Source organism: Rhodococcus sp. SJ-3, assembly GCF_051918125.1.
Lineage (GTDB): Bacteria > Actinomycetota > Actinomycetes > Mycobacteriales > Mycobacteriaceae > Rhodococcus.
This window is the reverse complement of sequence record NZ_CM123306.1, coordinates 3,263,848-3,321,518: the sequence shown is the minus strand read 5'-3', so window position 1 is coordinate 3,321,518 and position 57,671 is coordinate 3,263,848. Positions and strand designations below refer to the sequence as shown.

Genomic DNA, 57,671 nt, shown 5'->3' with positions numbered 1-57,671 from the left:
CGGTTACCCGAACAGTGCCGGCAAGGTGCCTTCGTAGACCTCGCGGAGTTCACTCATGGGCACCGAGAACCGGCCCTGAACCTCGACCGAGTCGGACCCTTCATCGACGACACCGATCCGGACCCACGGCATCTCCCGCGCCGTGCACATACCCGTGAACCGGGACTCCTCGGTACGCGGAACAGCAACGAGCACCCGGCCCGCCGACTCGGAGAACAACGTCACGAACGGATCCGCACCCTCGGGCAGCAGAACCCGGCATCCCGTCTCACCCGCGAGCGCAGCCTCGACAACAGCCTGCGCAAGCCCACCCTCGGACAGGTCGTGAGCAGCAGAGATCAGCCCGTCACGCGACCCCGCAAGGAGAATCTCCGACAACAGACGCTCACGCTCGAGATCGACCTTCGGCGGCACACCACCGAGATGATCGTGCTCGACCTGCGCCCAGATGGACCCGTCGAACTCGTCGCGGGTCTCCCCCAGCAGGATCAGCGTCTCACCGGGCTCGAGCCCGAGGCCGGTGGGGATGCGACGGTGCACATCATCGATCACTCCGAGGACCGCAACGACCGGCGTCGGCAGAATCGGCGTGGAACCGGTCTGGTTGTAGAAGCTGACGTTACCGCCCGTGACCGGAATACCGAGCTGCGCGCATCCGTCGGCGAGACCGCGCACGGCCTGCTGGAACTGCCACATCACACCCGGATCCTCCGGCGAACCGAAGTTCAGGCAGTTGGACACGGCCTTCGGCGTAGCACCGGTGGTGGCCACATTGCGATACGCCTCGGCGAGCGCGAGCTGCGCACCGGCGTACGGGTCGAGCTGCGTGTAGCGGCCCGACGCATCGGTGGCCAGCGCGATACCACGGCCGGTCTTCTCGTCGACGCGGACCACACCGGCATCGGCGTGCTCGGCCAGCACAGTGTTGCCACGCACGTACCGGTCGTACTGCTCGGTGATCCACTTGCGGCTGCACAGCGCAGGCGACGCGAGCAACTTCAGCAACGTGGCCTTCAGCTCATCGTCCGTCTCCGGACGCTTCAGCTTCGCAGTGGTGTCGGCGATCAGCGCGTCCTGCGTATCGGGACGCTGCACGGGACGCTCGTATACCGGCCCCTCGTGCGCGACCGTGCGCGGCGGCACGTCGACGACGGTCTCGCCGTGCCAGTCGATGACGAGACGCTCGCCGTCGGTGACCTCACCGATATCGGTGGCGAGCACATCCCACTTCTTGCACACGGCCATGAACGCGTCGACGTTCTCGGGTGCCACGACCGCGCACATACGCTCCTGAGACTCCGAGGAGAGCACCTCGGCCGGGGTCATGCCCGTCGCGCGCGTGGGAACACGCTCGAGGTAGATGTGCATGCCGCCGTCACCGGCAGCGGCCAGCTCGGATGTCGCGCAGGAGAGCCCGGCACCGCCGAGATCCTGGATACCGACAACGAGCTTCTCGCGATACAGGTCGAGGCAGCACTCGATGAGCACCTTCTCTGTGAACGGGTCGCCGACCTGGACGCTGGGCAGCTTCTTCGGACGTCCACCGCCTTCGCTGTCGTCGAACGTCTCGGACGCGAGTACGGACACACCCCCGATGCCGTCGAGGCCGGTGCGGGCACCGAACAGGATGATCCGGTTGCCGGTACCCGACGCGAACGCCAGATGCAGATCCTCGACACGCATCGCTCCTGCGCACAGCGCATTGACGAGCGGATTGCCCTGGTAGGACGCGTCGAACACGGTCTCGCCACCGACGTTGGGCAGGCCGAGGGAGTTGCCGTAGCCACCGACGCCGCGCACGACACCGTCGACGACGCGACGCGTGTCGGGGTGGTCGGCGGCGCCGAAGCGAAGCTGGTCCATCACCGCGATCGGGCGAGCACCCATCGCCATGATGTCGCGGACGATGCCGCCGACACCTGTCGCTGCGCCCTGGTAGGGCTCGACGTAGGAGGGATGATTGTGGGATTCGACCTTGAAGGTGACGGCCCAGCCGTCGCCGATGTCGACGACGCCTGCGTTCTCACCGATACCGGCGAGCATCGACGAGCGCATCTCGTCGGTGGTGGTCTCACCGAAGTACTTCAGGTGCACCTTCGACGATTTGTACGAGCAGTGCTCGGACCACATCACCGAGTACATCGCCAGCTCGGCGTCCGTGGGGCGGCGCCCCAGGATCTCCGTGATGCGGGTGTACTCGTCTTCCTTCAGCCCCAGCTCCCGATAGGGCTGAGCGACATCGGGGGTTTCGGCGGCGTGGGTGACGGTATCCACGTGCGATGACACTGGGCGTCGGGTCCCTTCACTCTGGGATCGAGAAACAGCAGGATCGAAAACAGCAGGCCGGGCGGGCACTGCCGGAGGCCAGTCTATCGGGGGGCAGGCCCCTCCGGCGCTTCCGGTGCCGCAGCGGTGTCGGCGACCACTGCGTTGTGCTCCTGCACGGGCGCCGTCACGCGGCGTTCCGCAGGTGCACGGGCGCTCTGTTCGACGAGCCCGCCGAGGTCCACGGTGACCTCGTTTCCCGCCGCAGTCAGCGTCGGTGCACCGCTGTGTTCACCGTCGTATCGATACCAGCCGGAATCGAGGGTGAAGACCGCGATCACCGGCGGACCGGTGAGATCGACGATCCAGTACTGAGGGATCCCGGCCTCCGCATACTCCGAGAACTTCGTGACGCGGTCGGTGCGGGCAGTGCCGTCGACGGTGACCTCGAGTACCAACCGCACCTCGGAGGACGGAGCTCGGTCGGGATCCGCGTCCACGAGGGCCCGGTCGACCACGATGGCGTCGGGAACGCGCACCGTGAGCGGCTCGGCAGTGACCAGGACCTCCACCCCACCGAGCACACACAGGTTGCCTGGAAGCTGCTCGTCGAGCTGCAACACCAGCGCGAGCGCGGCGTGGTCGTGCGCTGATCCGGGTTGCGGCGACGCAACGAGAACCCCCTCGCAGAGCTCCACGTGGAAGCGCTCGTACTCGGGGAGCCCCACCCACTCGTCGAGGCCGAGCAGGTGGTCGGGGAAGGACGGGCCGCTCACCTCGACACCCCCGATCGCACGCCGGACTGGACGACCCCAGTCTCGCACCGGGCGGCGCGCCGGTCTCAGGAATGAGGCAAGCGCGGTGTGAGAAATGCGGCGAGCGCATCCGCGTACATCGCCACGTCCGCCGCACCCATCAATTCCCGCGCCGAGTGCATCGCGAGTTGCGGTGCACCGACGTCGACGGTGGTCAAGCCCGTTCTGGACGCGGTGATCGGTCCGATCGTCGAACCGCACGGCAGGTCCGCCCGGTGGACGTAGCGCTGGAGGGGAACACCGGCCTGCTCGCAGGCGAGGGCGAATGCACCGGCGCCCTCCGCGTCGGTCGCGTACCGCAGATTCTGGTTGACCTTGAGCACCGGTCCGCCGCCCACCGCGATCCGGTGCGCGGGTTCGTGCCGGTCCGGATAGTTCGGATGCGTCGCGTGTGCCATGTCGCCGGAGGCCACGATCGACCCGGCCATCGCACGCAGGAATTCGTCGCGCCCACCGCCGCGCACCAGCACGATGCGCTCGAGGACTGTGTTCAGCAGATCGGAGAACGCCCCGCGGTCGGACATGCTGCCGACCTCCTCGTGATCGAACAGGGCCAGCACGGGCATCGGTCCGGCATGCTCGGCGACGTGCTCGGTTGCGGCGAGAAGGGCCTGCTGGCCCGCGTAACACGTGGCCTGGTTGTCCAGTCGCGGAGCGCTGACCAGATCTCCGCCTGCGCCGACGAGTGAACTCGGTGCCAGGTCGTGCGTCATGAGTTCCCAGCCGAGGACCGAGGAGGCGTCGATACCCGTCTGCTCCGCGAGATACTCGATGAACGACCGGGGCTCGCGCCCGATGCCCCACACACCGTTGACGTGGCGCTGCGGATCGAGCTGCACGCCCTTCCGGTCTTCCGACAGGTGGATGGCGAGCTGCGGCACACGCAGAACCGGCTTGTCGACGCGCACGAGCACGTCCTCGGTGGTGTGACCGGAGCGGACGGTGAACCGTCCGGACACCCCGAGGTCGCGGTCGAGCCACGAATTGAGCCATGCCCCGCCGTACGGTTCGAGGCCGACGAGCTGCCATCCGGCCGACGCGAGATCCGGGTGCTGCTTGACTCTCAGATTCGGGCTGTCGGTATGTCCCCCGACGATGCGGAACGGCCGGGCCGGGCTCGTGTCTTCCCCTTCGGTGCTCCACGCGATCAGCGAGCCGCCCCGGATCACGTAGTACCTACCCGGATCAGCAGGCCAGCTGCTGGTCTCGTCGAGCTCGGTGAACCCGTTGTCGGTCAGAGTTGCCGCAACGGTCGCGCACACATGGAACGGTGAGGGAGACAGGTCGACGAAGTTGCACAGACCCTGGGCATCGGCATTCGTGATCGAAGGCATGCCAGCATCTTCGCACTCGCTGCTGCGCCCTCGCCGGCGCCACCGTCGCCTTCTGCTCAGCGCCCCGAGACCGCAGGATGGGCCTGCCCCACGCTCACGGTCACGGCGTCCTGGTAGAACGCCACGAATCCGCGTATCCGAGCGACCTGCTCCCACGGCTCCTCATAGCTCCAGCACAGCGGCTGCTCGCCGTCCCCATCGAAACGCCAATACGTCGCCTCGCCCTTGAACGGGCACCGCGACCCGGCGCCCCCGGCCGGTGCCAGTTCCACCGCGACGTCCGCGCGTGGGAAGTAGAACACCAGGCCGTGGTCCTGCTCGTCGACCAGCAGGGATGCTGTGGTCTCGGCGAGGAGCACCCCGCCCAGGGTCGCGCGGACCACGTTGCGGCGGGCATGGATATCGACCCGGTAGTCCGGCCTGTCCGCGAAACCGGTGCTGCCCCGGGGACGTGTCTCGTCGTGCACACTCATCGGCACTCTCCTGTGCGGTGGTTCTGCGTTCGGTCACAATCGCGCGCTTGCGGGTATCGCAGAATGATCGGCCTGCAACGGACGGATCATCGCTTCCTGGGTGAACGATGCGAGCAATTCCCCGCTTTCGGTGTGCACCTGCCCACGCACGTAGGACATTCCTCCACCCACCTGCGTGCTTTCGTGGGAATAGAGCAACCATCCGTCCCATCGGACCGGGTCGTGGAATGCGACCGACACCGTCATGATTCCGGTCGAAACAGTCCGGTGTGCCTGGCTCGTTCCGATTCCGTCGTGTGCCCGCATGGTCGCGGAAACCGACAGGTGCCCTGTGAAGTGCGCGATGAGCGCCTTGGCCAGGTCGGTACGCGTCGGGATCGGGTCGTAACGCAGCCAGGCATACAGTTCCGGCGGCCCGACCTCTTCGGGGCTGCGGACGTCCACCACATCGACGACCCTGAGCTCCCGTCCGGTCATGGGCATTTCGTTGAGATGAGCTCGGGCAGGCGGGGCCACATCGGGCCGGGATTTGTGATGGCGGATCACGTCCGGGGTCGGACGATCCGCGAGGATCGACACCATCGCGTGGCGGCGACCGTTCTGGCATACGGCCACGTTGGCGCTGACCATGGTGCGTCCCGCATGAACGATATCGATCTCGAAATCGACCGGTTCGTCCGCATCGACCGCGCGCGAGAAGATCGCCCGTGCAGATCGGATCTCCTTGTCGGGAAATCGCTTCGCTACCGCAACGATGGACTGGGCGAGCAGTTGGGTGCCGTCGACGACGCGTCGTCCCCCGCCGTCGCTCTCCCCGGTGAAGCTGTTCTCACCGGTCTGCGTCACGTCGAAGATGTGCAGCATGCGCTTCACCGAAGATTCTTCGGACACAGGTGCTTCGTCCGACGTACTGGAATTCGCAGCGGTGGGTTCGGAGGATGCCGTATCAGAAGTTGCCATATGCCGGTCCTTCACGAGTGGGATCGGAACAGTGCGCTACAGCGTACGTCCGAACAGCCCGGATATGGATACCCGAAGTTTGCGTATTCCTACTCACGACAAGATCGATCGCGTCCGGCACACTCGACGTCGGCGCCACCGGAGGGGGATGGGGGTGGCTCCGGCTCGGGACTCGATCGGGGGGTTGAATTCCGGGTGTATTACGGGCGAGGGACCTCGAGGCCGATCGGGACGGCGACGGGGTCCCTCGCTTCCGTTTCCGAACACAAGACCCCGCTGCCCAGATGGACAGCGGGGTCTTGTCGTGCCAGAAGTCAGGCGTTCACAACGGCGTCGAGAACGCTGTAGAACATGCCGAGCCCGTCGTCGCTGGGACCGGTGAGCGCCTCGGTGGCGTGCTCCGGATGCGGCATGAGACCGACGACGCGGCCGTTCGCCGACGAGATACCTGCGATTCCGCGCTGCGAACCGTTCGGGTTGTCGCCCGCGTAGCGGAACACGACACGCCCCTCGCCCTCGAGCTCGTCGAGCACCTGCTCGGAAGCCTGATAGCGGCCTTCTCCCGACTTGAGCGGCACGAGGATCTCGGCGCCCGACTCGTAGCGCGACGTCCACGCAGTGTCGGTAGCCTCGACCTTCAGCCACTGGTCGCGGCAGATGAAGTGCAGACCGGCGTTGCGGGTCAGAGCACCCGGCAGCAGGCCTGCCTCGCACAGCACCTGGAAGCCGTTGCAGATACCGAGGACGGGCATTCCGCCCTGCGCTGCCTCGACGACCTTGCCCATCACCGGAGCGAACCGGGCAATCGCGCCGCAGCGCAGGTAGTCGCCGTAGGAGAATCCGCCGGGCACGATGACCGCGTCGACATTCTTCAGGTCGGCGTCGCCGTGCCACAGACTCACGGCCTCACCACCGGCGAGCTTCACGGCGCGGGATGCATCGACGTCGTCGAGCGTTCCCGGGAACGTGATGACTCCGATGCGGGCGCTCATGCCTCACCGTCGATTCGACGGACCGTCCAGTCCTCGATCACGGTGTTCGCGAGGAGACCCTCGGCGATCTTCTCGAGCTCGGCATCCTCGACGCTGCCGTCGATCTCCAGCTCGAACCGCTTTCCCTGACGGACGTCGGTCACGCCCGCGAAGCCCAGCCGCGACAGCGCCCCGACAATGGCCTGGCCCTGGGGGTCGAGAATCTCGGTCTTGGGCATGACTTCGACGACGACACGCGCCACGTGCTGCTCCTCGGTAGTAGTGCTGGCGTCCGGAGACGGATACCGGACACGCTGCAGTTTACCGGCCCACGCGCAGCGGTCGAGCCCGGCATACTCGGATCCATGCGACTGACGCACTTCGGACACTCTTGCATCCTGCTCGAACACAACGGCACCACGATCCTGTTCGACCCGGGCAATTTCTCGCACGGATTCGAAGGGATCACCGGACTCGACGCCGTCCTCGTCACCCACCAGCATCCCGACCACGCCGACCCGGCGCGCCTTCCCGCGCTGCTCGAGGCGAACCCGGGCGCCGCGCTGTTCTCCGACCCGCAGTCGGCGTCGATGCTGGGCGGCGACTGGTCGGCGGTGCGCCCCGGCGACACGTTCACCGTCGGCACCCTCACCGTCCGCGGCACCGGCGGACGCCACGCGGTGATCCACCCCGAACTACCGGTGATCGACAACACCGCCTACCTCGTCGGCGACGACGAGAACCCGGCCCGTCTGCTCCATCCGGGCGATTCGCTCTACATTCCGCACGAGAAGGTCGATGTGCTCGCGCTGCCTTCGGCTGCTCCCTGGCTCAAGATCTGGGAATCGGTCGACTACTTGCGCGCGGTGAATCCGCGCGTGGCGGTGCCGATCCACCAGGGCATCATCACCGATCAGGCCAATGGGATCTTCTACGGCCGGTACTCCGAGATGGCGCCTGCGGGCACCGAGTTCCGGGTGCTGAAGCACGAGGACCGCGAAGAGGTCTGACGAAGCACCCGGCCGGGACGGTCACCGGGCGGCGCGACCCGCCGCCCGGCCCGAGAAGATGCAACCGCCGAGGAATGTGCCCTCGAGCGCCCGGTAGCCGTGGACGCCGCCGCCACCGAAGCCTGCGACCTCACCTGCGGCGAACAGACCATCGAACACCGATCCGTCGGCTTTGAGCACCCGCGACGACAGATCGGTTTCCAGTCCGCCGAGTGTCTTGCGGGTGAGCAAGTGCAGTTTGACGGCGATGAGCGGCCCGGCTTTCGGGTCGAGGATCCGGTGCGGTGAGGCGATCCGCGCGATGCGGTCGGGCTTGTAGGCGCGCGCTGCTCTCAGTGCGGCGACCTGCAGGTCCTTTGTGTACTTGTTGGCGATCTCACGGTCGCGGGCCTCGACTACCGATCGCACCGTCGCGTAGTCGAGAGGCGCGTCCGGGGTGAGTTCGTTCATGCCTGCGACGAGGTCGGCGAGGTTGTCGCGCACCACGAAGTCGACGCCGCGTTCCTTGAACGCCTCCACCGGACCGGGGGCGCCGGACTTCACGCGCTGCAACAGCAGTCGGATGTCACGACCGGTCAGATCGGGGTTCTGCTCCGACCCGGAGAGGCCGAACTCCTTCTCGATGATCTTCTGATCCAGCACGAACCAGGTGTGATCATGGCCGGTACCCACGATGTGCTCGAGTGTGCCGAGAGTGTCGAAACCGGGGAACAGCGGCACCGGAAGCCGCCTGCCGGTGGCGTCGAGCCACAGCGACGACGGCCCGGGCAGGATGCGGATGCCGTGGTTCGGCCACACGGGGTCGTAGTTGGTGATGCCCTCGGTGTAGTGCCACATGCGGTCGCGGTTGACGACGTTGCCACCTGCGTTCTCGGTGATCTCGAGCATTCTGCCGTCGACATGCGCGGGTACCCCGGTGAGCATGTGCTTCGGCGGCTCCCCGAGCCGCTTCGGCCAGTTCTTCTTCACGAGATCGTAGTTGCCTCCGATACCGCCCGACGTGACGATGACGGCGCCGGCGGAGAACTCGAAATCGCCGACCGCAGTCCGCGACGACTTCACGCCGCGTGCGGCAGTGGTCGGTTCCAGGACGGTGCCGCGCACGCCTGTGACCGCGCCGCCCGCCGCCACCAGCTCGTCCACCTGGTGGCGGTGCTTCAGCGTCACCAGTCCGCGCTCGACACCGTCACGGACCTTGCGCGCGAACATCTCGACGAGCGCGGGGCCGGTTCCCCACGTGATGTGGAAGCGCGGAACGGAATTGCCGTGGCCGCCGGCGTCGTAACCGCCGCGTTCGGCCCAGTTGACCATCGGGAAGATCTTCAGGCCACGCTCCCGTAGCCAGGCGTACTTCTCGCCCGCCGCGAACTCGACGTAGGCCTGCGCCCAGCGGCGCGGCCAGCGGTCCTCGTCGTCGCGGTCGAAACCTGCGGTACCCATCCAGTCCTGGAGGGCAAGTTCGTACGAGTCCTTGATCCCCAGGCGACGCTGATCAGGGCTGTCGACGAAGAACAGTCCGCCGAAAGACCAGAATGCCTGTCCGCCTAGGTTGTTCGAATTCTCTTGATCGACGAGCAGCACCTTGCGGCCCGCGTCGATCAACTCCCCCGTTGCGACCAATCCCGCGAGACCCGCGCCCACCACGATCACGTCTGCGTCCATGGACGGAAAGACTACCGACCGGTAGCGCCCGATGGGAGACGAGTCCGGCGATCGCCCCGAACGACCTCAGGCCACACTGCGATCGAATACGGTGCGCTGCCAACGGTAGACGCTGGGCTCCGCGCCGTGGTGCAGTGCGATATCCACAGCGTCGAGCATCGCTTGCCGAGGCCCCGGCTTCGCCAGGTGCGCTCCAGATATTGCGACACGCAACAGTTCACCACGGCGCGCCACGCGCCCCGCCCCGATCACCATGGCCCGACACCACCACGGTTCGGTCTTCGCGCCGTCCCCGATGCCGTAGACGCGGGATTTGACGACGGTGTCGCGTTCGAGGTCACGGATCCCCGCGATGTCGGCCATCAGACGGAACCCGGCGTGCGGGAGCGCGGCGAGTGCACCCGGCGATCCGAGCCAGCGCGGGGGCGCGAACAGGCGGGTACGCAAGCCGACCTCTTCGAGGACACGGTCGGCCGCGAGCAGACGCAGACGGGCTTCGTGCTCGGGCAGTGCGGCGAACTCGGCGCGACGGCGCTTGGTCGCAGCCTGGTCGTACCCGTGCAGAACCACCGCGTCGCCCCCTTCACGGCGTTCGAGCAGCCACTCCTGGGTCTCCGGATCGTTGATCAGGCGGTAGTGATCTTTGAGCCTCGGCGCGACGAACAGCGACAGGGGCACGCCGCGGGCGTCCATCTCCCGCGCGAATCCGTCGATGACGTCGCGTGTGGCGTCCCTGATCCCCGAGACCGACACGATCAGTTGTCCGCTCATGCCTTTCACGATGCACGATGCGGATGAACGGAAATCGTCGGGGGGCCGAAACCTACGCGACAGTCCGTCCACGGTCTGCACACTGGGAGGGCATGTACCGGCGATACAACGGAGGCAGTCGATGACCGGCGAACCGCATGTCGATTGGGATCCGCGCTCCGCACAGGTCCAGACCGACCAGGTCGCGGCATACGACGAGATGCGCGCCCGGTGCCCCGTGGCGTACAGCGCGTACCGCAACTGGACGGTGTTCCGGCACGCCGACATCGTGCGGATCCTCGACGACCCCGGCACGTTCAGCAACTCGGTGTCGTCACACCTGTCGGTTCCCAACGGGATGGATCCGCCGGAGCACACGGCGTTCCGTGCGATCAACGATCGCTACTTCACTCCCGGCCGCATGCGCGAGTTCGAACCCGAGTGCCGCGCGGTGTCGCGGCAGCTCGTCGGCGCGCTCGGCGACGGCCTCGTCGAGATCGTCTCCGAGCTGGCCGAACCGTTCGCAAACCGTATCCAGTGCCGCTTCATGGGATGGCCGGCACGCCTTCACGACCCGCTGCGGGAATGGACACGCAAGAACCGGGAAGCGACGCGTGCCCTGGACAGAGAAGCGATGTCGGCGATCGCGATGGAGTTCGACGGTTACATCCGAGAACAGCTCGATGAGCGCCGCACCCTCGACCGGCCGGCCGACGTCACCGCCGAACTGCTCGCCGAGCGGGTGAACGGACGGCCGCTGTCCGACGCCGAACTGGTGTCCCTCATCCGTAACTGGACGGTCGGGGAACTGAGCACGATCGCCGCCTGTGTCGGGATCCTCGTGTCGTTCCTCGCCGCGAACCCCGATGTCCAACGTCGTCTCCGTTCCGAGCCGGATCTCATCGGCGCTGCGTGCGACGAAATTCTGCGCATGCGTGCGCCCTTGATCGCGAACCGTCGTCGCACCACCGAGGAGGTGACGGTGAGCGGCCGGACGATTCCAGTGGGCGAGCGCGTCATGGTGCTGTGGGCGTCGGCGAATCGCGACGAGGGCGTCTTCGGTGATCCCGACGAGTTCCGGCTCGACCGCGATCCCGACGACAATCTGCTCTACGGGCGCGGCATCCATGGGTGCCCCGGCGCACCGCTGGCGAGACTCGAACTGACGGTATTGATCGAAGAGCTGCTCGCCGCGACCGACTTCATCGAAGTGGCCGTGCCTCCGGGTCACGCCGCGTACCCCGCAGGCGGGTTCGACAGCGTACCGGTCTCACTGCTTCGGCGCTGAGTGACCGGCATCTCGTTCATCGGGACCGATTCCCGCCGGCCCTTCTGCCAGGAATAGCTTTCTCCCGTGACGAACCGGCTTCAGACATACCCCAACCTGCTCTCCCCCGGTGCCATCGGTCCCATTGCTCTGGACAACCGGGTGGTGCTGCCTGCGATGGACATGAACCTCTGCGAGGACGGCGAGATCGAGCAGGGCGACATCGATCATTTCGTCGCTCGCGCCGCCGGGGGAACCGGGCTGATCATCACCGGATGCTGCGCAGTTGCGTACCCCGCCGGATGTGCCAGCACGAAGGAGCCCGGACTGTCCGAGGACCGGTTCATCCCCGGGCTCAAAGCGCTCGCCGACGCGGTTCACGACGCAGGAAGCAAGCTGTGCGTGCAGATGACGCACCACGGCAAGGTTGCGCGTATCGACACGGTCCAGGATCGGCCACAGCTCGTTCCGAGCAGGCCGAAGCCACCGAGCGACATGAGCGCGTTCATCGACAACACGCCCGAGGAACTGAAGAAGATGGCCGCCATCCAAGGCGGCAAGCAGACCACGTATCACGAGGCCACCGTCGATGACATCGAGTGGCTGATCCGCATGTTCGCCGAAGCGGCAGGACGTGTGAAGACTGCCGGTGGCGACGCGGTCGAGATCCATGTCGCCCACAATTACGTTCTCGGCGGGTTCCTGAGCCGGTATTCGAATCAGCGCACCGACGAATACGGCGGGTCGCTGGAGAATCGGGCCCGGCTGACGGTCGAGGTGATCCGTGCGGTCAAGGCCGAGGTCGGCGACGACCTTGCGGTGATCGTGCGTCTGGCCGGCCAGGAGTACGGCGAAACCGACGGTCTCACCGTGGAGGAATCCACGGCCGCCGCCGTCATGTTCGAGCAGGCGGGCGCGGACGCCATCCACGTCACGGGAACCGCGCTCAACGCGTTCGCGAACTTCACCGACGGCCCGCTGCCCGACAAGGTCGGCTTCTACACCGACAACGCTGCCGCCATCAAACGTGCGGTGTCGATCCCGGTCATCACCGTCGGCCGCATGTTGCCCGAGGTCGGCGAGAAGATGATCGCCGAGGGACACACCGATTTCGTTGCGATGGGCCGCCAGTTGCTTGCCGACCCGCAGCTCGTGAACAAGCTCGAGACGGGCCGCACCGAACAGATCCGCCCGTGCATCAACTGCTACGTGTGTGTTCAGGAGAACTTCTGGGATGCCACGCCGATCTGCGCGGTCAACCCCACGCTCGGCAACGAGACGCTGATGCCGTTCGTCCGGAGCGCCACATCCAAGCACGTCGTGGTCATCGGCGCCGGGCCTGGCGGTCTGGAGGCGGCGCGGGTCGCCACCGAACGCGGACACCGGGTGACGGTCCTCGACAAGGCGGACCGGCTGGGCGGCACGATGTGGTTCTCCAGCCTGACCACCCCCGACAACGGACGCATGCTGAAATGGCAGGCTCAGGAAGTCACCCGGCTCGGCATCGACGTGCGCCTGAACACTGAGGCGACCGCGGCATCCGTGCGTGCGCTGAACCCGGATGTGGTGATCGTCGCGACCGGCGCAGTACGAGAGCGTCCGACCGTTCCCGGCGGCGACCTGCCGCACGTGCACACCGGCGACAGCATGCGTGCACTCATGACAGGTACGGGCGACGTCTCCGATCAGGCACTGTTCCTGCGCATCATGGGCAAGCTCGGCAAACTGGCAGGCATCACCACCAGCGCCGAACGGATCCGCAGCCTCAGTACCCGGTTCCTGAAGTTCCTGCCGATGGCCAAGGACGTCGTCGTGATCGGTGGCTCGCTCGTCGGACTCGAGCTGGCAGAGTTCATGGCCGAGCGCGGTAGCCGCGTGACGCTGCTCGCCGAAGGGCAGCAGCTCGGTGTTCCGATGGCGATGCCGCGCAGGTGGACCGCTGCGAAGCATGCTCGTGAAATCGGCGTGCAGGTGCACCGCAATGCCACTGTCGAGCGGATCACGCCGAAGACCGTGGAGTTCACCGTCGACGGCGAGACGAAGTCTGCCCGCGCCAGCATGGTCATCGTCGCGTCCGGTGTGTCGGCCGCTGCACCGCTGGCCGACCAACTGGCCGATTCGGGCCTGGATGTACGCGTGGTCGGCGACGCAGGCAGCGTCGACTACATCGAAGGTGCGATCCACTCGGCGTGGAAGGTCGCAGCCGAACTCTGACGGGTACCGACAGCAGCGGCGGCAGGCACCCGTGGGTGCCTGCCGCCGCTGTCGGTAGGGATGTCGGCTGTCAGGCGTCTGCGGCGTCCGGCTCGAACGCAGCACCCGCGAACGTGTCGCGGTGCACCGCATCGGTGAGCTCACGTCCGCTGCGCCAGCCGAACCGCTCGAGATCGGGGACCTCCTGCAACGCGGTGACCGGTCCGACGCACAGCCACGCGATGGGCCGGACGGGACCGGCGACACCGACGAAGTCGGCGAGGAACGGCTCCTCGTAGAACGACACCCAGCCGACGCCGAGCCCCTCCGCTGTCGCCGCGAGCCAGAGATTCTGGATCGCGAGCACCGCGGAGAACAGACCCGATTCGTCGATGGTGTGGCGGCCGAGGATATGTTTGCCGCCCCGCTCCGGGTCATAGGTGACGACGATGCCGGTTCCGGACTCGACGATCCCCTCGACCTTGATCGGGTCGAAGGTGCCCTTGCGGTCTTCGGGCAAAGAGTCGGCGAATGCCTGACGGCGCCCTGCCACATGCTCGGCGAACTGCGCGAGACGTTCCCGGTCCTGCACGACCACGAAGTCCCACGGTTGGGTGTTGCCGACGCTCGGCGCGTGGTGGGCAGCCCCGAGGACGCGCCACAGCACGTCCTCGGAGATCACGTCACCGCTGAACTCGGCGCGCACGTCGCGGCGCATGCGGATGATGTCGTACAGCGCGTCACGCGCCTCGGTCGAAAACATGTTTCTCGTGCTCTGTTCTGGTCTGTCGCGGCAGGGTGGTCTTCAGGCGGGCAGGATCTCTTCGAGCGCGTCGATCACTTCGGGTGCATCGGGTTCGGTGCGGGGACGGAAGCGGTTCACGACCGTACCGTCGGGCGCGATCAGGAACTTCTCGAAGTTCCACTGGATGTCACCGGCTTCGCCGCTCGCGTCGGCCTGCTTCGTCAACTCGGCGTACAGCGGGTGCCGGTTCTCGCCGTTGACCTCGATCTTCTCGAGCAGGGGGAACGTGACGCCGTAGGTGGTCGAGCAGAACTCCTGGATCTCCTCGGCGGTGCCGGGTTCCTGACCCATGAATTGGTTGCACGGGACACCGATGACGAACAGCCCGCGGTCGGCGTAGTCCTTCGCGAGTTGTTCGAGCACGGTGTACTGCGGCGTGAGGCCGCACTTGGATGCGACGTTGACGACGAGGAGGGCATGGCCGTCCCACGCACCGAGGCTGGTGGGTTCACCGGAGAGGGTGTTGATGGTGATGTTCTGCAGAGGCGTGGTCATACAACCAAGTTAGCGTGCCCATCTACACTGCTCCCTCAGGCGCGTAGAACCACCCTTCTTCCAGTAGCCGAGCAACGGCCATGCGCGGGTGTCGATCAGGATCAGTCCGAGCCGAACCCTGACGCCGAACGGGTGAACACCTCACGCAACATCGGCACGAAGTGATCGATCGGCAAGGTCTCGTAGCCTGGGTCGAAGGACACCTGGTCCCACTCGGCACAGAAGTGGGCGCAGGTGCCGAAATACGGTGAACCGCGGAATTTTTCGCGTGCATCGGTATCGAGGCCGAGCCGGTCCCAGTAGTGGTAACCCTGGAAGATTCCGTGGTGTTGCACGACCCATGTCGATTCCGCGTCCAAGTATGGACGGACGATCGACGCCGCCAGCTCCGCGTGGTTCGCCGGCGCCATCGCGTCGCCGACGTCGTGCAGCAGCGCGGCGACTATCAGATCGGTTCTGGCCCCTTCGCGGTACGCCCTCGACGCGGTCTGCAGCGAGTGCTCGTAGCGGTCGACCTGGTAGCCGAGCGTCGGCCCTTTGAGCGAGTCGAGCAGGTCAACCATGGTGTCCACCAGGCGATCGTTGAGGAACTTCTTCGACTCCGTGAAGATGAGTGCGATGTCCTCCTTGGTGGACTCGTCCATTCTGGTGAAGCCCACCACACGGTTCGGCTGGTCGATCTCGGTCACGTGGACCTCCCCTTTTCACTGGCGGATACAGAATCGAGACCCGCGGGCGTACTGCCTTCCTACCGGCGCAGCAGCACTGGAACAACGATATTCCCTCTCAGCGGGCCGAACTCATCCCTGCGCCCCTCTCCCTACCGGATCGAGGAGGCCGACACCGGCCGCGACCTCGAGCTCACCCGCGGCAAGCGCCGCCAGAGCCAGGTCCCGGACCTGCCCCTTGGCAAGTTTTCCTCCCGAGGACCGGGGCAGCTCGTCGACTACGAGCAGGTACTCGGGCAGGCACTCCTTGGTCACCCCGTGCTCGATCAGATGCGCGACCAGGCCGGGCAACGTCAGCCCGGCAGCGGAACTTCCGCTGACGACGACGCAGACCCGTTCACCGAAGACGTCGTCCGGAAGTCCGACAGCCACGGCCATTTCGACATCCGGGTGGGTCTCGACCTCTCGCTCCACGTGGGCGGCGGAGATGTTCTTCCCTCCTCGGATGATGATTTCGGCCTTGCGGCCCACAACGGTGAGGTAGCCGCTGTCGTCGATGGTGACGAGGTCTCCCATGAGCAGCGAGCCGTCCGGTGCGTAGAGCTCGTCGTTGGCCGCCGGGTCGTCGTAGTACCCCATGCTCAAGAGCGGCCCTGTGCCACCCGGCTGCCCCGGTCCGCCACTGGCGGTGATGTCCCGCCCCTCGTCGTCGTACAGCCGGACTGTCATCGAGGGCACCATCCGGCCCGCAGTCGTCAGCCGCTTCTCCCGAGGGTCCTTCGTCGTCGTGTAGCTGAACGCGCCGCTCTCGTTGGATCCGAAGAACTGCAGCACGGTGGCGCCGGTCCGGTCCTCGAACCTCGCGGCGTCGCGGTACGGCACCGCTTCGCCGCCAGTGAACATGACTTTCAGGGACGACAGATCGACCTGTTCCGCCAGATCCGAGGCGAGCAGCATGCGGAATTGCGTACTGACACAGAACAGGACAGTCGCCCGCTCCTCTGCAATTTTCCGCACCATCTCGTCGGCGGTGAAGCGAGGCAGCAGCACCGCGGGTGCCCCGAGCATCGCCGGTGCGAAGTGGCTCGTCCACAGTCCGAAGCCGAAGGGAGCCGGGACCGCCGCGAGGAATACCTCGTCGTGGCCGAGTTCGCCGGCGTCGATGGCCAGTTGGGAGAAATGCATCCAGCGGTTCTGGAACTGCACCACGCACTTGGGCAGGCCGGTGGTGCCCGAAGTGGAGTTCAGCATCGAGACATCGTCCGGACCGAGAGCGCGCGGACGCACCAGGTCGTCCGGGGCGAACTCGACCGGGACCTCACGCCAGCGTCCTGCGTCGAGCCGGCGGAGCGCCTGCACCTGCCCGTCCCCAACGACGAGGTGCACGCGGACCGGCAGCCCGGCCGCACGCACGAGCTGCCCGAGTTGCTCGATGTCGCGGCCACGGTCATCCGCTCTCGTGATCAGCGCGACCGCACCGGAACGACCGAGCAGGTGCGTGATCTCGGCGTCGCCGGCACGTGCGCCGATGCCCATCGCCACAAGGCCGGCTCGCTCGGTCCCCACCAACGCGGCATGCACATCCGCAGTGTCCGGGAGGAGCACCCCGACGCGGCCCCCGGGCTCGATTCCTGCACCCACCAGTGCCGCCGCGATGGTGTCGGCATATGCGTCGTAGGCAAGCCAGCTCGTCCGGTCCGTACCGGCGACAAACGCCGGCGCCGCGGGAATCCTCCTCGCGTGGTCGGCGACGACCTCACCGAGCGAACGCGTACCCCACCAGCCGGCCTGCCTGTAGCGCGCAGCCGCCGCGTTGTCCATCACTGCCTCCCGGGCCTGAATTCATGATCGTGTCGGCCATCACACGACGGCCCGAACACACGGTAGCGCCAGAGCAACGGTTGATCAATCACTTGATTGGGAATTCTCAACCGTTCGCTTGATCGGAACTGCAACAGCCGTTACCGTACCCCTCGTACGTGACTCGCCTCACACAACTTGGGCCTGCTGAGACCGGGTCCACTTCCTCGTGGACCTCGGCCCCGGCTTCGTCGGGGCGAAATGCACTAGCCGCAAGAGAAAGATCGGATCGCATGGAAACCCTCGACTACGACGCCACGACGCACGGACCGTCCGCCACCGACAAACTGCACTTCCACGAGGCCGGTGAAGGTCATCCCCTCGTACTGCTGCACGGGTCCGGACCAGGAGTCTCCGGCTGGTCCAACTTCTCGAAGAACCTGCCGGCCTTCGCACGCAACTTTCGCACCATCGTTGTCGACATGCCCGGATTCGGTGCGAGCCCGGATATCGAGTACGACCGTCCGTACCCCGAACTCGCCGCGGAGTCGATAGTCACGCTGCTCGACGACCTCAGCATCGAAAAGGCCCACGTTCTCGGCAATTCCATGGGCGGATGGGTCGCGCTCGAGACGGCGGCGATCGCACCAGAACGCGTCGAGCGACTGGTGTTGATGGGCCCCGGCGGCCTGTACGCACCGTTACTGGGACCGATGATGAGCGAGGGCGCCCGGCGCCTGAACGCCTTTCTCGTCGACCCCACCCGCGAGGCACTCGAAGCCTGGGTCGAGTCGATGGTCTACGACCCGGCGACGATCACACCGCAGTTGCTCGACGAGCGCTGGAACAACGCCACCGCACCCCGCGCCATCGATCGGATGCGCGCGGTCATGGCGTCGTTGGCCCTGCCCGGCAAGGCGCCGTTGTGGGCACGCACCGACGAGATCCCGCACCGGACCCTGGTCACCTGGGGCCGCGACGACCGCATGCTGCCCCCGGACGGCGCCCTGTTCGCGCTCCGCCGCATGCCCAAAGCGGACCTGCACATTCTCGGCGAATGCGGGCACTGGGCCCAAGTCGAACGCAAGCACGACTTCGAGTCGCTCACGACCGATTTCCTCACCCGCTGATTTCCCCTCTGGCACCGAAGGAGTTTTCCCACATGGAGTTCCAGCACGACGCACTGGACACCGCCCTCGCTGCAGGTGACCGCCTGAAGGCACTCGAAACCGAATGCACCGAGGAGCGCCGACTCTCGGCGGACACCGCGAAGATCCTGCGCGACGCGGGCATCATGCGACTCATCCAACCCAAGCGCTACGGCGGGTTCGAGGCCGATCCTGGCGTCTTCAACACCGCGATGTACGAGCTCGCACGGCTGTCCAGCTCTGCGGGCTGGGTCACCGGTGTCGTCGGCGTCCACTCCTGGCACCTGGGCCTGTTCCCGGATCGAGCCCAGAAGGACGTGTGGGGAGAGAATTCCGACGCGTGGATCAGTTCGTCCTACAGCCCGGCCGGCACCGCCAAGATCGTGCCGGGCGGCTACGAACTGACCGGACGCTGGGGATTCTCGTCGGGCAGCGACCACTGCGACTGGGTCTTCCTGGGCGCAATGGTCACCGACGAGCAGGGGAAGCGCACCGGGCAGCACATCCATCTGCTGCTCCCCCGCGCCGACTACACGATCGACGACGTCTGGTTCATGTCCGGCCTCGCCGGTACCGGCAGCAACGACATCGTCGTCGACGGCGCATTCGTGCCCGAACATCGCACACACGACGTCGTCGACCTCTACGCGGAGCGCTATCCCGGCAACGAGGTGAACACCGCCGGACTCTTCCGGCTGCCCTGGTACACCCTATTCGTCAATGCCGTCGCGGTGCCGTTGATCGGCATGGCCCGCCGGGTGATCGACGAAGCTGTCTCGATTCACAGGTCCCGCTTGGCGATCGACGTGTCCAAGATGCCGCACGCGGCCACGCTGGCACGCCTGACCGAGGCAGACTTCGAGGTCGACACCGCGTACCGGACTCTTCAGGCCGACCTCGCCGACGCCTTCGGTGCCGTCGAACGCGGCGCGACGGTTTCGATGGCGATGCGGCAGCGCACCAAACGCGATCACATTGCAGCCGTCGGGCTGGCGGTCTCGGCCGCGGACAAGGCATACCAGGTGGGTGGGCCACGGTCGATCGCGCTGTCGAGTGCACTGCAATCGGTCTGGCGCGACGTCCATGCCGGCCAGCACCATGCCATCAACCTGCCGGACATCGTCAATCTCGAATACGGCCGGTACATGCTCACCGGCGAACCCGGCAACCTCTACTGATTTCGAGGAGTACGCAATGCCTGTTCTGTCACTGGGATACCTACGTCTCAACGTCGAGTCTGCGGAGCGGTGGAATCCCTTCGTCCGCGATTTCATCGGCATGATGCCGGTCGACGGCCCGTCGGCGGACTCACTGCACTATCGCATGGACCACTACCCGCCGCGCTTGGTCGTCACCGAATCGGCCACACCGGGACTCGAAGCCGTCGGTTTCGAGGTCCTCAACCGCTCCGACCTGAAGGACCTGATGTCCCGAGTCGAGGCCGCGGGCATCGACACCCACGCCGGCACCCCCGAGGAGTGCGCGCTGCGGCAGGTCACGGGCTTCGCCGCATTCGACGACCCGTCCGGCAACCGGGTGGAACTGTTCTACGGGCCGGTACTGAGCCATCGGAGTGTGGAGCTTGGGCACCTGTCCGGCTTCGTCACCGGCGATCAGGGCATGGGACACGTCATCCTCAATTGTGTGGATACCGAAGCGGCCTACGAATTCTACGTAGGAGTACTGGGATTCGCCGAGCGCAACTCGCTCGCGTTGCCCGGCGGCACCAGCTACTTCCTCGGCTGCAACGCACGCCAGCACACGCTCGGGCTCAATCCTGCCGCGGGCCCTGCACTGCTGCACTTCATGGTGGAGACCGTCGACATCGACGACGTGGGCAAAGCTCTCGATCGCGCCCACGATCTCAACGTCCCGATGATGCAGTCGCTGGGCAAGCACACCAACGACCGGATGCTCTCGTTCTACACCTACTCCCCCGACGGGCACGCCACCGAGATCGGATGGGGTGGTGAACGAATCGAAGACGCGGCACCGACCTACCGGATCACCGAGGGCGCAGTGTGGGGCCACCGGTACACGCCGCCGCCGGCCGGAGCGAAGGGTCTCCCGCAGTGACAGGCACCGTCGACGGCGGGGTGCCGGCGGGCGGCACCACCGTCGGCGCGGAGGACACCCACCGGTGGACGCCCCGGCTCGTGACGATCCTGATCGTCCTGATTCTCGTCAGTGAAATCATCCCGGTGTCCGCGGTCCTCGCCGGTACCGCGTTGCCTGCCATCTCGGCCGAGTACGCGACCGCCCAGGCCGGCTGGACCATGACGATCGCGTTCCTCACCGCGAGCATCGCGATGCCGTTGGTGGGCAAGCTCGCCGACATGTACGGCAAGAAGCGCCTGTTGATGGTCGTGCTCGCGATCACCGTCGTCGGCTCCCTGCTGTCCGCGGTCGCGTCGAGTTTCCCGATGTTCCTTCTCGGCCGGGCACTACAGGGTGCGATCTTCTCGGTCGCGTTCCTCTGCTATTCGCTGATCCGGGACGTCTTCCCGGAGAAGATCGTGCCGTTCGCGGTCAGTGTCACCGTGACCGGGACCGGTATCGTCGTCGTGCTGCAGCCGTTCCTCGCGGGCTGGCTCATCGACAATCACGGTGTCGCGGGCGCCTTCTGTTTCGTCACCGTCCTCACGGCGGCACTGGCAGTCGCCGCTCTGCTCGTAGTGCCGGAATCCCCGGTGCGGTCCTCGGATTCGCGTCCCGACCTGATGGGTGCGTTCCTGCTGGGCAGCTCGGTCGCGGCCGTCCTGGTCGCGGTGAGCTCGGCGCCGCAGTGGGGCTGGACCAGCGCCGGAACCCTCGGCCTGCTGGCGGCCGGGTGCGCCCTGTTCGCGGCCTGGATCGTGCAGGCGGGCCACGTCCCCGAACCGCTGGTCGATCTGCAGCAACTGCGTCGTCCGGCGCTGCTGTACACGGTGCTCGCGTCGGGCCTGGTGTATGGCGTCGGCACCACGACCAGCTCGATCCTCGCGATCATGGCCATGACGCCTCGCGAGGCCGGCGGTGACTACGGATTCGGCATGACAGCCAGTGAGTTCGCGATCTTCGGCGTGATCAACGGCATCGGCATCGTCGTCGGCGGACTGATCGTCGGACTCACGGTGCAGCGACTCGGAGCGAAAGCGCACATGGTCGCGGCGGCCGTCGCCGTCGCGGTCGGCGCGCTGACGATGGGCCTCGGACGCGGCGACGAACTGCTCGTGCTCACCGCGACCGGACTTGCCCATCTCGGTGTGGGACTGGCGGGCGCCGCGATCCCGAACCTGGTCATCGCGGCGGTGCCACCCGAACATCAGGTGGTCAGCTCCAGCCTCACCGAGGTGAGTCGCACCCTGATGGCGGGTATCGGCACGACCGTGGTGTTCGTGGTGCTCAATGCGAACATTCAGGCGATGGCCGGCGGAATTCCGTTGTACGAGGGCATCGGCTTCCAGTGGGCGTACATGTTGATCGCCGCATCCGCAGTGCTCGGTGGCCTGGCGGCGACGCGACTGCCCGGACGAACCGGCGAACCATCGACGGCCTGACCCCCGCGCAGCATCGGCACAGGACGCACCGCCCGACCGACCGAGTCCTGATTCTCATAGAGGATCCGGCAGTCGAGCGGGCGGTGCGCGCACCATCTGTCGGTGATGCCGGCTCCTCGTACCCACCGTCCGTACCGCGGAGGAAATGCAGCCCTGCTGCCGGACGCCGACATCGTCATCGTCATCGCGAACTGGCGTTGCTGCCACCGGAAGCGTTGGTGATCAACGTCGCCCGCAGTCCGGTCGTCGACGAGACTGCGCTCGCCGCTGCGATTCGCTCCGGATCCGTGGCCGGGGCCGCGCTGGAGGTCTTTGTCAGCGAACCGCTAGAGTCCGGCAGTCCGCTTTTCGGAGCTGGACAACGTCCTGCTGAGCCCTCATGTCGCCGGAGGTAGTTCGGCTGCCCGTCAGCGCATGTTCGAGATGGCAGCGGCCGATATCGCAGGGTGTGCCGCGACGAACTGCCGCTGTGGATGCTGGGGTAATCCCGCCGACCCGGCGGGAACGACAGAGCAGGCGCAGACCAAATTCACTAAGTTTGGTAACTTTGGCTTCATGGACTCCCGAGATCGAAAGGACGCGACGGCGGTGCCCGCAGGGGCACCGGACCGGAAATCGCAGATTCCCGATCCGGGCAGCCTGCGCTGGCGACGACTGGCCGAGATGGTGGCAGACCAGATCCGCGAGCGGATCTTGCGCGGCGACCTGAACGAGGGCGACCTCCTGCCGAAGGAAGCCGAACTGCGCGAGCAGTACCCGGTCAACGTCCAGTCCCTGCGTGAGGCCCTGCGCATTCTCGAGGCCGAGGGTCTCGTCCGTGTCCGCCGCGGTAACCGGGGCGGAGCCGTCGTGCACCGGCCCACCCCCGGAAACGTTGCCTACAGCCTCTCGATGGTGCTCGCGATGTCGGGAACGGACATCGACGACGTCGGTCGCGCGCTGCACGAGGTCGAGCCGATGTGCGCGGCGCTGTGCGCGGAACGCGGAGACCGTGCCACCGAGGTGGTTCCGGTTCTGCGCGCCCTGCACGAGGAATCACTGTCGAAAGTCGACGATCTTGTTGCCGCGACCGCACTCTCGCGACGGTTTCACGAATCCGTGGTGAAGCTGTGCGGAAACCGGTCGTTGATCGTGCTGGCTGGAGCCCTCGAGGCCCTGTGGTCGAGTCACGTCACGGACTGGGCCAGCAAGCGAGCGGACCCGGAACGGATTCCGCCGACCGAACGGACCCAGGCGCTGGCCGTTCACGGCCAGATCCTGCAGTGCATCGAGGACGGCGACGCCGCATCTGCGCGGGTGATCGCGGCCCGGCATCTCCGGGATGTACAAACCTATCCGCACGACCCGGACCGACCGGCCGTCTCGCTCGATCCCGCGGTCGCGCGGGACCGTCTATTCTTCGGCTGAGCGGGCCCGACCGGAAGGCCGGACCCGACCAGCACTCGGTCAGAAGCTGTTCGGATCGTCGATCACGCTCTGCGGCACTGGATGCCGGTACAGCTTGGATGCGTTCTCCCATGTGATCTTGGGTAGCTCACCTGCAGAGAGTCCCTTCATGGACTCACTGACGACCTCCATGGTCCGGGGCCACAGGCTGTCGCTGTGCGGGTAGTCCTCCTCCAGCAGGATGTGGTCGATCCCGATCCGGTCACGCAGAACCATCGTCGACGGATCCTCCACGGCGCAGAACCAGAAGTTCCGCTTCAGCACGTCCGCTGGGGAGATGTCGATGCCTTCCCATGTGCCGTACATCGACGAGTAGGTGTTCATGTGATCGAGACGGTCGAGAAGTGCAGGAACCCAACCGATTCCACCTTCCGACATTACGATCTTGATATTCGGGAAGCGCACCGGGATCTTCGAGAACAACCAGTCGACGGTCGCGAACATGGCATAGCCGAAGAACAACGTGCCGGACACATCAGGCGGAGCGTCCTCCGACGTACTCGGCGACGTGCTGGACGAGCCGATGTGCAGGTTGATGACGGTCTCGGTCTCCTCGCACGCCCGCATGATCGGGTCCCAGTGACCCGAGTGCACGGACGGCAGCCCGAGGGCGTGGGGGCCCTCGGAGAAGGTCACCGCCTTGAAGCCCCGCTCGGCGTTGCGGTAGATCTCCTGCGCACCGATCTCGGGGTCGAGGAAATACGGGATCTGGCAGGGGATGATGCGGTCCGGGTACGGGCCCGCCCAGCCCTCGAGGTGCCAGTCGTTGTAGGCGCGCGTCGCAGCAAGCGCCAGTTCCCGGTCGTTGGTGCTCAGTTGTAGACGCTGACCGGCGAAGCCGGGGAGGAACGACGGGAAGTTCAGGGACGCATACACACCCGAGAGGTTCATATCCTTGACACGGTGGTGGATGTCCCACGAACCACGGCGCATGTCCTCGAAGCGCTGCGGGTCGAAACCCCACTCGTCGACCGGGCGTCCGACGACCGCATTGAAACCGACGTTCGGGATCTCCTTACCGTCGTACACCCAGATATCCGCGCCGTCGCGGTGGATGACCTTGGGTGCCCGGTCGGCGAGCTTCGCCGGCAGGCGACCTTCGAACGCGTCCTTGGGCTCGACGATGTGGTCATCGACGGAGATGAAGGGGAAGGGCCGGTGCGCCCTCTCCGGTTCGGGCAGGAAGGTCACCTTCCCCTTGACGTTCTGGGTGAAGTCGGTGTTGTGGATCAGTTCGTCGAGATTGGCCATCTCGCACGCTCCTCAATTGTCGGGGGTCGGCGAATCCGGCTGCGTTACCTACGCAGCCGCAAATTTTGGGGTATGGAGGTCTTCAGTCGAGAACGTCGAGATCGGTCCGGAGCAGCTTGCGCACGGCGCCGGCCCAGTAGACACCGGCCGCTCGCTCGACGAGCGCCTTCTGCATCGCGACTCGAATGCTCTTCTCGATCGGCAGTGGGTCCTTGCCGAGCAGCAGGATGTCGTACGCCAGCCGGCAGAACCGGTCGATCGAGGCCGCGCGGTAGACCGCGAGTTCGATCGTGTCGGCAGTGGTGATGATGCCGTGGCTGGCGAGGATGACGTTGTTACGGTCGCCGATCTGGTCGGCGAGACCCCGACCGAGCTCGGCGTCGTTGATCTCACCGTCGTACTCGTCGACCAGGGAGAGGTCGTCGTCGTACAGACTGCCGGTCTGATGCGCAATCATCGGCAGAACACCGACAGCAGCCAGCACGGTCACGTAGTACGGGTGGTTGTGGATGACCACCCGGGCGTCCGGACGACGCCGGTGCAGTTCGGTGTGGATGTGGTAAGCGGGCGTGACATCCCATTTACCCTCGATCACAGCACCGTTCGCGTCCACACGGCACACATCGGAAGCCGCGACCTCGTCCCACCACAACCCCCACGGGTTGATCAGGAGGCTGTCGTCGTCCCGATCGGCCCAGGTGATGTGGCCGGCCATGTTCTCGCTGAAGCCGTCGCGCGCCAGAATCCGGAACGCGCAGGCGAGCTTCTGCTCGTTGTTGAGATCGACCCCGATGGGGGGCGTGGCACGCGGTCGCCACTCACCCATCGAATCCGGACCACCTCCGATGGCCGTCGATTCGTCGCACACGGTCACAGCGCCTCCATGGAGTGAGATTGGGGTCACAGATTCGGACGTGTCGGAACTCTATCTTACAAAAGATACCGATGTAAGCCCTCACATCAGCAAACCTCACGCCGTCGACGAACAGCACCAGCCCGCACCCGCGACCACCGACCGGCCCCCAGGTCTCCCGATCTGCACACATACCGTGCGGCCAGAGCCGCCAGAGATGCACATCGCGCCTCCCACGTCCCGCCATTGCCAGCCAAACGCTTGATTGACATATTTTGCGGATCGCCCTAAATTTGTGATGCTCGCCATACAGCGCGCAGTCCTCCGTGTTCTCGTGCCCCTCGTCCCGACTCCGAATCGGACAGGAGCAGAAAACCGAGGAACCACACGACGGCACCGTGTCCCCTCCAACAACCGTCCAGCGCTGAGACTGCTCCGCCCCTCCCACTGCCCCACCGCACCCCTCCCGACAAGGAGAACCGGCATGACCGCCTCACCAACACAGAACAATCCTGCGGAGAGTCCGACGCCGGCGATCCGATCCCGGGTCAAGGGCCGGGCTCGGATGATTCTGGCCGTCAATATGGGAAACACGTTGGAGTGGTTCGACTGGACAGTGTTCGCGATTTTCGCGGTCTACTTCTCCAACCAGTTCTTCCACTCGACCAACGAGGTGTCGAACCTGTTGTCGACGATGGCGGTGTTCGCGGTCGGGTTCGTCATGCGCCCGATCGGCGGCCTGATCTTCGGGTTGGTTGCCGATCGCCGCGGACGGAAATTCGTCATGGTGCTGACCATGACACTGGTCGCAGCATCGAGTGTCCTCATCGCGATCGCGCCCACCTACGAACGGATCGGCGTGTTCGCGTCGCTGTGGCTGCTCGTCGTCCGCTGCATCCAGGGCGTAGCACACGGTGGTGAGCAGGGCGGGTCGTACACCTATATCGCCGAGGTGGCGCGGCCCGACAACCGCGCGCTGTGGGGTACCACGGTCATCATGTCCACCGTCGGCGGAACAGTGCTCGCCACCCTCCTCGGCGCAGTGATGCGTACCGCGATCGACTCCCAGGCGATGGCCGACTGGGGCTGGCGCATCCCGTTCCTGATCGGCGGTGCGCTCGGATTCTTCGCGCTCTACCTGCGCCGCGGCCTCGAGGAATCCGCAGCTTTCACCGACCACGCCGCCGAGGCCGCGAGCACCGGGACACGGTCGTCGGCACGCTCCGCGCTCCGCGACATCTGGGCGCAGCGAACCTCGATCCTGCGCGTCGTTCTCCTCGTCGGCGGCACATCGGTCTTCTCGTACACCTGGTCGGTCAACGCTCCCGCGTACGCCATCAGCTTCCACCACGTGAACGACAAACTTGCGATGTGGGCCGGCGTGGTCGCCAACATCGTCTTCATCCTCGCTCTCCCGCTCGCGGCACTCCTCGCCGACCGATTCGGACGTCGTCCCAACAACATCGTGTGGGGACTGCTGGTGGCCTTGCTCGCCTTCCCCTTGTCGGGCATGCTCGACGGTTCGGCTCTCACCCTGGTAGTGGCGATGTCCCTGGCGCTCGTCATCCAGGCGCTCGGGGCCAGTACACAGGTCGCCTGGTTCGCCGAATTGTTCTCCACGAAGTCCCGCGCGGCAGGTACGGGAATCGCGGTGTCGCTCGCGGCTGCGATCTTCGGAGGTACCGCGCCGTACCTCAATTCGTGGCTGACCTCCCGCGGTACGCCGGACCTGTTCACCTGGTACGTCATCGTGCTCGCACTGGCTGTTGCCGCCGCCGCCTACTTCACCCAGGAGACCAAGGGCCTCGCCCTCACCGCGGAGACGGACGCGCCGAGCGAAACCACTGTCAGCCCGGCCTGACTGCCGGGGCCCGACGCATCGACCAACGAGACCGAGACCGAAAGAAGCTGACATGATCGACAATACCCGTACCGTCGAGTTCTCCCGGATGGACGACGCCACTGCCGCGGAGATGGAACTGATCCGCGACGAGGCCGCGGTCCATCGTCGCGACCACTGGCTCGGGACGGTTGTACGTCTGCTCGAGTCGATGAAGGGCTATACCTTCGGTTACCGCGTCGATCGCTACGAGCACTCGTTGCAGTCCGCGACCCGTGCACACCGGGAGGGTGCCCGCGTCGATCTCGTGATGGCCGCCCTCCTGCACGACATCGGCGACGATCTCTGCCCGGACAATCACAGCGAGGTCGCTGCCGCGATCCTGCGGCCGGTGCTCGACGACGAGGCGGTGTGGATCGTCAAGCACCACGGTGTCTTCCAGACCTACCATTACGGCGACAAGCTAGGAATTCCGACCGACAGTCGTGACCGGTATCGGGACTCCCCGTACTTCGATACCTGCGCCCACTTCTGCGCAGCCTGGGACCAGGAGTCGTTCGACCCCGACTACGACACCGAACCCCTCGAGTTCTTCATGCCGATGCTCGAGGAGGTCTTCTCCCGCCCACCGCGCACGTGGGGGGATCAGGACCTGGTGTGGTCGAAAGAGGACTCCGGGGACCCGCACTCCGCGTAGTCCGCACGCCCCCACCCCGCACAGGAGGAACCAGACAATGAGTTCGATCGACGCAGCGACTGCACGGCAGTACGTCGAGTCGGGTTGGTGGGGCACCGACCCGCTGCACGAGATCGTGCGGGTACAAGCCGTTGCCACCCCCGAGCGCTCCGACACATCGGACCGAAGGCTGAACACATCCGGCCGTCGACCGCGCTCGTCGGGCGGCAAGTTCGGCAGGCGCGATATACGCCGGGTGGCGCTCGAATCCGTAACGGCCGCATCATCGAATGTGATCGCGTCGTGACCAGAGTCAAGACCGTCGACGTCTTTACGTGCCGGGAAATCCTTCGGATCCGGTCCGGAATCGGACAGTACGCGCCCCCGGACGGATTCGGCGAGTACTACTGGTCCGAACTGCTCAGGGACTGCGCCGAATCCGACGCTCTCGAGGCCACCTGGGCGCACTACCGCACAAAGACACGGCCGTTGGCCCCCGCGGACATTCTCGGGGAGGTCGAGTCGAGACGCGCACCTCGGGTGGCGATGGTTGCAAGGGTCGCCGATCGCCTGCTCGACGAACGCACACAGTTCGGCTGGACCTCCGAGCAGCTCACCCAGTGGCAAACTACCTTCGAAACCGAGATCGGTAGAGGGGCCGACATCGAGGACGCGCGCGACTGCGCGGATGTCGACGTGTGCGGCGCCGCCGATTCAGGCGACAACGCCGCCGCAGAGATCGTGCCTTCGATGGCCCTGACCCCTCCCGCCGCTGACTGAGCCAGCCACTTCATTCATTTTGACCACACCGACGGACAGGACACCGCTTTTCGTGAAGCTCGGACTCTTTCTCGACATGCGCAACCCGACCCGATGGGAACGCCCCCGCGCCGAGCACTACGGTGCGATGCTCGATCGGGTTGCCTGGGCCGAGCAACTCGGCGCAAATTCGGTGTGGCTGACAGAGCACCACTTCTTCGAGGACGGCTACCTGCCGCAACCGCTCACCCTCGCCGCCGCGATCGCCGCCCGAACCGAGCGCATCAGGATCGGCACGGCCGTCCTGCTCGCGCCCCACCGCCATCCCGTCCACATCGCGGAAGAGGCCGCGCTCGTAGACCTTGTCTCGGGCGGGCGACTCGAACTAGGGCTCGGCGCCGGGTGGTCCTCAGAGGAATTCGACGCATTCGGATCGGACTTTCGCACCCGTTACGACGTCACCGACACAGTGTTCTCCGCGGTGCGGAATCTGCTGTCGGATGGCGGTGTCACGCCGGGGCCAGCGCAGGCACCGGTGCCGATGTGGCTCGGATATCAGGGGCCCCGCGGCGCCGCCCGGGCCGGACGTCTCGGAGCCGGACTGCTGTCGCTCGACCCGGCTCTGTCGGCGCCGTACCTCATCGGTCTCGAGGAGGGCGGCCACGGCGCGGACGCGGCCCGCCGCGGTGGCATGCTCAACATCATTGTGGCCGATGATCCCGAGTCGACTACAAGACGACTGATCCCGCATTGGGCACACCAGCAGGCAACATATGCGAGCAGGCGTGGTGATGCGCGCAGCGCCGCCGATCTGGAGATCGAGTTGATCGCCGAGTTCGACCTGACGGGCGCGGTGCCGGGACTGACCGTCGCCACACCCGAGGTGGCGGCCCATGAGATCCGTCTCCGAACTCATTCCATGCCAGTCGAGCACGTCTATCTGTGGGCCGGACTCCCGGGGATGCCCGACGCGCTGGTCGACCGCCACGTGGAATTGTTACTCACCCGGGTCGCGCCGGTGCTCGCCGAGGCAGCACCATGCTAGGCCGCAAGGTCTTCTTCTCGTTCACCCAGGTGACAGACCCGACTTCGCACGCGGAGTACAACGCTTGGCACCAGCTCGACCATCGGCCCGAAAATCTCGCTCTGGACGGCGTCGCCCACGGCGAGCGGTGGGTGCACAGCCCGGACTGCGCAGAATCCACCCGGACCTGCGAAGTGCTCGACGGAGTGCACTACGTCAACAGTTACTGGTTCCGGGACCCCGTTGACGAGAGCTTCGCCCAATGGCAGAACCTCGCGGTCAGGACGTTCCAACTGGGACGGCGACCCGATGTCCGGCTCAGCCGGCGTCTGGCGATGGGCACTTTCATGCCGGTCAAGGGCTACGTGAGCCCGCGTTGTCTGCTCAGCGCGGACGCGTTGCCGATCCGCCCGAACCGGGGAATCTCGCTGGTCGCGACTCGGGTCCAGGACCCCAACGGCAGTGTGAGCGAGCAGTTCTTCGCCAAGCAGGACCGCGAAGTAATACCGGCCCTGCTGAAATGCGAGGAGGTCGCAGGGGTGTGGACCTTCTCGAGCTACAGCACCACACTCGACGTGGGACGCGATTCGGACGACGGGGTCACGTTCGCAGAGGACGACCGCACTTCATCGGGTCAGGTGCGGATCGTGATGGTGTTTCTCGACGGAGACCCAGCCCTACATCTGGCCGATCGGGCACGGCGCGGGATCGAACTCGAGCCGACCCCGCTCGAAGAAGGCATCGAACTCTTGTTCTCCGGGGTGCTACGCAACATCGAGCCCTGGAACTGGACATGGTTCGACTCGTGAGAAAGCAGTTTCCCGCATCACACCCCTACCACGTGGCAACTCGACCCCACCGGGGTCGCATGCTCGGCAAACATGGCCACAACGAGCGAAGAGCGCATTGACGTGGCTCAGGTAAACAGCCCTGACCTGCTGATAGCCTCGGATGTGGCGGCGCATGCACAGATCGTCAGACCCGGACACGAGAGGTGAACAGTGACAGCCAGTCGGCGTCAGAAGATCCTGGCCGAATCGGCTCGGCTTTTTTCCGAACGAGGAATGTCAGCCACCACGATCCGCGAGATCGCCGACGCGGTCGGGCTGAATTCCGGGACGCTGTACCACTACTTCAGTTCCAAGGATGCCATCGTTTCCGAGATCCTGAGGAGTTTCCTGACAGACCTGGTATGCAACTACGAGAGCGTCCGGGCCGAGCCCGAGACGGCCCGCCATCGTCTCGGGCTCATGGTCCGAGTCTCACTCGAAGTCGCAGACCAGCATCCCTACGCCACAGAGATCTATCAGAACGAGATCGAGAACCTCGGTGCGCTCCCCGAGTACACGGAGATCGCCGGTGCCGTCGAGTCCTCGCACCGGGCATGGTTCGACGTTGTCGATGAAGGAGTACGCGATGGTGAATTCAATTCCGGTATAGATGTATTCGAGTTTCAGCGGATGATGCGAGAGTGCGTTTTCCAGTCGGTCAGGTGGCACCGAGACACCCTCGCCGCCGACATCGAATCGATAACCGCCACTGTCACATCGGTTTTCTTCGACGGGTTCGCCCCGGCACGAACCGAATCAACCACAATGACGCTGCCCCCGTCGTCGACGAAGGTGAAGCGCGAACCGGCGCCCGCCGAACCACCGATCGACACAGTGGACGACCTTCGCTCCGAACTGGACGAGCTACGCTCCGATATGCGTGCCATGCGCGGTCTTATGGAATCGTTGTCCAAGTCTCGCAACGCGAATGGCAGCACCGCTACCGACGACTGACTTGCTGACGGGGTGGGCATACCGACAGGTCTCTACCAACCCGCCACTCGTGCGGCGGAGCGTGAATTCACCCTGACTCCGGCACTACGGCTCAACAGCAACCCAGCGCACTCAGAGCATTCCCGCATCAACCGCCTGGCACCGACACGGCTGCCGGTACATCTCTGAGAGGTACACGGCTTCCGTGCCGGCGGTAACCGGTCTCCGATGAGAGAGAACAGTAGGTCAGGCCGAGACTTTCTCGAGCCGAGACGGTTCCTTGAGAGGTTCCGGCATGCCGTCATTGTCGCCGAGCATGTTCTCGTCGAACGGCAGCCGACCCGAGAGCACCTCGTCCACTCGATCGCGGTCGACCGAGCGTGTCCACGTGCCGATCAGCAGCGTCGCGACAGCGTTGCCGGAGAAATTGGTGACCGCGCGCGCTTCCGACATGAAGCGGTCGACACCCACGATCAGACCGACACCGTCGAGCAGGTCGGGGCGGTGGCTCTGTAGGCCACCGGCCAGCGTCGCAAGACCGGCGCCGGTGACCCCGGCCGCGCCCTTCGAGGCGATCACCATGAACACCAGCAACGAGACCTGCTCCGACAACGTGAGCGGACTTCCCATGGCATCGGCGACGAACAGCGCGGCCATCGTCAGGTAGATGGCGGTTCCGTCGAGGTTGAACGAATACCCCGTGGGCACGACGACACCGACGGTGGTGCGCTCGACGCCGAGATGCTCCATCTTGGCGATCAGACGCGGCAGCGCGGACTCCGACGACGACGTTGCGAAGATCAGGAGGTATTCACGGGCCAGGTAGCGGACGAGTCTGAACACCGAGACTCCCGCCACGGCCTTGAGCAGCGAGCCGAGCACACCGAACACGAACACCAGGCACGTGAGGTAGAACGCGAGCATCAACGCACCCAACTGCACGACTGCGTTCAGCCCCGTCTGTCCGACCACATTGGCGATTGCGCCGAATGCTCCGATCGGTGCGAGCCACAGGATCATCGTCAGAATCTTGAACACGAGCTTCTGGATATGCGCGACGCCGCGCAGAATCGGTTCACCCGATTTCCCGATGCCCTGGATCGCAAAGCCGACGAGCAGCGCGACGAACAGTGTCTGAAGCACACTGCCCGCGGTGAGCGACGACAGCAGCGACATGGGAATGATCGACGAGATGAACTCGGCAGTACCGCCCGCAGCGTGCGCCTGCTCGGCGAGTGCGGCACCCGAATCTGCGGTCTCCGGGTCGAGCGTCAGGCCTGAGCCCGGGTCGAGAAGATTCCCGACGCCGAGTCCGATCGCCAAGGCGACCGTGGACATTCCGACGAAGTAGGCGAGGGCGAGACCACCGATCCGCCCGACGCTGGCGGCGGCACGCACCGAGCCGATGCCGAGCACGATGGTGCAGAAGATCACCGGGCTGATCATCATCTTGATCAGATCGACGAACATCGTGCCGAGCACACCGAGCGATTTACCGGCCTCGGGTGCCTGCCATCCGACGATCACACCCGCGACCACCGCAACGATGACGCCGATGTACAACCAGTGGGTGCGGTCGCGGTGTTTCTCCCCGCGCGTGGTGATACTCATGTGTGCCCTTCACGTTGTGGTGCAGTGTCGGCGACGAACCTGCTCGGATCGAGGTTCCACCGGCGTCGAATCGGGTGACCGAAGTCACGCGCACTGTGAACATGGTGGAGTGAAGGGCAGTGCGCGCAGAAGATTGCGTGCATTGTGTTCACGGGGAACGTGCGCGTGAACTCTTGGAGAAGACGCGCGGCGGGAGGTCGAGATGAGGTCGGGACCGGGTCGCGGCCGCCCTCTGAGCGTCGCGCGCCAACTGCTGATCTTGCAGCTGGTGGTGTTCACGGTGATGGCCGTGGTCGCCGGAGTCCTGTTCGTACTCGACGAACGCCGCGAGGCCGATGACGCCACCGGACGCGAAGTGACCGAGATCGCCGACACCTTCGCGCAGTTTCCCGAAGTCGCTGTCGGAATCACCACGAATGACGCGGGCGGCGACCTGCAGGTGCGGGCCGAGGAGGTTCGCACGTCGACCGGGGTCGATTTCGTGGTGGTCATGGGAATGAACGAGATCCGGTTGACTCATCCCACCCCCGGGGAGATCGGGCGGCCGTACACGGGCCACACGGATCAGGCACGCGCGGGTGCGACGTTCACCGAGACATACACCGGCTCGCTCGGCCCGTCGATCCGCGCCGTTGCGCCCGTCTACGACGAGGCAGGCGACCTCGTCGGCTTCGTGTCCGTCGGGGTGACGCGTACCCACATCTGGGAAGAGTTCGTTGCTGGACTACCCACGATCCTCGGAGTGGTCGCGGCGGGGGTGGCGGTGTCGGCTGTCGGCGCGTATCTCATCGCCCGCCGGTTCCGCCGGCAGACGTTGGGCCTCGATGCGCGGCAGCTCCGCACCCTCTACGAGCATCACGACGCGGTACTGCATTCGATCAGTGAGGGGTTGCTGGTATTCGATGTCGAGTCGTCGCGACCGCGGATCGATGTGGTCAACGACGAGGCACGGCGGCTTCTCGATCTGCCGCGCACCGGTCCGGTGCCGTTCGATGCTCTGCCCGCGACGGTCCGCGACCTGCTCAGCCGCCACGACGTTCGGGACGAGGTCCACGTCACGGAGGGCCGCGTTCTCCTGATCAACAGTGATGCGGTGCGGTGGGACGGGCGAACGCTCGGCACGGTCGTGACGCTGCGTGACCACACGGAGCTGCGAAGTGTGCTCGGTGAACTCGACGCGGTGAAGGGTTTCGCCGATTCACTGCGCGCGCAAGCCCACGAATCCGCCAACCGGTTGCACACGATCATCACTATGGTCGAACTCGGCAGGACCACCGACGCGGTCGCCTTCGCGACGGAGGAGCTCGCGATGTCGCAGGCGCTCATCGACCGTCTCACCTCGGCCGTGCGCGAACCCGCGCTCGTCGCGCTGCTGCTCGGGAAGAGTGCGGACGCTTCCGACCGGGGTGTGGAGCTGACGATCACCGAGGACACCGCACTCGACTCCACCTCGATCATGAGCACTCGCGACCTGGTGACGCTCGTGGGCAATCTCGTCGACAATGCGATCGACGCCGCGCGCATCTCGGACGAACCGTGGGTCGAGGTGGGGATACGGCAGGATGGAACCACCATGATCGTCGAAGTCGCAGACAGTGGACCGGGCATGTCCGCGCAGACCCTGGCACGAGCAACTGCACGCGGCTACTCCACGAAGTTCGATCACCACGGGCTCGGTCTGGCGTTGGTCAACGGGCTGGTCAGAAAGTACCGGGGAAGTCTGCGCACCGAGCCGTCCCTCGGCTCGATGGTCGTTGTGGAGATCCCGCTCGGCCGGACCGGCACCGACGACTCTGCGTTCGCCGCCGAGCCTGGAGACGACGAATGATCCGTGTGCTGATCGTCGAGGACGAGCCGCTGATCGCGAAAGCCCATCGCGAATATCTCGCTCGCATACCGGGTTTCACCGTCGTTGCGGTCGCGCACACCGGACAGGATGCACTGCGCGCCGTGACCACGGCAGCTCACGGGGGTGAGCCGATCGACCTCGTGCTCCTCGACATCGGGCTACCCGACACCAGCGGACTCGACATCGCAGCCGCACTGAGTGTGTTCCATCCGAGTCCCGACATCATCGCTGTGACCTCGGCGCGCGAACTCGAGGTGGTGCGCACTGCCGTCGCCCGCGGAATCGTGCTGTATCTACTCAAGCCGTTCACCTTCGCGGCCCTACGCGACAAACTCGAACGTTACGTGTCCTACCGTGAGGCGCTCGACGACTCAGGAAAGGCCGCCGGGCAGCACGAGATCGATCGCGCCATGTCGGCGTTGCGCACGTCCGACTCGCGCGCATCGAGTCCGAAAGGCATCGCGCCCGCGACCCTCGACCTCATCGTCGGGTACCTCCGGGACGCGGATGCCCCGTGCACTGCCGCTCAGGTCGGCGCCGGGATCGGTGTATCACGGGTGACGGCGTGGCGTTATCTCGAGCGTCTCGCCGACGACGGGGCACTCGTGCGACTCACCGAATACGGAAAGGCCGGGCGACCGCAGGTGCGCTACGCGCGCACTCCCTGACACCGCCCTCACCGTCACAGCGCCCACCGCCCGGGAACACCTGCAGGCCATCGCCGATGCTCTGACTCCGAAATGACAGAATACGAATTCATGAGCACAGATAACCGCCCCTCCGTCCTCCAACTACAGGACGTCAGCGTCGTGCGTCAGGGCCGGTCACTGATCGCACACATCGATCTCGATGTCCGTGCAGGCGAGCAATGGACGTTGATGGGGCCGAACGGTGCCGGGAAGTCGACGCTGCTCGCATTGTGCGGAGCCCACCAGCACCCGACGACCGGCACCGTGCACGTCCTCGGACACCGTCTCGGGCGCGTGGACATGCGCTCACTGCGAACACACATCGGTCACGTCGACCCACGCACACGTATCGACCCTCGTGTCACGGTGCGTGACGCAGTGTTGACCGGGCTCTACGCATCCACCTCACTGCCGCCGCGAGCCGCCCCGTCGGACGAGGAGCAGCGCAAGGCCGGCGAGTTGATCGGCATGCTCGGGCTCGGTGCGATCACCGACAGTCCGTGGTCGGTGCTCTCGCAGGGAGAACGAGGCCGCGCACTGATTGCGCGCGGCCTGGTCACCGACCCGGATCTGCTGCTGCTCGACGAGCCGACCACCGGACTCGACCTCGCAGCCCGCGAGGTCCTCCTGGGTGTCCTCGCCGAGCTACGTCAGCTCCGCCCCGAACTGGCTTCCGTGCTGGTCACCCACCACCTCGAAGAACTGCCCGCCTCGACGACACACGCTCTCGTCCTCTCCGGTGGCACGGTGGTCGCTCGGGGTGAGGTCGACGAGGCGTTGACCTCCGAAACGATTTCCGAGGCCTTCCGGCATCCGATCGCCGTCGAGCGCCGCGCCGGGCGGTGGTCGGCCACCGGAGCGGTGCAGGCCTACAGCTGACGCGTACCGGCGAACTCGACGACCGTCGACCCCCAGCCCAGCGCCCCGAATCGGGGCGTTCCGCATCCCGACTCCTCTACCAGCGCCGACAGTTCCGCCTCGGTGCGCTGGCCTGATCCGTGGAGGCACAGTTTCAGAAGATCGGCTTCTGTCTCGTGGTCGTCGGTGGTCTGCGGATCGAGTACGTCGGTGACCAGCACGACCCGTCGCGCAGACGCGCCGAGTGCACCGAGCAGCAGGCGCGCGTCGGCGTCGGGATGACTGTCGACCATCTCCACTGCGACGGCGAGGTCGACGGGCGTCGCGAGCGCGGTGAACTCGCTGCCGTCGATGCGCTGGATCTGCTCGCGGCGCGACTGGGCCACGTCGCCCAGGTTCCGGGTGTTCTGGGCGGGCAGTCCCACGAGCGAAATCTCGAGATCTGGATGGAGGCGGGCGAGGGTGTCGGCGTAGACGCCGGCGCCTTCCCCGTAGATCGCGACGGTGCGCACGCCGTCGAGATCGACCGCGTCGGGTAGTGCCGGCGCGCGGTACACGGACCCGAACGCGACCTCCTCGTGGAAGTCGTCCACGAATCCGGGTTCGCGAAGTTTGTCGGCGAAGCTGTGTCCGGCTGCGGGCGCCCCGGTCCGGACGGCGTCGAGCAGTCCCAGAAAGGCCATGTCGAGTCGGGTGTGGATCTTGTCGAAGTGCAGTGCCTGGCTGGCGAACGTGTCCTGATCGGCCAGGATCGATCCCATCTCGGTGAGTGTGAATCGGTCGTCCTCGACGGCCAGCAGGTCCATCAGTACGAGATGACGCAGCAGTTTCGCCGTTGCCGCAGGGTGAGTCCCGCATTCTGCGGCGATCGTGCCCGCAGTGTCGGCGCCGCCGTCGATCGCGGGGAAGAGCCCGACGGTCACTGCCGTCCGGATGACGAGCGGCGGCAGCAACTCGGACATCTCGTGCAACTGCGCGTCCGGGTCGGCCTCGGCGACCGCCGTGACGTCCTGCGAATCCGCCGCAGCGTGCGCAACCTCCCGGTGACGCCAGTACCCGGTGATCTCGACGAACTCCTTCGCGATCTCCTTGTCCCGCTTCGCCCACCGTCGCAGCGGCTTGATCGTCAGTGTCTCGCCCGCAACCCACAGATACGGTTGCCCGGGACGCCACTGTGCCGCCTGCACCGTCTCGACCAGCCGCGATTCACCCCCGTTCTCGGAACGGAACAGCCAGGTGACGTCGAGGGGTGCCTCGCATTTCAGCTCTTGCCGATGCGACGGTTCGGCGACCTCGATCACCACCGTCGCGGGCAGATCCGGCGGGAGTTTCTCGAGGCAGTGCGCGATCGCGGGCAGTGCGGTCTCGTCGCCTGCGATGAGCATCCAGTCGGCTGCAGTGGGTAGTCCGGCAGAATGCTTCGGCCCCGCCATGAGGACTGTCTCTCCCGGCTGCACACGATTCGCCCAGTCCGACGCCAGCCCGCCCTCGTGCATCGCGAAGTCGATGGCCATCTCGCGGGTGTCTGCGTCGAAGGAGCGCACCGTGTAGGTCCGGGCGTACTGGAACGATCCCGACGGCCACTCGACGGCACCGCTGTCGGAGTTCCGAGGCACCTCGAACGGCAGTTCCCCGGTCTTCGGGTCGACAGGCAACAGCTTGACGTCGTCGTCGAAACCACTGGTCCGTACCGGCGGCAACTCGACACCGTCACGAACATGGGAGTCCATCGACGGTCCTCCGACGGTCACCCGGCGCATACCCGGTGTGACATCTTCGACCCGAAGCACGTCCATCTCTCGGATACAGATGGGAAATACCTCGAGCTCGCGGACGGTCCCAGCCATCGATAGCCCTTTCGTTCGAAGAAATCAGTACTCGCCGAGCACAACAGCAACCCAGTGTGCCACGGTCGGATCGGCGGCGAGCGTCGGGAAATCGAGGTCTTCCACCCCCGCGGAGCGCCAGCGTTCCACAAGTCCCATGATCCGGATCGAATCCAACCCTTCGTCGAGGAGATTCACCTCGTCACTGATCGATTCGAGCGGCTGATCCAGAGCACTGGCGATGTCTCCGATGACGATCTCGCGCGTAAGCACTGTGTTGTCCTTTCCTGTTTCGTCTTGCGTGTTTCTTCGTATCGCCCGAGACCCTGGCGCGAACTGGATCATTCCTCGAGCGAGGGCAGGATCTGCCGCCACCCGGCAGCCGTCGCGATGCCGTCGTGATCTGCGTCCACGGAATGGACCACGAGTGTCCCAGCGTGGATTCGCTCCCACCGGTCGGCAAAGCAGACCGGTGGCCTCGACCGCTGGGCCTCGAACAGCGTGAGGGTCCCCGAGTACACCGGCGCCTTCGCCGTATCCAGCAGAGTCGCGGTGTATGCGAAGTTCTCGGCGATGTCGGCGGCCAGTTCCGACGGGAGTCCGGACGCGCGTGCTGCCGGCACATCGGTGCTGCGCCCGTCAAGTGGTTCACTGTCCACCAGCCCGACGAAGTCGACGGTGTCACCGGACTCCGTCAGCGCCGCCGCGATCGCGTGCGCAAGCGTTCCACCGAACGAGTATCCGAGCAGGCGGTACGGTCCTCGCGGCTGTTCGCGCCGCACTGCCCGCAGGTGGTGTGCGACGAGGTCGTCGAACGACTCGGGACGGTCGTGCGCGGGAAGCTGCAGTCCGACGACGGGACGGTCGAGCATCGAGGCCAGCGACGCGAACTGCCACGCGAAGCCTCCGGCCGGATGGATGCAGAACAGGGGCTCTCCGGTTCCGCTGCGGCCGAAGCGGATAACGTCTCTCGTCGCATCGTCGGCATCGCCGCCCCGGCGGGCGTCGACGAGGTCTGCCACCGCCTCGACGGTCTGGCGGTCGAGCAACTCCGCGACATCCACGCGGACGGAGGTGTCGCGTTCGAGCCGCGAGACCAGTCGCATCGCTGCCAGCGAGTCTCCACCACAGTCGACGAAACCGTCGTCTGCGCCCACTTCGTCCAACCCGAGCAGGTCGCAGTACACGGCGGCCACGATCCACTGTGTCGGCGTGCGAAGCGAATCCGCGACGTTGCGGCGCGGCGGTTCGGGCAGGGCCGCCCGGTCGAGCTTGCCGTTGACCGTGAGGGGGATGGTGTCCACTCGCACGATCTGCGCCGGAACGAGATGCGCCGGAACCGTGTCGCGTAATTGTGCGCGCAGTTCGCTCTCCGTGTGTGCACCGTCGGCCACGACGTACCCGATCAGTCGCGACGCGTTGCCGGTCGACAGGACCGTCGCGGCGGCCCGTGCCACACCCGGCAGCGCCTCGAGTGCCGACTCGATCTCGCCGAGTTCGATGCGGATGCCCCGGATCTTGACCTGCCGATCGACTCGCCCGAGATACTCCAGCCGCCCTCCGTCGAGGTAACGGACGAGATCGCCTGTGCGGTACATCCGCTCGCCGGCCGCGAACGGATCCGCCACGAACAGCGACGCGGTCTGTCCGTATCGGCCCCGATATCCGTGCGCCACACCGTCACCGGACATGTAGAGCTCACCGGCCGCCCCGACGGCGACCGGACGTAGCCCGGAATCGAGTACGCGCGCACAGGCATTGCGGATCGGTGTGCCGAGGCACGGGGTCGCACTGTCCGCGACGGCCGATCCCATCGCGTTGATGGTGAATTCGGTCGGTCCGTAGAGGTCGTAACCGTCGATGCCTACCTGGTCTCGCAGCCTGCTCCACAATTCTTGTGGGACGGCCTCACCACCGAGCATCACCAGCTTCGGTGCCCGATCACCGTCGAGCAGGCCGGCAGCGACCAGTTCGCGCGCGTACGACGGCGTGACGTTGACGACGTCGATCCCGACGGTCCGATAGTGCCGCACCAGCGAACGCGGATCGGATCTGGCCTCCTCGTCGATGACATGCACGTGGTGACCTGCCAGCAGCCAGAACAGTTCTTCCCACGACATGTCGAAGGAGAACGACACGGTATGTGCGATCCGCAACTGCCTGCCGTCCACGAGGTCCTCTGTGCCGCGGAATATCTCGTCACGATGGTTGTGGTACATCGTGGTCAGGCCGCGGTGACCGACCTGCACGCCCTTCGGCTTACCCGTCGAGCCCGATGTGTAGATGACATAGGCGGGTTGGTCCGGATGGATGGGCCCAGCGATGCGGTGCGTCGGCACGTCCGGTGCGGGACGAACTCCCGACAGGATCTCGGCGACCCCCTGGTCGGCGAGGTCGACGACGCAGATCCCGGGTAGCCCGGCCACGACTTCGGCAACACCTTCGGTGCGGGCGTCGGCCGTGACGACCGTCCCGGCACCGCTGTCGAGCACGATCTCCCGCAGTCGCGAACCCGGGTGCGCGAGATCGAGCGGAAGATACGCGGCACCCGCGCGCATCACCGCGAAGATCGCCACGACATGATCGGCGATCCGCGGCAACATCAGGGCGACGAGGTCGCCGGCCCCGACGCCGCTCGCCACCAGATGTCGAGCAAGCGCGGTCACCCGGCTGTCGAACTCACCGGCAGTGAATGTCTCGGCACCACAGGTCAGTGCCGGCGAGTCCGGGGTGGCGGCGGCGCGTTCGGACAGCAACGTGTCGATGCTGCCCTGTGCCGCACCGGGCAGCGGTATCGGTTCGCGGGGCGCGGTGAGCGCGGTGCGTTCGAGCTCCGCGTACGCACGCCCGGTCTCTGCCACCGTGGTAGCGATCCGCGCCCGAGCGCCCGCGATTTCCGTGATCATGCCCGTGAGGTCCGCGAGCAGGGACGCGGCGGCCTCGTCGTCGACGAGATCGGGCCGGTTCTCGATCGTCACCTCCATGGCGCCGCTGCGGCTGCGCGGGTCGATGTCGACGGTGATCGCGTAGTGGGTCGAGTCCGTCGCCTCCGCCACCGAGATCCCCGCGCGTTCGAACACCCCGAATCGCGCCTCGTCGCCTCCGACGTTGCGGAACACCACCAGCGTGTCGAACAGCACCCCGAACCCTGCGGCCCGGGCGATCTCGCCGAGGCCTGCATGGTGGTGTTCGATCAGAGCACCCTGCTCGACGAACAACCGGCGCAGCGTATCCACCAAGGTCATGGACGAACGCAGGTGAACCCGGACCGGCACGGTGTTCAGTGTCAGCCCGACCATACGATCGACATCCGGCACGAGCGGGTCGCGTCCTGACACCGTCGATCCGAAGACCACATCGTCGCGTCCGGTCAGTCGGCGCAGGGTCAGTGCCCACGCGAGTGACATGACGGTCGACACCGTGACACCGTTCTCTGCTGCAAGCGCGACGATCTCGTCGCGCACCGAATCGTCGAGCCGCTGTGTGACGCGGTTGGGCAGCGACATCGTGCCGGGGGCCGCGTTCGGTGCGATCAGCGTCGGTTCGTCGAGATCGGCCAGGTGGAGTGCCCAGGCCTTCTCAGCGACGTCCGCATCGAGTCCGGCCAGATGACGCAGATGATCGGTGAAGTCCGCCGCAGGAACCAGCACACGCTGCAGCGCCGACGCCACCTCGGAATCACCTGCTGCGTCCGCCGGGTACAGGCCGGCGAGCATCTTCGCGACACCGTAGAGCGTGAACAGTTCGGTGAACAGAAGTCCCTGCGACCACGCATCGGACAGGAGGTGGTGCTGAGTCACGATCAGCTGCCCGGCCGAATCCGGCGCCGTGACGAGCACCGCGCGTACCAGTGGTGCGTGGTCGAGCGCGAAGGGACGAGCGAACTCGTCGGCAGCGACGTCATCGAGTCCGTCGAGGGATTCGGACTGCTTCTCTTCTATGTCGATCGTCACCGTTCCGATGACCGACACCGGTTCCGCGAACATCGAATGCGTAAATGCCGCACCGAGATTCGGGTACCGGAGAATGATGGCCGCCAACGCAGCGGCCAATGCCCGACGGTCGGCGGGCTCCGCGAAGGTGAAGCGGTGCTGCACGTGATAGTTGTCCGCGGCGCCGCGCCCGCCACTCACGGACTGGAAGTACATTCCCCGCTGCAACGGGGTCAGCGGCAGAACCTGTTGCCACCCCGGGTACTCGGCGTCCACGCGTGCTCGGGCCGTATCGTCCATCTCGACGAGCTCGGCACGCGTGTGCGGTGCATCGTCTCCGGTCGACATCCGAACTGCACGGTCCACGAGTTCGTCCAGGGTGTCGCACTCGAACACGTCGGCCACGGCGATGCGCACCCCGCGGCCGGACGCCGCTGCCACGAACCGTACTGCGGCGATACTGTCCCCGCCGAGAGCGAAGAAGTTCGATCCCATGTCGATCTGGGTTCCGAGGACGTCGCGGGCTGCTGCAGCGAGAGCCTCGGCGATCGATCCCGATGTCCGGTCGCCGGTACCCGGCAACGTTCCGCTCGGCGGGGCGGTGATCGCCGGCGCAGGCAGACCCGCACGGTCGAGCTTGCCGTTCAACGTGCGTGGCAGGGACTCCACGACAGTGATCGACTGCGGCACGAACTGATCCGGCAGTGACTTCACCAGTGCCTGCCGCATCCTGACAGGGTCGGCCGAGACGGCGTCACGGACGACGACGTACCCGAAGAGCCGGGAAGATCCATCCGCGATCGCAGCCACCTTCGCGGCCGCGTCGGTGACCTCGGGCAACGCGCGCAGCGCAGTCTCGACCTCGCCGAGCTCGATACGGAACCCGCGCACCTTCACCTGGTCGTCGGTGCGCCGCAGGTACTGGATACGGCCGCGGCGTCTGCGCACCGCATCGCCCGTCCGGTACAACCGCTCCCCCGGGCGCCGCGGGTCGGCGACGAATCGGGTCGCGGTCAGCCCCGGTCGGTTGAGGTACCCGCGAGCGATCTGGGCACCCCCCAGGTACAGCTCACCGAACGCACTTTCGGGAACCTCACGGAGGAGGTCGTCGAGAACAGTGGCCCGCACGTCGATCCACGGTCCACCGATCGTGACCGGCGCACCCGCGGTGAGGCGGTCCGTCGTGGCCCACACCGTGGCTTCCGTGGGGCCGTACACATTCCAGACCTCGTCGCTGACCGTGGTCAGTTGATCGGCCAGTTCGGCGGGGACCGCTTCACCACCGATCAGGGCACGCGCCGCCCGCACGCCGGGCACGGTCAGGAGCAGTCGCCACAGCGACGGGGTCGCCTGCACGACCGTGGCACCGGACGCCTCGATCAGCGCGGCCAGCTTCTCGGGATCGACCACCGACGAGCGCGGAGCCACCACCACGGACGCGCCGAGCGCCAACGGACACAGCAGCTCCAGCACCGCGATGTCGAACGACACGGTGGTCACCGCCATCACCCGATCGTCACTGTCGATCCAACCCAGCCGGCCCGTGGCATCCGCGAACGCCGCGAGGTTGGCCGAGGTGACCATGACGCCCTTGGGTTTTCCGGTGGTCCCCGACGTGTGGATGATGTAGGCGAGTCCGTCGTCGGCGGCGGGGACCTCCGGCAGCACGACCTCTGTCCGAATCTCCATGCCTGCTGCGTCGACCCGCACCGCGGGAAGGTCCATCCATCCGATGTCGTCGGCGGTCGACGCAGACACCAGCACACAGACCGGACGTGCATCGTCGAGCATGTACTGCAGACGATCGCGTGGATAGTCGACATCCAACGGCAGGTAGGCTGCACCGCACCGCAGCACCGCGAGCAACGCCAGCGGCAGACCGGCGTCCCTGCCGACCGCGACCCCGACCACCGACCCCGCGCGTACTCCGCGCGCAGTCAGCTCGCGGGCGAGCGCATCGACGCGGGCACCGGCCTCGCGATAGCTGGTCTCCTTCCCGTCCACGACGATCGCGGGGGCATCGGGTCGTTCCCCGACCTGGGCCAGGAACCGCTGCGCCACCGACTGCGGTGCATGCTCGCGCATCGGACCGTCGTGGGCATCGACACTGCCGAGCATCGAGATCGGCTTGTCCGGCCGCTCGACGATGTGAGTGAGCGTGACGAGGAGTTCATCGGCCATGTGGGCGATCGTGTCCGCATCGAACAGATCGGCGGCGGCGCCCAGACGGATCTCGGTCGACGTTCCGGTCTCACGGAGCCAGACGGCGATATCCATGCGCGCAGGCGGATCGATCGGTTCGACGGGGGTGGCCGTGACGTCACCCAATTCGATCGGCGCACCGAGGATTTCGTGTCCGACCATCGTCTGGAACAACGGGTGACGTCCCGCGGCGCGTTCCGGTGCGACCGCGTCGACGACACGATCGAACGGCACGTGCTGATGTTCGAGCGCGTCGAGCCCGACGGCGCGCACGCGGTCGAGCACCTGTCCGGGTGTCGGATCACCGGTGAGGTCGATCCGGTGTACGGCGGTGTTCACGAGGTATCCGACGGTGTCCCGGAATCGCCCGTCCGCGAGAAGTTCCCGGTCGGATACCGTTGTGCCGAGTGGAATGTCGCTGCCCGCTCCGAATCGCTGCCACGTCAATGCGACTGCAGCCTCGAGAAGCATCAGCACCGACACTCCGTGCCGGACGGTTGCGTGTTTCAGCGCGTCCGCCATCGCGCTGTCGAGCAGCCGCACTGCATCGACCGACCGGTGCGTCGCATGCCGGGAGCGGGGCCGGTCGGCAGGCAGCTCGAGTTCGGAGGGAAGAGCGGCGAGCCGTCGTTCCCAGTGCGCCAACGACCGTTCGGCGTCCGCCGAAGCTGTCCGGACCCGGTCTGCCCGAGCGAATTCAGCGAAATCGGGTGCGACAGAGGACAGCTGCGGAGTGCGGCCCGTCAGCCGATCCCGGTAGGCCTGTGCCAGGGTGTCGAGCAGGATCGGCACCGACGCGCCGTCCACTGCGATGTGGTGGATCACGATGACGAGCGCTGCCCATCCGGGTCCGCGGAGCACGGTGGCCCGTGCAGGCACCGCGGATGTCAGATCGAACACCGAATCCGGGTCCGAGATATATTTGCGCACAGCGGAGTCGAGGTCGAGTTCCGTGCTGCGGTCCCGCAGTTCCGGGATCGCCGACTCGGGCAGCACTCGCACCCCGGGGTTACCGTCGGGCCCTGCGGGATAACAGGTCCTCAGGATCGGGAAGTGCGCCAACAGGTCTCGCCACGCAGCGCGCAGCGCCGCCGTGTCCGGAGCGTCCGACAGTGCGAGTACGACGGGGACGTCGTGTGCACGGGACTGCTCATCCAGTCGGTGCAGGATCCACAGCCGCTCCTGCGCGGACGACAACACCGGTTCACGGGAGATGTCGTCCGGCTCGGATGCATCCACAACGGGGGCTGCCGGGGAAGCCTGTGCGCGCGCGGCGAGTGCCCGGGCCGTGCGCGCCGCGAAGATGTCGGCGACGGAGACGACGATGCCGTGCCGTCGCAGACCGCTGACCGCGCGCATCGCGACCAGCGAATGCCCGCCACGATCGAAGAAGTCGTCGTCGGGGAGCAGAGTGGTCTCGAGTACCTCACCCAGTTGCGCGGTCACAGTATCGACGAGGTGCGGCAGTGCGGTACCACCGGACGACGGTACGCGGGCGGCGACGGCCCGCGGCGGCAGGACGCCGATCGTGCGCGGAACGAACTCGGACGCAGGACGGTCCAGGTTCGAGATCATGTCCGCGATCACGGTCGGGAGCGCCTCGACGACCTTCGACGCGGTCGTCGCGTCCACCACGGCAGGGTCGTGGTCGACCACGAGCCGGAACCGGTCGCCGGGCGGTGCGAGCAGCGACAGCGGGTACTGCGTCGTACTGATGTTGCCGATGCCGAGGATGTGCGTCGAGTCGGCGGAGTCGTCCGGGTTCGCGCCGAATCGCGCAGGATAGTTTTCGAACACCACCAGGGTGTCGAACAGACCCGTGCCGCCACGCACGTTGCTGCAGGATTCGATCTCCGACAGCGGCAGGTGTTCCGCATCGCCGAGGTCGTACTGGTCTCGTTGGCCGGCCTGCAGCACGTCCCGCAACGGACGATGATCCATCCGCATGCGCACCGGAACGGTGTTGCTGAACAGGCCCACCATCGTCTCGACCCGTTCGAGGTCGGCGGGCCGGCCGGACACGGTCGTGCCGAACACGACGTCGTCGTTGTCGACGAGCGCGCACAGAACGGCACTCCACGCACCTTGCACGACGGTGTTGACAGTGAGCCCGTTCGCGCGCGCAACCTCCGCAAGTTGCTGCCCGAGCGTGTCGTCCACCGCGACCTCGGTTGCCACCGGATGCTCCCCGGCGCCCTCGCCGCGGGCGACCAGTGTGGGCTCCGTCAGCCCGGCCAGACGGCGGCGCCAGGCTCCGCGCAGTTCAGCACGGTCGAGGCGGCTCAGCCACCGCAGGAAGTCGGCATAGTCGGGAGCGGGCGGCAAACCGGCCGTGCCGTGGTTGTAGACGTACACCAGTTCGCGCAACACGATCGGCGTCGACCAGCCGTCGGTCACGAGGTGGTGCGCATTGAGTATCAGTTGCGTCTGCCCACCGGGGAGCCGGAGCACATGCCCCGCCAGGAGAGGTCCCCGCTGCACGTCGAAGATCCGCTCCGCAGCACGCAGCCGGGTCTGTGCGGCGGCCGCAGCGGCTGCGCTCTCCGGCAGATCCCGAAGATCGGAGACCCGCCACGGAATCTCGATCACCTGAGGGATCGTCGCGACAGGCTCATCGACACCGTCGAAATGGAATCCGGCGGCCAGGTTCCGGTGACGGGCGACGACGGCCGAGAATGCGGCACGTAACCGGTCGGTGTCGAGCTCACCCGCGAGGTCGACGACCGCGGTCAGGACGTACGGGTCGTGTTCGGTGAAGCGAGCAGCATGCGCGAGCAACCCTTCCTGCAGCGGGGAGAGCGGCAGGATCTCGGCGAGCGGTCCGGTGATCGATTCGAGGAAGGAGATCTGGCTCTGCGTGACGACGACGTCATCGCAGTCGGCGGCGCTCAACCCTCCGGGATGCAGAGCAGCGTGGGCGGCGAAACCGCTCAATGCCTCGTCGAAGCATCGCTGCAGCTCCGCGACCGCCGATCCGTCGAGAAGTGCACCGGCGGCGGTCCATTCGATGGACAGCACCGGCCCCGCGGGGTCGTCGTGGACGAACGCATTGATCGCCAGGATCTCGGTGAGCGTGCGGGTGCCCGGCTCCACCACGCCGAATGCGTCACCGGCAATCGTGCGCCAATCCGGACCCGACATTCCGGCGGGCTTTCCGAGGTAGTTGAGCACGATCTGGGGCGCGGACAGCTCGCTGAGGGCCGCACCGGCGTCGTCCAGGAATCGCAGGACGCCGTAGCCGATCCCGTTGTCGCGTCCCGCGCGGCGGCGGGCCTTGACCTCGTGCAGTATCTCGGCGACGACGCGTCCCCCGCCCAACGCTTCGGCCAGGCGCTCGTCGGTGTCGACGAACGCGGCAGGCACGGACACCGGATATTCGGTGGTGAACCAGCCGACGGTCGATCCACGATCCGAACCCGAGTCCGCGTCGCGGCCGTGCCCTTCCGCCAGGACCGGGAAATCGCCCGTTGCTGTTCCCCGGTAGGCACGCAGCGCGACGGTCAGTGCCGCGAGCAGCACCTCGTCGGGTCGTGCCCGGTACATCGCGCACAGGGTGTCGACGACCGCGGTGCCGACCGCGGCTGTCGTGTTCGTTCGAGTCACCTGCGCGGTCGAATGGGTATCGATGCCGGGCCGGAGGTCGGACTCGACGAGCACCTGCGAGCCCGTCTCCAGAACTTCACACCACATCGCCTTCTCGTCGACGTAGCGGTGCACGGCACCACGGGCGGCGAGATCCCTCGCGCGGTGCAGCCACGATTCGCTCGCCGTCGTCGGGAGTGCACGACCGCGGTAGGCCGCCACAAGATCGGTCAGCAGAGTGCTCCAGGACACCGCGTCGACGGCGAAGTGGTGGATCACGACGAGCAACCGATCGTTGCCGTCCGTCATACGAACGATGCTCACCCGCAGCAGATCGCCCGCACGCGGTGCCAGTTCTTCGGCGCTGTCCCGGGCCCAGGAGGCGATCTCGCGCACGAAGTCGACTGCGGAGACCGGCCCGCGCTCTCCGATCGTCACGGGCGCGGTGGTAGCGGCGGGAATGTCCACGGAGTCGTCGTCGCGGACGATCATCCGCAGGGCCGGATGCCGCTCCCGCAGTGTCTGTACCGCAGCTGCCAGCGCCTCACTGTCGATGTGTCCGTCGATGTCGACGGCCGTCCACTGCGCGTACGACGACACCGACTCGATCGAGTCGCTCCGCAGGACGTTGCGCATGATCGGCGTCGTCGGCGCCCGCCCGATCCCGTTGTCGTCGATCAGTGCCGCGGCGTCGTCGACCAGTTCACGTGCGAGTGCCGCGAGTGTGGCGAGGTCTCGGCCGGACAGCAGTTCCTTGGGGGTGAGGGCCAGTCCGTGCGCGCGTAGCCGGCTGCTGATGCTGATGGCACCGATGCTGTCGCCGCCGAGCGTGAACAGGTCGGCGTCGAGCGACACGGATTCCGCGCCCAGCACCTCGGCTACGACTGCGCACAAAGCGTATTCCGCAGGCGTGCCGGGCTCGCGACCGGAGTCGCCCCGCGCGGATGCGAGACCGGAAGGATCCGGCAGTTGCTTCCGGTCGATCTTGCCGTTGACCGTCACCGGCAGCTCGTCCAGGACCACGACCACGGACGGCACCAGGTGATCCGGGACCCTGGTCAGCAGCTCACGCCGGACGTCGTCGCCGGACAGTGCGGCGTCGTCGGACACGACGTATCCGACGAGCTTCGCGAAGGCACCTGCCCCGTGCACGACTGCGACCGATGCGGTGACCGAACTTGCCTGTGCCAGCGCAGCTTCGACTTCACGAAGCTCCACCCGGTGGCCGCGGATCTTGACCTGGTCGTCGACGCGGCCACGGTATTCGAAGCCGGTCTCGGGGTTCCAGCAGGCGAGATCGCCGGTGCGGTACATCCGCCCACCCGACGCATCGAAGGGGTCCGCCACAAATCGGTCCGCGGTGATCCCGGGCCGATCGAGGTAGCCGCGTGCAAGTTGGGGGCCGGACAGGTACAGCTCACCGGCCTCCCCATCCAGAACGGGATGCAGTGCCGCGTCGAGGAGATAGGCCGCGGTGCCTTCCAAGGGCATACCGATGTAGACGTCGGGGCCGGTCACGTCGGCCGCGATCGCATCGACGGTGGCTTCGGTGGGCCCGTACATGTTGTAGGCGCGGGCCGCACTCCGTCCGAGTTGCTCGGCGAGTGCAGAGGGCAGCGCTTCACCCCCGACGACGATCGTATCGACCCGGTGGCCCGCGTCGGTCGCGGACGAGGTCTGGATCAGGCCCGCCTCGACGAGGAACGTCGCCATCGACGGGGTCGTGTCGACGACGTCGATCTCATCGTGGGTGAACTTGTCGATCTGCAGATCGGCATCGCGCTGAATATCGCTGCCGTACAGATGAATATGGTGACCGCCGACGATCCACATCAGCGGATCGAGTGAGGCGTCGAACGCGAACGAGGTGGTATGTGCGACGTGCAGCCGACGTCCACCGGCTCGCGCGCACGCATCCGCGTGCACCGTGTCGCGTTGACGATGCACGAGATGCGCGAGCCCTCCCGAGCGGACGACGACCCCCTTCGGCGTCCCTGTCGAACCCGAGGTGAACAGAACGTAGGCGGCGTCGTCGGGGTGCGGTGTTGCCGCCCGCTCGTCGTCGCGCAGTCGTGCATCGGGAAGTGAATCCAGTTCGGATTCAGTCGCTTCCGATCCCAGCCGGATCGTCTCGCATGCCGCGTTCGTCACCGGCGGTTCCCCTGCGCACAGCAGCAGCGAGGGGCGGGCAAGTTCGACGAGGCCGTTGAGTCGTTCGGTGGGGTACGCCGGATCCAGTACGACATAGGCGGCGCCGGCTTCCCAGACCGCGAAGATGCAGGCGACGATGTCCGTGGTCCGTGGCAGTGCAATCGCCACGATGTCGTCGGGCCCCACTCCGCGGGAACGGATCAGGCGCGCAAGACGGTACGTGCGCGATGCGAGATCTGCTGCCGTCACGTGGTGGTCGGAATCGGAGAGCACGACGTCGCCGGGGTGCGCGGCTACCATGTCCGCGAACATGTCGGCGACCGAGCGGGCACCGGCCTGCGGAAGCGCAGCGGGAGTCCACTTCGCGTCGAGACCGCGGGAGCGCAGGCCCACCGTGCCGAGCGACGGACGCTCGGGCGCGCACAGTGCCCGAATGAGCCCGGCCAGGCTTTCGGCCCGGGCGTTCACCTCGGCCTCGGACACGATCCGGGCGTCGACTTCGAACCCGAGCATCATGCGCCCGCCGTCGATGGGTGTCGCTGTCAGACCCAGTTCCTCCGGCGGCCCGCCCGCGACGTTGCGCAGGGTTCCGACTGCTCCGGCGAAGTTCAGATCGAAATCGAAGGCCTTGAGGTTGATTCCCACCCCGTGCAGGACGGCACCCGCTCCGGGCGCGGCCAGATCACGTACGAGATCCTCGCCGCGGTAGCGTTGGTGCTCACGTAGCTCACTCAGAGCGGTCGCGGCCGACGACCCCAGCATCGAGATGTCATCGGACAGGGACACCGAGACGCGCAGCGGCAGCACGTTGACCGCCATCGACGGTGTCGTGAGTGCGGTGCGCGTGGTGCGCACCATGACGGGCAGCGCCAGCACGACGTCGGCGGTCCCGTGCAGCCGGGCAACGAATCCCACGTAGGCACCGATCAGTACGTCCGCCCACGTGCATCCGCTCTCTGCAGCGATCTGTTTCAGCTGCTCCATAACCTCGGCATCGAGGATCGCCCGAGCAGAATGTGTCTGTGCTGCCGATCCGAGATCGGCTCCCCCGCGGCGGCCGTGTAACTCGGGCAGTGGATCGAGACGCGCTGTCCAGTAGGCACGGTCCAGCGACGCCTGTTCGGAGTCCCGGTACTCCACATCCTCGGTGACGACCTCGGAGATCGAACCGAAAGTGTTCGGGCGAAGCCGCTTTCCCGTCACTGCAGCGGTGTAGCGAGTCGCCAGCCGACGGGAGATCATCGCCGCGGAGTACCCGTCGACGATCAAGTGGTGGTACAGCTGAACGCACCACACCTGCGTGGACGACAAGCGGAGCAGCGTGTAAGTGAAAAGTTCTCGCTCCTCCATGTCCCGGGCAGCGCAGGCTGCGTCGGCGCGGATGCGGGTTACGGCCTCGTGTGCTGCCGCGAGCGGATCCTTCTCGTCGCCGAGGTCGAGGACGGGGATCGACAACGTCTGTTCGGGGGCGATCCACTGGCGGGGTCCGTCATCGGTGTCGACGAATCGCAACCTCATCGTCTCGGCCTCGGCGACGGTCTCCGAGATCTCCGCGATGAGCACCGGCAGATCTATCTCCACGCCTGCCGCGGAGCCGTCGATCTCGAGTACTTCACCCACGAGGTAGTACGGCGAATCCGGTTCGAGTCGTTGCGCGTTCCAGATCCCGAGTTGCGCGCCGGTGAGCGGCATCAGCGTGGGTGTGGCAGTCGCGGCGGCAGTGGTCGGGGCCGGGTGCCCTTCGGTGAGTGTCATGATCCCTGACTTTTCTTGTCGATCTTGCCTACCGACGTGGTGGGAAACTCGGTGACGAACTCGAAGCGATCCGGGATCGTGTACGCCGCCACCTGCCGTTCGGTCCGCAGAAATGCGCGTAGCTGGGACGCGGTGGGTGTCGCGGAGTTCGGATCGCGCCGGATCACGTACGCACAGATGCGTTCGCCCAGAGCCTCATCGGGAATACCTACGACGGATACGTCGTGGATCTCGTGGTGTGCCAGCAGATGGTTCTCCACCATCGCCGGCGCGATCTTCTCGCCGCCGCGATTGATTTGATCCTTGCTGCGGCCCACGACCGTGAGGTATCCGCGGGGGTCGCGGACCACGATGTCGCCGGTGGCGTAGAACCCGTCGGCAGTGAACGACGTCCGGTTGTGCTTCGGCGCCCGGAAATAGCCGCGGATCGTGTACGGTCCACGCGTCTGCAGGTGCCCCTCCACGCCGTCGGCCACCGGCGCGCCCGCGTCGTCGACGACCCGCACTTCGTCGTCGGGAGAGATGGGACGACCCTGGGTGGTGGTGACTGTCTCCTCGTCGTCATCGGGGCGTGTGTAGTTGACCAGTCCTTCGGCCATGCCGAACACCTGCGTCAGGGAGCACCCGAGCTCCGGGGCGACCCGGCGGGCCGCCTCCTCCGGTAGCTTCGCGCCCCCCACCCACAGCGAGGAGAGCGACGAGATATCACGATCGTGGCGCGCCGATGAATTCAGCCACGCGATCAGCACCGGCGGTACGAGCGCCGCATGGGTGACCGCGTGTTCCTCGATCAACCGCAAGCAGGTATCCGGGCTGGGGTCCGGGGCCATCACCACGAGGCCACCTACGGCGATCATTCCCAGCAGCCCCGGCGAGCTCATTGTGAAGTTGTGCGAGATCGGCAGTACCGCAAGCATCACCGAGGAGCTGTCGATCTGGCAGATCCGCGCGCTCTCACGCACCGAGTACAGGTAGTCGTCGTGAGTGCGCGGAATGAGTTTCGGTGTACCGGTGGTGCCTCCCGAGAGCTGGAGGAACGCCACGTCCGACGGCAGTGAGCGGTCGACGCGCGGCAGGGGTGGGCCGGTTGCCCACGATTCGTCACCGATCGGGATCACGAAGGTCGAGACATCGGGGAAGTCGGTATCGATCTCGGTTGCGAGGTCCCCGTACGAGGTGAGACCGAACTTGTCGACGGTGACGTACCCGCGGGCCGTTGCGGCCGTGCAGAACTGGCGGATCTCGGCGGAGCGGTGCGCGGCCAGCGCGAACACCGGCAACGCACCGATTTCGAACAGCGCGAACACGACTTCGACGTACTCGACGGTGTTCGGCATGTGGACGATCACGCGGTCGCCGCGGCCGAGTCCTCGGGCCGCGAATTCACCCGCGATGATCTGCACTCGCTCCGAGAGTTCGGCGTAGGACAACGAACGCCGCGGATCCACGACCGCCGGCCGGTCCGGATGGGCAGCGACCGTACCGGCCAGGAGCGCCGAATGTGTCTGTCCGATCCAGTATCCCTTCTCGCGGTACTGCGCGGCGAACTCCGCCGGGTAGTCCACCACTCCGTCGAGGTGGAGCGGAGCGATGGGCATGCCGGTGTCGACGGATAGCTTCGGTTGTGCCATCAGGTCCCTCTCGGATCGGTCTGCAGCGGGAAAGTGCTCGCCGGCCCGCTTCTCCATATTCGCGTTCACGGTCACTGCCGATGCATGCTCCATGCATCCCACAGTTCGCAGTAGCGGCCGCCACGTGCAATCAACTGCTCATGGCTGCCCGATTCCACAACTTTCCCATTGTCCACCAAGAGAATTCGGTCCGCATCCCGAGTCTGCCCCAGGCGGTGCGCAACGACGAGTGCACTGCGCCCGGCCAACGCCGCACGGGCCGCACGCTCGAGCAGCGAGGCACCGGCGCTCCCGGCATCCGCGGTGGCCTCGTCGAGAATCACCATCGGCGGGTCTGCAAGCACCAGCCGAGCCAATGCGAGCTGCTGGGCCTGCATGGGTGTGAGCTGATGGCCGGCGTCCCCTACGACCGTGTCGAGTCCGTCGGGAAGCAGGTCGAACCAGTCGCCGGCGAGCACGGTCCGCAACGCCGCCTCCATGGCAACGTCGTCGGCGTTCGGGTTCGCCAGAGCCAGATCATCGCGCAACGATCCGGCGAAGACATGCACTTCCTGTGTGACCAGCGTGATCCGCTGCGCGCGCTCGGACTCCGGTACATCCAGGATGTCGACGCCACCGAACCGGATGGCGCCGGAGTCGGGCGTCCGGACCCCGGCGAGCAGTGCCGCCAGTGTCGACTTCCCGGCTCCCGAAGGCCCAACGACCGCAACGGTTTCGCCGGGTGCGACATCGAGATCGATACCGCGGATGATCTCTCGTCCGGGTGTGTAGCCGAACGTCACGTTCCGCACTGCGAGCGCACCGCGCGACGGAAGCCGAGGCGTACGGGATTCGGCAGCCCGGTCGTCACCGTCCTGTCCCTCGCTCTCCTTCGCCGTACGGACCTCGATCACACCGACGATTCGTGCGAGCGATGCGAGTGCCGACTGCAACTCGTCGATGACGAGGAGAAGGTCGTCGATCGGGGCGAACAGCCTGAGGAAGAGCAGCATTGCCGTCGTCGTGGCTCCCACGGTGAGTGCATCGGCGCCCACCAGGAGAAATCCGGCCACGAGAAGGCCTGCCATGACAATGAACTGGCCGGTGTTGAGCCGGCCGTAGAACCGGTTCTGCACGATGCGGGCGCGCATCGACCAGCGGACGACTTCCCACGAGTGTGATCCGATGCGGTCTGCCAGTCTGGGTGACAGGTCGTACGCGTGAACCGTGCGCAGTCCGCGCACCCCGCCCAGCACCTGTTGTGCTCGAAGCCCCATCGCGGCCCGCTCGGCCGCGTAGATCGCCGGCGCCTGGCTCAGATACCAGCGGACCGCGAGCACGTAGATCGGGAGGGCCACCACGAGCACTGCGAGGAACCGCCAGTCCAGGGCGGTCAGCCCCACTGCGGTGAGCAGCACCGTGAACAACGATGTCGACAGTGCAGGCATCACCGTGCTGATCGCTCGGGACACCTCTTCGACATCATCCGTGGCTCGCGATACGAGATCACCGCTGCCTGCCGCCTCGACACGTTCGAGCGGCAACGAGAGACTAGTCGTGAACATTCGCTCGCGCAGTCTCGCCAGAATTGTCTCGAAAAGCCTGGACGACAGGATGACTCCGAGCGCGGTGAATCCGGCGAACGCAAGCGCCGCGCCGATCATGGCGGCACCGAGCAGCCAGATCCGCCCTGTACCGCTTCCGTCGATGACGGCATCGACCATGCGGCCGAGTGCCCACGGCGGAACGAGACCGAGCGCAGCTCCGGCGACCATGGTCGCCACGACTGCAACCAGGCGGAGGTGCTGCCCCTGCAGCGCACGACGAACCTCGTGCCACACCGATCGCGCGTCGGCGATCGGGAATTTCGCTGATTCGGAAATCGACTGGGTGGTCATCGCGAAGGCTCCATCAGCGTCGAATCGATATCGCTTCCCACCATCTCGGCGGCGGTGTGCGGTTCGGCTGCCTCGTCTGCGGCAGCGTCGATACGCCACACGCTCGATGCTGCCGCCAACAACGCCGGCGACGAGGTGAACATGACAGTGGTCTTTCCGGCCCGTGCAACCGCGATACGCTCGGCGACGGTCGCTTCCGTCACCGAGTCGACGGCAGTTGTCGGGTCGAGCAGGACGAGGATGTCCGGGTTCGCTGCGAGGGCCCGTGCCAGCGACACACGCTGACGCTGCCCACCCGACAGCAGTCGTCCGGCCTCTCCGACATCGGTAGTCAGGCCGTCGGGAAGCGCCGCCACCACATCGTCGCAGGCCGCTGCAAATACGGCGCGGGCCACGGCGTCGTCGGTGACATCGTCCGTTGCGGCGATGTTCTCGCCGATCGTTCCCTCGAAGAGATCGCTTTCGTGCGGGGCGACCAGCAGGGTCCTTGCGCGAGAGTCATGGGGCAGGTCGCGGACGTCCACTCCGCCGACGGTAATCACCCCGGCGTCCGGATTCACCAGTCCGGTAAGTACGTCGGCGAACGCGGAGGTGGTGGCCGCATCCGTGTCGACGGCGATGAACTCCCCTTCGGAGATACGGCGATCGATCTCGGTCGCGGTACCGCACGTCACGCCGTCGAATCGCAGTTCGAAGCCGTGCGGAGCACGCGCGGCAGCAGTGTCTTCGTTCGAGTACGGCGCCTGCAGCACCATCAGTACGCGTTCCGCCGAGGCCAATGCCTGAGCCCAGATGGCACCGAAGTTCGCTGCGAACGCCTGGAGGGGGCCCATCACGAACTGGGTCACTGCCACCACGGTGATGAGTTGGCCGATGGTGAGCTCACCGCCGACCGCCATCACTCCGGCAGCGATCGCGACTCCGGCGATGAACAGTCCGGTGACGATCTCCATCGACCCCAGGTAGCCCCCGCGCGCGACGTTCGCCTTGAGGGTGCCCTGCAGCGCGCGTTCGCTGGCATCCAGGTATCGGCGTCCTGCCTCGTGTTCCGCGCCAAGGCCCTTGACGATCCTGAAGCCGCCCACGAGATCCGCGGCGGTGCCGGCAGCTTCCCCTGCCACCTGCTGTTCCTGCATGCTCCGTCTGCGCAACGGCGAACCTGCACGGTCCATGACCCACAGCATCAGCGGCGCTGCCACCAGGATTGCGAGTCCGAGCGGCCACGAGATGAAGAGCAGAATCAATGCCGAGAAGACCACAGCAGCGAATTCACCGAGAGGATAGATGACGATCGCGACGGCCATGGCGAGCTGCCGTGCGTCGGATGTCGCAATGCTCAACAGCATTCCGGGCTGGCGCCGGGGGCCGCCCATACCTCGTGCGTCGAGGATCCGGTCGGTGATCCTCGTGCGCACCTGGTGCTGGATCGATTGCATGCCGAGAAATCCGACGCGGGATCCGAACCGGAAAGTGAACGACACGAGCGCGAAGTCGACGGCGAGCACGGCAACCCACAGCACCAACTGACCCGCGTCGTTCGGGCTGATCGCACGGTCGATGGCCACACCCATGATGACCGGAACGAGAGCTCCGCACAGCTGATGGACGATCAGCAGGAGGCCACCGGGGACCGTGTACCTCTTCGCAGCGAACATCGTTCGCAGCGTCAGCTCCCGCGGAGTCGTGGATTCCGTGACCTCTATGTGTTCGGTGCGCAGCGGTGACGCAGGCGCTTCGAAGAAGACTGGTAGTCGCATGTACTCGGCTCTCCTGGCCCATGACGGAGCCATCGAGTCGCGGCGGCTCCGAGCGGTCGGTATGTCAGTCAGCGTCGGTCGATACGTCGAGCCTGCGCAGCGCACAGCGCTGCGGGTGGCCTGACCCCAGTCTTCGTGCGCGCGCAGAAGCGGGTTCGTCGTGGGTGGAGTGCGGATACACGGG

General features: G+C 66.3%; 41 protein-coding genes. 19 read left to right on the top strand and 22 right to left on the bottom strand.

Translation table 11 applies throughout. The features are described 5' to 3' along the window. Positions 1-3: 3 nt before the first annotated feature. The 7 genes from purL to purS all read right to left on the bottom strand — a co-directional run bounded on the left by purL (position 4) and on the right by purS (position 7,081). A complete protein-coding gene (gene purL, locus ACTDXD_RS15340; RefSeq protein WP_440123183.1) occupies positions 4-2,286 on the bottom strand; it encodes a phosphoribosylformylglycinamidine synthase subunit PurL in 2,283 nt (760 codons plus the stop codon). Between the two features lie 83 nt (positions 2,287-2,369). Further along, the gene (locus ACTDXD_RS15335; protein ID WP_440123182.1) at positions 2,370-3,041 is read right to left on the bottom strand and encodes a Uma2 family endonuclease; all 672 of its coding nucleotides are present in this window, start codon (positions 3,039-3,041) and stop codon (positions 2,370-2,372) included. A gap of 65 nt (positions 3,042-3,106) precedes the next feature. Continuing rightward, the gene (locus tag ACTDXD_RS15330) at positions 3,107-4,414 is read right to left on the bottom strand and encodes a M18 family aminopeptidase (protein WP_440123181.1); all 1,308 of its coding nucleotides are present in this window, start codon (positions 4,412-4,414) and stop codon (positions 3,107-3,109) included. A 56-nt stretch (positions 4,415-4,470) separates the two neighbouring features. Continuing rightward, complete coding sequence (locus ACTDXD_RS15325; protein ID WP_440123180.1) at positions 4,471-4,887, bottom strand: DUF427 domain-containing protein; 417 nt, start codon at positions 4,885-4,887, stop codon at positions 4,471-4,473. Positions 4,888-4,920: 33 nt separating this feature from the next. Beyond that, positions 4,921-5,847, bottom strand: a complete 927-nt coding sequence (locus ACTDXD_RS15320) for an acyl-CoA thioesterase (RefSeq protein ID WP_440123179.1) — start codon at positions 5,845-5,847, stop codon at positions 4,921-4,923. Positions 5,848-6,161: 314 nt separating this feature from the next. Then, entirely contained in the window at positions 6,162-6,839 is a 678-nt protein-coding gene (gene purQ / locus ACTDXD_RS15315) for a phosphoribosylformylglycinamidine synthase subunit PurQ (protein WP_330134280.1), read from the bottom strand. Further along, positions 6,836-7,081, bottom strand: a complete 246-nt coding sequence (gene purS, locus ACTDXD_RS15310; protein ID WP_440123178.1) for a phosphoribosylformylglycinamidine synthase subunit PurS — start codon at positions 7,079-7,081, stop codon at positions 6,836-6,838. The genes purQ and purS overlap by 4 nt, the downstream gene beginning before the upstream one ends. A gap of 102 nt (positions 7,082-7,183) precedes the next feature. Between purS and ACTDXD_RS15305 the strand changes: the two genes are divergently transcribed. After that, entirely contained in the window at positions 7,184-7,828 is a 645-nt protein-coding gene (locus tag ACTDXD_RS15305; RefSeq protein WP_440123177.1) for an MBL fold metallo-hydrolase, read from the top strand. 21 nt (positions 7,829-7,849) lie between these two features. Here the strand turns inward: ACTDXD_RS15305 and ACTDXD_RS15300 are convergent, their stop codons facing one another. Next, positions 7,850-9,490, bottom strand: a complete 1,641-nt coding sequence (locus ACTDXD_RS15300) for an FAD-binding dehydrogenase (protein WP_440123176.1) — start codon at positions 9,488-9,490, stop codon at positions 7,850-7,852. Between the two features lie 66 nt (positions 9,491-9,556). Further along, on the bottom strand, positions 9,557-10,261 hold the full coding sequence (locus ACTDXD_RS15295; protein ID WP_440123175.1) for a DUF2334 domain-containing protein: 705 nt from the start codon (positions 10,259-10,261) through the stop codon (positions 9,557-9,559). A gap of 121 nt (positions 10,262-10,382) precedes the next feature. Here ACTDXD_RS15295 and ACTDXD_RS15290 point away from each other — a divergent pair, with 121 nt between their 5' ends. Further along, entirely contained in the window at positions 10,383-11,528 is a 1,146-nt protein-coding gene (locus tag ACTDXD_RS15290; RefSeq protein WP_440123174.1) for a cytochrome P450, read from the top strand. 66 nt (positions 11,529-11,594) lie between these two features. Next, positions 11,595-13,721, top strand: coding sequence for an oxidoreductase (locus tag ACTDXD_RS15285; protein ID WP_440123173.1), 2,127 nt, complete (start codon positions 11,595-11,597; stop codon positions 13,719-13,721). Positions 13,722-13,791: 70 nt separating this feature from the next. Here ACTDXD_RS15285 and bluB read toward each other — a convergent pair whose 3' ends face one another. The 4 genes from bluB to ACTDXD_RS15265 form a co-directional block, all read right to left on the bottom strand. Further along, entirely contained in the window at positions 13,792-14,463 is a 672-nt protein-coding gene (bluB, locus tag ACTDXD_RS15280) for a 5,6-dimethylbenzimidazole synthase (RefSeq protein ID WP_440123172.1), read from the bottom strand. A gap of 42 nt (positions 14,464-14,505) precedes the next feature. Further along, the gene (locus ACTDXD_RS15275; RefSeq protein ID WP_169688273.1) at positions 14,506-15,000 is read right to left on the bottom strand and encodes a glutathione peroxidase; all 495 of its coding nucleotides are present in this window, start codon (positions 14,998-15,000) and stop codon (positions 14,506-14,508) included. A 101-nt stretch (positions 15,001-15,101) separates the two neighbouring features. Next, a complete protein-coding gene (locus ACTDXD_RS15270; RefSeq protein WP_440123171.1) occupies positions 15,102-15,689 on the bottom strand; it encodes an HD domain-containing protein in 588 nt (195 codons plus the stop codon). Positions 15,690-15,800: 111 nt separating this feature from the next. After that, positions 15,801-17,489, bottom strand: a complete 1,689-nt coding sequence (locus ACTDXD_RS15265) for a class I adenylate-forming enzyme family protein (protein ID WP_440123170.1) — start codon at positions 17,487-17,489, stop codon at positions 15,801-15,803. Positions 17,490-17,761: 272 nt separating this feature from the next. On the opposite strand from ACTDXD_RS15265, the gene ACTDXD_RS15260 reads away from it, so the two are divergent. From ACTDXD_RS15260 to ACTDXD_RS15235, 6 genes are all read left to right on the top strand, one after another. Beyond that, on the top strand, positions 17,762-18,598 hold the full coding sequence (locus tag ACTDXD_RS15260) for an alpha/beta fold hydrolase (RefSeq protein ID WP_440123169.1): 837 nt from the start codon (positions 17,762-17,764) through the stop codon (positions 18,596-18,598). Positions 18,599-18,630: 32 nt separating this feature from the next. After that, a complete protein-coding gene (locus tag ACTDXD_RS15255; protein ID WP_440123168.1) occupies positions 18,631-19,794 on the top strand; it encodes an acyl-CoA dehydrogenase family protein in 1,164 nt (387 codons plus the stop codon). Positions 19,795-19,810: 16 nt separating this feature from the next. Then, entirely contained in the window at positions 19,811-20,692 is an 882-nt protein-coding gene (locus ACTDXD_RS15250; protein WP_440123167.1) for a VOC family protein, read from the top strand. Next, positions 20,689-22,155: an MFS transporter gene (locus tag ACTDXD_RS15245; RefSeq protein WP_440123166.1), complete on the top strand. Its 1,467-nt coding sequence runs from the start codon at positions 20,689-20,691 to the stop codon at positions 22,153-22,155. The genes ACTDXD_RS15250 and ACTDXD_RS15245 overlap by 4 nt, the downstream gene beginning before the upstream one ends. Positions 22,156-22,373: 218 nt before the next feature. Continuing rightward, positions 22,374-22,550 (top strand): NAD(P)-dependent oxidoreductase, encoded by a 177-nt coding sequence (locus ACTDXD_RS15240; RefSeq protein WP_440127658.1) that lies wholly within the window; start codon positions 22,374-22,376, stop codon positions 22,548-22,550. A 19-nt stretch (positions 22,551-22,569) separates the two neighbouring features. After that, a complete protein-coding gene (locus ACTDXD_RS15235; RefSeq protein ID WP_440123165.1) occupies positions 22,570-23,562 on the top strand; it encodes a FadR/GntR family transcriptional regulator in 993 nt (330 codons plus the stop codon). Positions 23,563-23,601: 39 nt separating this feature from the next. Here ACTDXD_RS15235 and ACTDXD_RS15230 read toward each other — a convergent pair whose 3' ends face one another. Next, positions 23,602-24,852, bottom strand: a complete 1,251-nt coding sequence (locus ACTDXD_RS15230) for an amidohydrolase family protein (protein WP_440123164.1) — start codon at positions 24,850-24,852, stop codon at positions 23,602-23,604. Between the two features lie 82 nt (positions 24,853-24,934). Beyond that, positions 24,935-25,678, bottom strand: a complete 744-nt coding sequence (locus ACTDXD_RS15225) for a class II aldolase/adducin family protein (protein WP_054716787.1) — start codon at positions 25,676-25,678, stop codon at positions 24,935-24,937. Positions 25,679-26,189: 511 nt separating this feature from the next. Here ACTDXD_RS15225 and ACTDXD_RS15220 point away from each other — a divergent pair. From ACTDXD_RS15220 to ACTDXD_RS15190, 7 genes are all read left to right on the top strand, one after another. Next, positions 26,190-27,566 (top strand): MFS transporter, encoded by a 1,377-nt coding sequence (locus tag ACTDXD_RS15220; RefSeq protein ID WP_440123163.1) that lies wholly within the window; start codon positions 26,190-26,192, stop codon positions 27,564-27,566. Between the two features lie 52 nt (positions 27,567-27,618). Next, positions 27,619-28,242: an HD domain-containing protein gene (locus ACTDXD_RS15215; protein WP_440123162.1), complete on the top strand. Its 624-nt coding sequence runs from the start codon at positions 27,619-27,621 to the stop codon at positions 28,240-28,242. A gap of 37 nt (positions 28,243-28,279) precedes the next feature. Beyond that, complete coding sequence (locus ACTDXD_RS15210; RefSeq protein WP_440123161.1) at positions 28,280-28,528, top strand: hypothetical protein; 249 nt, start codon at positions 28,280-28,282, stop codon at positions 28,526-28,528. Next, positions 28,525-29,001 (top strand): hypothetical protein, encoded by a 477-nt coding sequence (locus ACTDXD_RS15205; RefSeq protein ID WP_440123160.1) that lies wholly within the window; start codon positions 28,525-28,527, stop codon positions 28,999-29,001. Before ACTDXD_RS15210 ends, ACTDXD_RS15205 begins: the two co-directional genes overlap by 4 nt. A gap of 52 nt (positions 29,002-29,053) precedes the next feature. Beyond that, a complete protein-coding gene (locus ACTDXD_RS15200) occupies positions 29,054-30,025 on the top strand; it encodes an LLM class flavin-dependent oxidoreductase (RefSeq protein WP_440123159.1) in 972 nt (323 codons plus the stop codon). A gap of 29 nt (positions 30,026-30,054) precedes the next feature. Further along, positions 30,055-30,813: a hypothetical protein gene (locus tag ACTDXD_RS15195; protein WP_440123158.1), complete on the top strand. Its 759-nt coding sequence runs from the start codon at positions 30,055-30,057 to the stop codon at positions 30,811-30,813. A gap of 192 nt (positions 30,814-31,005) precedes the next feature. After that, on the top strand, positions 31,006-31,788 hold the full coding sequence (locus ACTDXD_RS15190; protein WP_440123157.1) for a TetR/AcrR family transcriptional regulator: 783 nt from the start codon (positions 31,006-31,008) through the stop codon (positions 31,786-31,788). Between the two features lie 225 nt (positions 31,789-32,013). Here ACTDXD_RS15190 and ACTDXD_RS15185 read toward each other — a convergent pair whose 3' ends face one another. Further along, positions 32,014-33,378, bottom strand: a complete 1,365-nt coding sequence (locus tag ACTDXD_RS15185) for a cation:dicarboxylate symporter family transporter (protein WP_440123156.1) — start codon at positions 33,376-33,378, stop codon at positions 32,014-32,016. A gap of 202 nt (positions 33,379-33,580) precedes the next feature. Here ACTDXD_RS15185 and ACTDXD_RS15180 point away from each other — a divergent pair, with 202 nt between their 5' ends. From ACTDXD_RS15180 to ACTDXD_RS15170, 3 genes are all read left to right on the top strand, one after another. Continuing rightward, positions 33,581-35,206: a sensor histidine kinase gene (locus tag ACTDXD_RS15180; RefSeq protein ID WP_440123155.1), complete on the top strand. Its 1,626-nt coding sequence runs from the start codon at positions 33,581-33,583 to the stop codon at positions 35,204-35,206. Next, positions 35,203-35,895, top strand: coding sequence for a response regulator (locus ACTDXD_RS15175; RefSeq protein WP_169688270.1), 693 nt, complete (start codon positions 35,203-35,205; stop codon positions 35,893-35,895). Before ACTDXD_RS15180 ends, ACTDXD_RS15175 begins: the two co-directional genes overlap by 4 nt. 90 nt (positions 35,896-35,985) lie before the next feature. Continuing rightward, positions 35,986-36,795, top strand: coding sequence for an ABC transporter ATP-binding protein (locus tag ACTDXD_RS15170; RefSeq protein WP_440123154.1), 810 nt, complete (start codon positions 35,986-35,988; stop codon positions 36,793-36,795). Here ACTDXD_RS15170 and ACTDXD_RS15165 read toward each other — a convergent pair. From ACTDXD_RS15165 to ACTDXD_RS15140, 6 genes are all read right to left on the bottom strand, one after another. After that, a complete protein-coding gene (locus ACTDXD_RS15165; RefSeq protein WP_440123153.1) occupies positions 36,786-38,621 on the bottom strand; it encodes a siderophore-interacting protein in 1,836 nt (611 codons plus the stop codon). The two genes, ACTDXD_RS15170 and ACTDXD_RS15165, sit on opposite strands and share 10 nt — an antisense overlap. Before the next feature lie 24 nt (positions 38,622-38,645). Further along, complete coding sequence (locus tag ACTDXD_RS15160; RefSeq protein ID WP_247272727.1) at positions 38,646-38,873, bottom strand: phosphopantetheine-binding protein; 228 nt, start codon at positions 38,871-38,873, stop codon at positions 38,646-38,648. 68 nt (positions 38,874-38,941) lie between these two features. After that, positions 38,942-52,222 carry an amino acid adenylation domain-containing protein gene (locus tag ACTDXD_RS15155; protein WP_440123152.1) on the bottom strand — a complete coding sequence of 4,427 codons (13,281 nt, stop codon included), beginning with the start codon at positions 52,220-52,222 and terminating at the stop codon, positions 38,942-38,944. Further along, positions 52,219-53,820: a (2,3-dihydroxybenzoyl)adenylate synthase gene (locus ACTDXD_RS15150; protein ID WP_440127657.1), complete on the bottom strand. Its 1,602-nt coding sequence runs from the start codon at positions 53,818-53,820 to the stop codon at positions 52,219-52,221. Before ACTDXD_RS15150 ends, ACTDXD_RS15155 begins: the two co-directional genes overlap by 4 nt. A 104-nt stretch (positions 53,821-53,924) precedes the next feature. Next, the gene (locus ACTDXD_RS15145; protein WP_440123151.1) at positions 53,925-55,730 is read right to left on the bottom strand and encodes an ABC transporter ATP-binding protein; all 1,806 of its coding nucleotides are present in this window, start codon (positions 55,728-55,730) and stop codon (positions 53,925-53,927) included. Further along, on the bottom strand, positions 55,727-57,487 hold the full coding sequence (locus ACTDXD_RS15140; protein WP_440123150.1) for an ABC transporter ATP-binding protein: 1,761 nt from the start codon (positions 57,485-57,487) through the stop codon (positions 55,727-55,729). Before ACTDXD_RS15140 ends, ACTDXD_RS15145 begins: the two co-directional genes overlap by 4 nt. Positions 57,488-57,671 lie beyond the last annotated feature (184 nt).

Bases quoted from the DNA above. Each gene is read 5' to 3' on its own strand.
- ACTDXD_RS15330 (WP_440123181.1), bottom strand. From the start codon at position 4,414: ATGCCTTCGATCACGAATGCCGATGCCCAGGGTCTGTGCAACTTCGTC.
- ACTDXD_RS15325 (WP_440123180.1), bottom strand. From the start codon at position 4,887: ATGAGTGTGCACGACGAGACACGTCCCCGGGGCAGCACCGGTTTCGCG.
- ACTDXD_RS15320 (WP_440123179.1), bottom strand. From the start codon at position 5,847: ATGGCAACTTCTGATACGGCATCCTCCGAACCCACCGCTGCGAATTCC.
- purQ (WP_330134280.1), bottom strand. From the start codon at position 6,839: ATGAGCGCCCGCATCGGAGTCATCACGTTCCCGGGAACGCTCGACGAC.
- ACTDXD_RS15305 (WP_440123177.1), top strand. From the start codon at position 7,184: ATGCGACTGACGCACTTCGGACACTCTTGCATCCTGCTCGAACACAAC.
- ACTDXD_RS15300 (WP_440123176.1), bottom strand. From the start codon at position 9,490: ATGGACGCAGACGTGATCGTGGTGGGCGCGGGTCTCGCGGGATTGGTC.
- ACTDXD_RS15295 (WP_440123175.1), bottom strand. From the start codon at position 10,261: ATGAGCGGACAACTGATCGTGTCGGTCTCGGGGATCAGGGACGCCACA.
- ACTDXD_RS15290 (WP_440123174.1), top strand. From the start codon at position 10,383: ATGACCGGCGAACCGCATGTCGATTGGGATCCGCGCTCCGCACAGGTC.
- bluB (WP_440123172.1), bottom strand. From the start codon at position 14,463: ATGTTTTCGACCGAGGCGCGTGACGCGCTGTACGACATCATCCGCATG.
- ACTDXD_RS15275 (WP_169688273.1), bottom strand. From the start codon at position 15,000: ATGACCACGCCTCTGCAGAACATCACCATCAACACCCTCTCCGGTGAA.
- ACTDXD_RS15265 (WP_440123170.1), bottom strand. From the start codon at position 17,489: ATGGACAACGCGGCGGCTGCGCGCTACAGGCAGGCCGGCTGGTGGGGT.
- ACTDXD_RS15260 (WP_440123169.1), top strand. From the start codon at position 17,762: ATGGAAACCCTCGACTACGACGCCACGACGCACGGACCGTCCGCCACC.
- ACTDXD_RS15255 (WP_440123168.1), top strand. From the start codon at position 18,631: ATGGAGTTCCAGCACGACGCACTGGACACCGCCCTCGCTGCAGGTGAC.
- ACTDXD_RS15250 (WP_440123167.1), top strand. From the start codon at position 19,811: ATGCCTGTTCTGTCACTGGGATACCTACGTCTCAACGTCGAGTCTGCG.
- ACTDXD_RS15235 (WP_440123165.1), top strand. From the start codon at position 22,570: ATGTTCGAGATGGCAGCGGCCGATATCGCAGGGTGTGCCGCGACGAAC.
- ACTDXD_RS15230 (WP_440123164.1), bottom strand. From the start codon at position 24,852: ATGGCCAATCTCGACGAACTGATCCACAACACCGACTTCACCCAGAAC.
- ACTDXD_RS15225 (WP_054716787.1), bottom strand. From the start codon at position 25,678: ATGGGTGAGTGGCGACCGCGTGCCACGCCCCCCATCGGGGTCGATCTC.
- ACTDXD_RS15220 (WP_440123163.1), top strand. From the start codon at position 26,190: ATGACCGCCTCACCAACACAGAACAATCCTGCGGAGAGTCCGACGCCG.
- ACTDXD_RS15215 (WP_440123162.1), top strand. From the start codon at position 27,619: ATGATCGACAATACCCGTACCGTCGAGTTCTCCCGGATGGACGACGCC.
- ACTDXD_RS15210 (WP_440123161.1), top strand. From the start codon at position 28,280: ATGAGTTCGATCGACGCAGCGACTGCACGGCAGTACGTCGAGTCGGGT.
- ACTDXD_RS15185 (WP_440123156.1), bottom strand. From the start codon at position 33,378: ATGAGTATCACCACGCGCGGGGAGAAACACCGCGACCGCACCCACTGG.
- ACTDXD_RS15180 (WP_440123155.1), top strand. From the start codon at position 33,581: ATGAGGTCGGGACCGGGTCGCGGCCGCCCTCTGAGCGTCGCGCGCCAA.
- ACTDXD_RS15175 (WP_169688270.1), top strand. From the start codon at position 35,203: ATGATCCGTGTGCTGATCGTCGAGGACGAGCCGCTGATCGCGAAAGCC.
- ACTDXD_RS15170 (WP_440123154.1), top strand. From the start codon at position 35,986: ATGAGCACAGATAACCGCCCCTCCGTCCTCCAACTACAGGACGTCAGC.
- ACTDXD_RS15165 (WP_440123153.1), bottom strand. From the start codon at position 38,621: ATGGCTGGGACCGTCCGCGAGCTCGAGGTATTTCCCATCTGTATCCGA.
- ACTDXD_RS15155 (WP_440123152.1), bottom strand. From the start codon at position 52,222: ATGACACTCACCGAAGGGCACCCGGCCCCGACCACTGCCGCCGCGACT.
- ACTDXD_RS15150 (WP_440127657.1), bottom strand. From the start codon at position 53,820: ATGCCCATCGCTCCGCTCCACCTCGACGGAGTGGTGGACTACCCGGCG.
- ACTDXD_RS15145 (WP_440123151.1), bottom strand. From the start codon at position 55,730: ATGACCACCCAGTCGATTTCCGAATCAGCGAAATTCCCGATCGCCGAC.
- ACTDXD_RS15140 (WP_440123150.1), bottom strand. From the start codon at position 57,487: ATGCGACTACCAGTCTTCTTCGAAGCGCCTGCGTCACCGCTGCGCACC.